Consider the following 54,408-nt stretch of genomic DNA (forward strand, 5'->3'; position numbering starts at 1 on the left):
CCAAAATTGGACAGGTGTCCAAGTTCTGGGGGTCACCTCAAGGGCGTGGCTCTACAGGTGATGTAGGCCGACCGCTAACAGGACCATCAGGGTTGCCAGCGCCGCCAGCGTGCGCGGGCGCAGCCAGCGCTGGGGCTGCTGGCGCATGGCGTTTTCACTGGCCACTTTGACCAGGCCTTCAGGGAAACCCTGGGCCCGCATCTGCGCATCGCAGGCATCCACGCAGGCCCCGCAGGCAATGCAGTCCGGCAATGGGGCGTTGCGCACGTCCAGCTGCATCGGGCACACGTCCACACACGCGCCGCAATCCACACAGTCACCCAGCCGGTCATCGGCGAAGCGCGGCATCGGCCCGGCCAAGGCGGGGTGCGCGGCGCGGAACGCGTAGTCGCTGGCACTGACCGGATCCAGCAGGCCGCGGCCGCGTTCCTCTACGCCGCCCTGGCCGGGTGCGCGCGCGCCGCGTGGTTCGGCGCGACGAGCGTCATAGCAGATCTGCGGGGTGTCGGCGTCGCTGAGCAGGGGCGCGACACGGGCATACGGACACAGGTCAATGCACACCTGCTCGCGCAGGAAACCGGCATTGCCCCAGGTGGCCAGCGCATAGAACAGCACCCAGAAGATTTCCCAGCCACTCCAGGCCAGCGGCCACAGGCTGGTCACCAGCTGGTCAATCGGGCTGAAGAAGCCGACATAGGTGATGCCGGTCCACAGCGCGACGCCGGCCCAGGCCACCTGCTTGATCGTGGCGGCGAGGCGCGGCGAGCGTAGATGCCGCTGGCAGCCCCGCTCGATCCGGCGGAACAGGCCGCTCCACAAGGTCTGCGGGCAGGCATAGCCGCACCAGACGCGTCCGACCAGGTTGGTCAGCAGCACCAGCGAGGTGGCCAGCACCGCGATCAGGCCGAGCAGCACGCCCAGGTCCTGCGGCCACAGGGTCAGCCCGAACAGGTCGAAACGACGGCCGGGCAGGTCGAACAACAGTGCCTGACGGCCGTTCCAGCGCAGCCAGGGCAGCAGGTAGAAGCCGGCCAGCAGGGCCGCCGGCAGCAGGGCGCGCCAGCGCAGGCGCGGCGGCGATACCGGCGGCGGCGAGGGCGGCGGGGTGGAATCGATGAGGTGAAGGTGCAGGCGACGCGGCATGCTCAGCCCAGCGGCAGGTCGTCGTCGTCACGGCGCAGCGGCCGCAACAGGTACCAGGTGACCGCGCTGGCACCCGCGGTTACCCCCCAGAACATGAAAAAGCCCAGGGTGTAGCCCATCTCGCGGCTGATCGCGTGCTGCGGGAAGGTGATGTCGCGCAGGCGCAGCGGGTCGACAAAGGCGAAGAACACCATGGTCGCCAACCCCGCCGCGACAAAGCTCGGCCACAGGATCGCGCCCCACTGGCGGATCAGCAGCCGGCGGCGATCCGTCGCGGAAGTGTCGGGGGTATCGTTCATGGGCGCAGACTAGGCCCTGCGACAGCTCGCCACATTGATCCTGATCAAGGCGGAGCGCATCATCCGCGCGACGTTGTGCCGCATCTGCTGCCGAGGCCCCCATGCTGGACCCATCTCCCCACCCGCTGCCTTTCCCGTCGCTGGCCCTGTGCAGCGAGGAAGAGGTGACCCGGCTGGTTCATGACTTCTATGCGCGGGTCCGCCAGGAACCCAGGCTGGGGCCGATCTTCAACGCGCATGTGAAGGACTGGGACGCCCATCTTGCCCAGCTGGTGGACTTCTGGTCGGCCATGCTGCGCGGCACCCGCCGCTTCAGCGGCGCGCCCATGCCCAAGCACATGGCGATGGACCATCTGGACCGTGACCTGTTCGACCGATGGCTGGTGCAGTTCCGCCTGACCACGGCCGAAAGTGGCAACGAGGCGATGCAGCAGCTGGCCGATGACGTGGCCCGGCGCATCGGCGACACCTTCTGGCGGCGTTACCAGATGCTGCGCTGGCCGCAGATCCCGGTGGCCGGTCGTCCGCAACTGCGCGATGGCTGCGGGCACGTGGCCGGCGAGGGCTGCGGCGGGGCAGGGGCGGCCAACGAGGACTGACCGGGCCGCGGATTGATCTGGCTCAATGCGCGCACCGGCGGGTGCGCGCAGGCTGTGCCCATGGACACCTTCTCGCCCGCCACCGCCGGCCTTGCCTGGCAGTTCGACCCGGAACTGCTGCGTCGTCACGACCGTCCCGGTCCCCGCTATACCTCGTATCCCACCGCGCCGCATTTCCATGATGGCTTCGGCGAGCACCAGCTGCGCGCCGCCATTGCCGGCAGCAATGTCAGCGCCCGCGCGCTGTCGCTGTACGTGCATGTGCCTTACTGCAGCAGCCCGTGCTTCTACTGTGGCTGCAACCGGGTGATCACCCGTGATCACAGCAAGGGTGTGGCCTATGTGGCGCGCGTGCTGAGCGAGGCCGACCAGATCGCGCCGTTGTTCGACCCCAGCCGCGAGGTGATCCAGCTGCACCTGGGCGGTGGCACCCCGAACTTCCTGGCCGCCGAGCAGATGCGCGAATTGATTGACGGCCTGCGCCAGCGCTTTTCTTTCAGCGAAGCCGCCAGCCGCGATTTCTCGATCGAACTCGACCCGCGCCATGTCACCCGGGCCGACATCGCCGGGCTGGCCGCGCTTGGCTTCAACCGCGCCAGCCTGGGCATCCAGGACTTCGACCCCACGGTGCAGCGCGCGATCAACCGCGAGCAGGGCGTGGAGCCGACGCTGGAAGTGCTGCGCGCCTGCCGTGAGTTCGGTCTGCGCTCGGTCAACGTCGATCTGATCTATGGCCTGCCGCACCAGACCCTCGAGGGCTTCGCGCAGACGCTGGAAACGGTGCTGCGCGAGCGCCCGGACCGGCTGGCGATCTATGGCTACGCGCACCTGCCCAACCTGTTCAAGGCGCAGCGGCAGATTCCGGACGAGGCGCTGCCCAGCCCGGAACAGAAGCTGGCGCTGCTCGGGCTGGCGGTGCGCCGGCTGTCGCTGGCCGGTTACCAGTACATCGGCATGGATCATTTCGCGCTGCCCGAAGAGGACCTGTCGCGGGCGCAGCGTGCCGGTCAGCTGCATCGCAACTTCATGGGCTACACCACGCATGCGCAGACCGATCTGGTCGGGCTGGGGGCCAGTGCGATCAGCCGCATTGGCGACAGCTACAGCCAGAACCCGCGCGACCTGCCGGGCTGGGAAGCGGCGGTGGATGCGGGGCGGTTGCCGGTGTGGCGCGGGCTGACCCTGGATGCCGACGATGCGCTGCGCGCGGAACTGATCGGTCAGCTGATGTGCCAAGGAGAGGTGGACGGACGTGCGCTGGCCGCGCGCCATGGCGTGGACTTCGAGAGCTACTTCAGCGATGCGCTGATCGCGCTGCAGGCGCTGCAGCATGATGGTCTGGCCGAATACGTTGACGGTGTGGTGCGCGCGACCGAACAAGGCCGGCCCCTGCTGCGCCTGTTGGCGATGTGCTTCGACCGTTACCTTGGCAAGGTGGAGTCACCCGCGCGCTATTCGCGGGCGATATGAAGCGCTGCCGGCTCAGCTGCTGGCCTTGAGCAGGGCAACGGCCACGGTCAACAGCGACACGATGATGCCGGTGCCGAGGATGATGGGTGCCCAGCGGTGCTCACGGAGCAGCTTGGCCGCTTCAATGTTCGCGCGTTGGGCTTCGGCATGCGCCTTGAGCATTTCTACGTGGATCTTTTGCGCTTCTGCCTGGATGGTGCGTATCTGTTCGGCGGTTTTGTCGGTCTCCGCCTGGGTCCTGTAGAACTCTTCGCGGGTCTTCAGGGCCTCTTCCATTGTCCTGAAGTATTCCGCCCTCAGCTTGTCCATTTCCGCTTCGTGCCTGTCGACCATGTGAACCTCGGTTGTGGAATCGGCGCAGTTTAAGCGCAGCGTTCAACCGGGTTTTGCGGCTCATCGCACGGTTAGCGGCGGTAGCTCGAACGCAATGAAGAAGGTTGCAACATGCAAAAAGTGGTGCCCGGAGCCGGAATCGAACCGGCATGGGGTTTCCCCCGGCGGATTTTAAGTCCGATGCGTCTACCAGTTTCGCCACCCGGGCCGGTTCGACGGCGGGAATTGTAGCTGAATCCTGACCCCGCGCCGGGTAGAAGTTCCCGATCCGTTTTGCCGCTAGCATGTCGCAACTGCCACAAAGAGCGCACAGCCCATGCTGAAACTGCACATCGGCAACAAAAACTACTCCTCGTGGTCGATGCGCCCCTGGGTGCTGATGACCCAGGCCGGCATCCCGTTCGAGGAGGTTCTGCTGCGTTTCGACAGCTTCGACCCGGATTCGCAGTTCAAACGGGCGGCAGAGGCGCTGTCGCCGTCGGGCACTGTGCCGGTGCTGGTGGATGGGGAGCAGGTGGTGTGGGACACCCTGGCCATTGCCGAAACGTTGGCCGAGCGCTTCCCGGAATGTCGTTTATGGCCTGTCGATGCCACTGAGCGAGCGCTTGCACGTAGTGCCACCGCCATGATGCATGCCGGGTTCGGTGCATTGCGCCAGCACTTCCCGATGAACATCGAGGCCCACCTGCCGGAGGTCGGCGCGCGCGTGCTGCGCGAACAGCCCGCCGTGGTCGCCGACCTGGAGCGGCTGCTTTCGCTGTGGGAACGATTGCTGGCCCGGCACCAGGGCCCGCTGCTGTTCGACCACTTCACCATCGCCGACGCCTTCTACGCGCCGGTGGTGATGCGCCTGGTGACCTACGCGCTGCCGGTGACCCCCCGCGTGCAGCAGTACATCGACGCCGTGCGCGCGCTGCCGGGCGTCAGCCAATGGATCTCCGACGCCCTGGCCGAACATGACTTCCGGCCCTTCGAGGAGCCTTATCGCAGCGCGCACGCTCAGGCCTGAGCGCAACGCGTCCCCGCAACTGGAGGCAGGGCATGGGCAGAAGGAGGGCAGGGTGGATGGCCGCCGCGCTGGCATGGGCGGTGTCGGGTCCGCTCGTGGCGCAGGAGCCGGCAGCGCCGCCGGTGGGCGAAGTGGTCGATCTGGCCCCGGTGGTGGTGTCCGGGGTGCAACCCGGCCCTGGCCTGTGGCAGGTGACGGCACCCAACGGGCATAGGCTGTGGATCCTCGGTACGGTCACGCCGTTGCCGAAGAAGATCGACTGGCGCGCGGACGAGGTCAAGGCGGTGATCGCCAGCGCGGACGCGGTGCTGTCCAGTCCGGGCTGGACCGTGGACGCCGACGTTGGTTTCTTTGGCCGGCTGACCCTGATCCGTCCGGCGATGAAGGCCGCGCATGATCCCGAGGGCCGTCGGCTGGAGCAGATCCTGCCGGCGGACGTCTACGCGCGCTGGCTGCGCCTGAAGCAACCGTACCTGGGCCGGGACCGCGGGGTCGAAAAGGACCGCCCGCTGGTCGCCGCTACCCGGCTGTATGCGGCGGCGCTGGACGAGGTCGGGCTGGAGCAGCGCTCGCCGGTCACCAAGGTGCTGGAAAAGGCCTACAAGGCGCGCGGGCTGAAGCCGGTGGAAACCCGGGTGGTGATCAAGGTGGAGGACCCGCGCAAGGCGCTGAAGGAGATGCAGGCCAACGCGCTGGACGACGTGCAGTGCCTGGAACGCACCATGGACCGGGTGGAGCACGAGCTGCCGCTGCTGGTGGAGCGGGCCAACGCCTGGTCGGTAGGGGATGTGGAGGCCCTGCAGCGGTTCTCGACGACCGGCCCGTACGACGCCTGCGTGGGCGCGATCACCCGCAGTGAGTTTGGTCGCCGGCGGGGACTCGCTGATCTTGACGCACGCGCGGCGCAGGCCTGGATGCGCGCGGCACAGAAGGGCCTGGCCGAACATGACGTGCTGTTTGCGACAGTGCCGGTGTACCTGCTCGTGTCTCCCGACGGCTATCTGGAACGATTGAAGCAGGCCGGCTACAGCGTGCAGGCCCCCTGATTGCCGCAACGCGGCACAACGGTACGTTCCGCGTTTCCCGTCTTCATGGCATAGTCATTCCTCGTTCACGGAGGGGGTTGCGCATGTCTCTGCAGGCGGTCGCGTATGTCAGCGAAGCAGTCGAAGGATTCGGCAGTGCGGACATGGACCGCATCCTCGCAGATGCGTCCGCGCACAACCGTATGGCCGGCGTGACCAGTGTGCTGATGTTCGACGGCGTGCGCTTCCTGCAGTACCTCGAAGGCCCCGAAGACGGTGTGCGCTCGGTGTATCCCCGGGTGCTCAATTCCCGCAGCCATCAGCATCTGCGCAAGCTTGCCCAAGGCGAGGTACCCACCCGCCAGTTCCCGCGCTGGACCATGGCCTCGGCGCGCATCGAACCCGCTGTGCTGTCCGACATTGTCGAGACACCCTGGGACGGCTTTGCCGCGGCAGCCCCGGTCAACGGCGAACGCCGCGTGGGTTTCGCGCGCCTGCTGGAGCTGTGGACCGGCGTTTCCGGCGAGCTGGAGCCGGCGGCGTTGAGTCTGGGGTCGTAACAGGAAGCTCACGCCATGCGGCGTACTGTATGCCTACCAGCTGTGACCGGTTCCGGGGCCAATCCCGGAGTTGTCTGAAAGGGTAGTAACCGCAGCTGGACCACTTTCCTTGGCCGTCGTCCGTACTCTCCGCGGGCGGCGGCTTTGTTCTTTGTGGTCATGGGTATGTCGCGATAGGCTATGTACATGCCGGCTACCCGTTTACCGAACCTTTCCATGGCCGACCACATCGCGCAGGTGCGCATCGGGGTGATCGGGCTGGGCTACGTGGGGCTGCCGTTGACGGTCGCCTTCGGCCAGCACCTGCCCACGCTGGGATATGACATCGACGCTGCCCGGGTGCAGGAACTGCAGCAGGGCCGCGATCACACCCTGGAAGTGGAGACGCACGAACTGGCCGCCGCCGTGCACGCCCGCTACAGCGCCGATCCTGCCGCGCTGGCGGACTGCACGGTCTACATCGTGACCGTGCCCACGCCCATCGACGCCCACGAACAACCGGACTTGGGGCCGCTGCGCAGCGCGAGCACGTTGATCGCCGGCGTGCTCAAGCCCGGTGACCTGGTCATCTACGAATCCACTGTGTACCCCGGCACCACCGAGGAAGTGTGCGTGCCGCTGCTTGAAGCAGGGTCCGGCCTGCGCTTCAACCAGGACTTCCACTGCGGCTACAGCCCCGAGCGGATCAACCCGGGCGACCGTCAGCGCCGCCTGCCGGACATCCGCAAGATTACCTCCGGCTCCACGCCGGAGGCGGCAGCGGTAGTCGATGCGTTATACGCACGCATCATCACCGCCGGCACCTGGCCGGCCCCGTCGATCCGTGTGGCAGAGGCCGCCAAGGTGATCGAGAACATCCAGCGCGACGTCAACATCGCGCTGGTCAACGAGCTGGCGCTGATCTTCGACCGGCTGGGCATCGATACCCAGGACGTGCTGGACGCCGCCGGCAGCAAGTGGAACTTCCTGCCGTTCCGCCCCGGGCTGGTCGGGGGACACTGTATTGGCGTGGACCCGTACTACCTGCTGCACAAGTCCGAGAGCGTGGGCTATCACCCGGACCTGATCCACACCGCGCGCCAGGTCAACAACCGGGTCGGCGCACACGTGGCCGAGCGCGTGCTGTCACTGCTGGACGCGCGCGGTACCGCGCGGGCACAGGCGCGGGTGCTGGTGCTGGGCGTGACCTTCAAGGAGAACTGCCCCGACCTGCGCAACAGTCGCGCGCTGGAGCTGGCGCAAGCCCTGCAGGCGGCGGGTACCCAGGTGCAGGTGCAGGATCCGTGGGTCGGGCCGGCCGCGCTGGCCGGCAGCGGCGTGACACTGGTCGACGTCCCCGAAGCGCATGCGTTCGATGCCGTGGTGCTGGCGGTGGCCCATGACCGTTTCCGTCAGATGGACACCGATGCGATCCGTGCGCTGCTGCGCCCGGACGGCGTGGTGTACGACGTGAAGTCGGTCTGGCCGCGCGAGGCCGTTGACGACCGGCTCTAGACCCCAAGGGCGGTAGACTGCCGCGCATGTGTTGATTGAGGAACGCCATGCACCGGTATCTGGTCTACCTGCTCGCCATCCTTCTGTTGCCGATCAGCCTGTGGCTGGCCACCTTGTGGCCGGCCTGGTACTGGGGTGTGGGATTGTCCCTGGCCATGGTGGTGCTGGGTACCTGGGACCTGCTGCAGAAGCGCAGCACGCTGCGTCGCAACTACCCGGTGATGGCGCACTTCCGCTATGGGCTGGAGTCGATTGGTCCGGAAATCCGCCAGTACTTCGTGCAGAGCGATCTGGAAGACGTACCGTTCTCGCGCCAGCAGCGCGCGCTGATCTACCAGCGTTCAAAGAACCAGATGGATGTGGTGCCGTTCGGTACCCTGCGCAGCACCTATGCGGTGGATTACGAATGGATCAACCATTCGCTGGCCCCGACCGAGGTGGCCGGCCACGACTTCCGCGTGCTGATCGGGCCGAACTGCGAGAAACCTTACTCGGCCAGTGTGTTCAACATTTCAGCGATGAGCTTCGGCTCGCTGTCGGCCAACGCGATCCGCGCTCTCAACGAAGGCGCGCGTCGCGGCGGCTTCTATCACGATACCGGCGAAGGTTCGATCTCGCCTTACCATCGCGAAAACGGCGGCGACCTGGTGTGGGAAATCGGCTCCGGTTACTTCGGTTGCCGCGACGATCATGGCGGCTTCAGTGAAGAGCGCTTCGTCGCCAACGCTACGCATGATCAGGTCAAGATGATCGAGATCAAGCTCTCGCAGGGCGCGAAACCTGGTCACGGTGGTGTGCTGCCGGCCGCCAAGGTGAGCGCGGAGATATCAGCGACGCGTGGCGTGCCGATGGGCATCGACTGCGTGTCACCGTCGAAGCACTCGGCCTTCAATACGCCGGTGGAACTGCTGCAGTTCGTGCAGCGGCTGCGGGAGTTGTCCGGCGGCAAGCCGGTGGGCTTCAAGCTGGCCATCGGCCATCCCTGGGAATGGTTCGGCATTGCCAAGGCCATGCACGAAACCCAGCTGCTGCCCGACTTCATCGTGGTGGACGGGGCCGAAGGTGGCACCGGTGCCGCGCCGGCCGAGTTCATCGACCACGTGGGCGTGCCGATGCATGAGGCACTGCTGCTGGTGCACAACACCCTGGTCGGGCTGGACCTGCGCGACCGCATCAAGGTGGGCGCGGCCGGCAAGGTCACCAGTGCCTTCGAGATCGCCCGCACCATCGCGCTGGGCGCGGACTGGTGCAATGCCGGGCGGGGTTTCATGTTCGCGCTGGGCTGCATCCAGTCGCTGAGCTGCCACAGCGACAAGTGCCCGACCGGCATCGCCACCCAGGACCCCAGCCGCTGGCGGCACCTGGATGCTACGGACAAGGCCACCCGCGTGCACAGCTATCACGAGAACACCCTGCGCGCGCTGCGCGACCTGTTGTGTGCGGCCGGCCTGCAGCACCCGGCAGAACTGGGCCCGGAACATATCCTGCGCCGTGTATCGCCGGTGGAGATCCGCTCGCTGGCCTCGCTGTACCGCTACCTCAGCCCCGGCGAACTGCTGCGGCGGGTGCCCGACCATGCCGTGTTCCATGATTTCTGGGGCGATGCGCGAAGCGATTCGTTCCAGCCGCCGGCACGCATCCAGGCATTGCGCGCAAGCAAATCGCGTTGAGGTGAAAGTGCATTCGGTAGCGCCGGCCGTTGGCCGGCAACCGGCACCTTCGGTACCGGTTGCCCACGCATTTCACCTTAACCCCGCGCCGTTGGCGCGCCCCCTTCAACAAGAAGGGGGCTCTCCCCCAGACGCAACCCGGTAGTGCCGGCCGCTGGCCGGCAACCAGGCAAATGCCGGACGGGTTTATCGCTGCAGGAACGCCACCACGCCACGCCCTGCGCGAACACCGCTCGCGTAACACGCAGTCAACAGATACCCACCGGTCGGCGCTTCCCAATCCAGCATCTCCCCGGCACAGAACGTGCCCGGCAGGTCACGAAGCATCAGCGCCTCATCCAGCGCCTCCAGCCGCACGCCTCCTGCGGTGCTGATCACCTCGTCAATCGGACGCGGACGCAACAACGATAGCGGCAGCCGCTTCAATGCCGAAGCGACGGCCTCAGCCGGTAGTTGTCCGGCTTCCTTGCCCATCACCTCAAACAGCAGCGCCGATTTCACCCCGGCAAGGCCGAGATGACGGCGCAGATGCTCGCCAAAGCTGCGGCCCTGGCGCGGCCGGCGCAGCTTGTCCAACAACTGCGCTTCGGTCTGCCCCGGCAGCAGGTCCAGCTGCAGCTGCACCTGCCCATCGCGTTCGAGGGTGTCGCGCAGATCCGCCGCCAGTGCATAGATCAGGCTGCCTTCAATGCCGTTGGCAGTGATCACGCACTCGCCCTGCAGGGCATGCGGCGTGCCATCCAGCCCGATCCAATGCGCCACCACCGGCTTCAGCGGCGCCCCCGCCTGACGCTCGCGAAAATACGCGGTCCAGTCGGTATCGAAGCCGCAGTTGGCCGGCTTCAGCGGGGCGATATCCACGCCGCGCGCCTGCAGCGGGGTCACCCAGGCCCCATCGGAGCCCAGTTCCGGCCAGCTGCCGCCGCCCAGCGCCAGCACCACGGCGTCGGCTTGTACGGTGACCTCGCCGTCGGGGGTCTCGAGGCGCAGGGCTCCTTCCGCGGTCCAGCCGGTCCAGCGATGCTGCACGTGGAAGCGCACGCCCCGGTCCTTCAGCCGGCGCACCCAGCCGCGCAGCAGCGGCCCGGCCTTGCGGTCCACCGGGAACACCCGGCCCGAGGTGCCCACGTAGGTTTCCACGCCAAACTGCAACGCCCAGGCCCGCAGTGCCTCGGCGTCGAAGTCGGCCAGCCATGCCCCGACCTCGTCCGCGCGTTCGCGATAGCGGCTGACAAACAGCGCCGGCGGGTCGGAGTGGGTCAGGTTCAGGCCGCCCTTGCCGGCGATCAGGAACTTGCGCCCAGGCGAGCCCTTGGCTTCATACAGGTCGACCGTGTGGCCAGCGGCGCGCACGATTTCGGCGGCCATCAGGCCGGCCGGGCCGCCACCGATGATCGCCACGCGGGCAGGGTGCTGCAGTGCGGTCATGTTCAGCGCGGCTTGACGTCAAGCAGTTCCACGTCGAACACCAGCGAGGCATTCGGCGGAATCGGGCCGGCACCGCTGGCTCCATAGCCGTACTCGGCCGGAATCATCAGGGTGCGCTTGCCGCCGACCTTCATGCCGGCAAAGCCTTCGTCCCAGCCCTTGATCACGCGGCCCTGGCCCAGCTGGAAGCTGAAGGGCTCGCCGCGATCGAGCGAGCTGTCGAACTTGTCGCCATGCTTGTCGGCCTTGCGCTCGTCGTAGATCCAGCCGGTGTAGTGCACCGAAATGGTGCTGCCCGGCGTGGCTTCAGCGCCGCTGCCGGGCTGAGTGTCGATCTTCTCGAATGCAGCCACGGTGCCACCCGGGGGCGGGCCCGGCGGGGTACAGCCGGCCAGCAGCGACAACAGCAGGGGAGCGATCAGGAACTTCGGCAGACGACGCATGGCGGCACCGGGTGTTTACAGGGGACGCAAGGGTAGCGCATCGCCGGGCGCTATCATGGCCCCATGTCGAAACTGCTGCTCAACCTGCGCAATGTCGCAGACGATGAAATCGAAGACGTGACCGCGCTGCTGGACCAGGCGGGCATTGCCCATTACCGCACCGAGCCCAGCCCCTGGGGCATCTCCTGGGGCGGCATCTGGATCCGCGACGACGCCGACCAGCCCCGGGCCAAGGAATTGATGGCCGGGTACCAGCAGGCGCGGGGTGAGCGGGTCCGGGCCGAGCGCCAGGCCGCGCTGCGCGATGGCACCGCCGAAACCTTCGGCAGTCTGCTGCGGGCCCGCCCGGTGTTCGTGGTGCTGGTCCTGCTGGGCATGGCCGCCGCCGCAGCCCTGGTGCTGCTGCCGTTCATGCTGCTGCGCGGCTAAAATAGGCGGATGATCGCCAACACCGCCGCCTACCATTTCACCGACATCACCGATCCGCAGGTGCTGTGCGCCACCCTGCTGGCGCGCGCCGAAGCGGCCGAGCTGCGCGGCACCATCCTGGTGGCGGGGGAGGGCATCAATCTGTTCCTGGCCGGCAGCCAGGCGGGCATCGATGGCTTCTATGCCGCGCTGGCGGAAGATGCGCGCTTCGACGGCATGCGGGTGAAGACCAGCTACAGCCAGATGCAGCCGTTCGCGCGGCTCAAGGCCAAGGTCAAGCCGGAAATCATCAGCTTCCGCATCGACGACGGCCAGCCGCTGGATTTCCCGCGTGCACCCGCCGTCGACCCGGCCACGGTGCAGCGTTGGCTGCGCCAGGGGCATGACGATGCCGGCAAGCCGGTGGTGATGCTCGACACCCGCAATGTGCAGGAGATCGAGTACGGCACGTTCCAGAACGCCTTGGTCCTGCCGATCACCAAGTTCACCGACCTGCCCGATGCGCTGGCTCCGCACCGCGACGCGCTGCGCGACAGCACCGTGGTCAGCTTCTGCACCGGTGGCATCCGCTGTGAAAAGGCGGCGTTGTGGATGCGCAATGACGGCATGGACAACGTGCTTCAGCTGGATGGCGGCATCCTCGGCTATTTCGAGGAAGTGGGCGGGGAAGGGTACGATGGGCGTTGTTTCGTGTTCGACGAGCGCGTGGCCCTGGATGCCGATCTGAAGCCGCTGGTGGATCAGCCCGCCGATTGATCCGCCGGACACGCATGGCGTGTCCCTACAGGTCGCCGACCCACCAAACCCGGGCGACCCCAAACCCGCGCGACCATGGATCGTAGTGACACGCCATGCGTGTCAAAGCCATGATCCTGCGCCCGTACGCACGCCCAGGCGGTCCCCGCAGGAATCAGCATTCCGCAGACGGCTCTGTCCCCGCCCGAAACCGCCCCCATCACAACGGGATACCCCTGATGGAACGGTTTCATGCAACTGTCGATTCTTGATCTGGCCCCGGTCTGCGAGGGCAGCGACACCACGCAGGCGTTCGCCAACATGCTCGACCTGGCCCAGTTCGCCGAAGGCTGGGGCTACCACCGCTACTGGCTGGCCGAGCACCACAACATGCCCGGCATCGCCAGTGCCGCCACCGCCGTGCTGATCGGCCACGTCGCCGGCGGCACCAAGCGCATCCGCGTGGGCTCCGGCGGCATCATGCTCCCGAACCATTCCCCGCTGCAGGTGGCCGAGCAGTTCGGCACCCTGGCCTCGCTGTACCCGGACCGCATCGACCTGGGCCTGGGCCGCGCGCCCGGCACCGACCAGCCCACCGCCCGCGCGCTGCGCCGCTACTTCGACAGCGCCGACCAGTTCCCGCAGGACGTCCGCGAACTGCTGCATTACTTTGAACCGGCGCAGGCCGGCCAAGCCGTCCGCGCGGTACCCGGGGCCGGCATTCCGGTACCGGTGTGGCTGCTCGGCTCCAGCCTGTTCGGTGCGCGCCTGGCCGCCGCACTGGGCCTGCCGTATGCATTCGCCTCGCACTTCGCGCCCGACGCGATGGACCAGGCGCTGGCGGTCTACCGCGCCGAGTTCCGCCCGTCGCAGTACCTGACCGCACCCTATGCAGTACTCGGCTTGAACGTGGTCGCGGCCGAGAGCGAGGCCGAAGCCAAGCGCCTGTTCACCACCCAGCAGCAGAGCTTCGTCAATCTGCGCCGGGGCAAGCCGGGCCTGATCCCGCCGCCCATCGACGACATCGAGGCGTTCTGGGAGCCGCACGAAAAGATCGGCGTGCAGAGCGCGTTGGCCTGCGCGGTGGTGGGTGACCAGCGTCAGGTGAGCGAGGGTCTGGCCGCGTTCGTGGCCCGGCACAAGCCGGATGAGCTCATCCTCACCGCCAACATCTACGACCACGCCGCGCGCAAGCGCTCGTTCGGGCTGGCCATGCAGGCCTGGCGCGACGCGAAGATCGCGTGACCGGCCGGTCACGCTGTCGTTGACCGGAATCGGGTCTGATCAGGGCTCCCGCAACAGGAGCCCGACCATGAGCCACCACACCCACACCGAGCAGATCAAACAGCTGGCCGAGCTGATCCGCGACGTCGACATCGCGATGTTCACCACCACCGGTGTGGATGGGCGTCTGTACAGCCGTCCGTTGGGCACCCAGCAGGTGGAGTTCGACGGCGACCTGTGGTTCGCCACCGCTGCCGACAGCCCCAAAGTGGCGGAAATCTCGCTCAACCCAAAGGTCAACGTGGCCTACGCCTCGCCGTCGAAGAACACCTACGTTTCGGTGGCCGGTACCGCGCGCATCGTCGATGACCGCGCCAAGGTCGAAGAGCTGTGGTCGCCGGCGATGAAGCTGTTCTTCCCGGGCGGCAAGGATGACCCCAATCTGCGCCTGATCCACGTGCGCGCCGAGTCGGCCGAGTATTGGGATGGCCCGGGGACGCTGCTGGGCAAGGCGCTGAGTTTCGTGCTGTCGGCGGTCAGTGATGAGCCGGCGGCGTTGGCGGATAGCGGCAAGGTCGATCTGCGGTAATGACGCCGGGGTGTTATCGGTTGATCGCGAGACGTATGCCGGTAGCGCCGGCCGTTGGCCGGTCCAGGCGGTCCGTGGGCCGGCCAACGGCCGGCGCTACCGGGTATCCGCGTCCTAGAACCACTTCTGCAGCAGGTCCCCAACGTACTGCACCAGCTGCCCGGAACTGAATCCAAAGAACAGCACGGCGGCAATGGCACCGGCCCAGTTGATCGCCATCAGCACACCATCGCGCTCCAGCAGCGCCAGCGAGAACAGCAGCAGCTGGAAGCCGAACAGGTAGTTGGTGAAGGGAATCGGCAGCGACAACAGCAGGCCGACCAGAACCAGCAGCAGTCCGGTAAACGCATGTGCCGGCAACGGCACCAGCAGGGTGGCGTTGCGCGGCTTCAGCAGCCGGTCCAGGCGGCGCAGCGCGCCGTCGATCCGGGCCAGGAAGCGGTGCATGGTGCCGCGGCGCGGCCCACGATTGGCAATGAAACCGGGCAGCCAGGGACGGCGCATCCCACACAGCATCTGCGCGCCTATCAGGATCACCAGCGGGCCGCTGACCGCGCCGCCGATCCCGGGAATCGGGATGAACGCGGGCAGGATCGCCACGAACAGGAACACGCCAAACGCGCTCTGCTGCAGGTTCTGCAGGATCTGGCCGAGCTTGAGATGCTCGTCCGGGTCGCCGTGGTCGAACATCGCCAGCAGGGTACGGATACCCTCGTTCTGATATTCGGGCCGGCTCTGGTCCGGCGTCGGGTCAGCCGGTGAGCTCATCGGTTTCCTCTTCAGCCAGCGTGCGCAGCAGCAGCTTGTCCACGCGTGCGCCGTCCAGGTCGACGATCTCGATGCGCCAGCCGGCCCAGTCGAAGTACTCGCCGGCGTGCGGAATGCGGCCGAAGTAGTGAATGCACATGCCGGCCAGGGTGTAGTAGTCGCCGTCCTCGGCATCGGGCAGTTCCACATTGCCCATCAGCTCGCGCAGGTCCTCGATCGACAGCGAACCGTCCACCAGGAACGAGCCGTCCTCGCGGGTCACCACCAGCGCATCCTCGTCGACGTTCTCCACCGACTGCAGGCGCCCCACCACCGCGCCCATCAGGTCGCTGATGGTCACCAGGCCCTGGATCTCGCCGTACTCGTCCACCACCAGCGCCATCGACTGCTGCTCTTCACGGAAGATCTCCAGCAGCTTCATCGCGTGGGTGGATTCGGACACATACAGGGGCTCGCGCAGCTGCTGGAACAGCGACTGGTCGTCGCGCGCCAGCCGGGTGACCAGGCTTTTCACCTCGAGCACGCCGACGATTTCCTGGTCGTTGTCGCGGTACACCGGGTAGCGCGAGAACTCGTGTTCGCGCATGGCGGCCAGGTTCTTTTCGGCGCTGGCCGCAGTGTCCAGCCAGGCGATGCGGTTGCGCGGCGTCATCAGGCTGTCGGCGGTACGGTCGCCCAGGCGCATGACACGATTCATCATGTCGCGCTCGTGCGCGTCGATCACGCCGGCTTCGTGGCTTTCGGCCACCAGCATGCGGATCTCTTCTTCGGTGACCTGGGCGGCTTCGTCCTTGCCCAGGCCCAGCACGCGCAGCACCAGCTGGGTGGTGTGGGACAGCAGCCAGACGAACGGGAAGGCCAGCTTGGCCAGCCAGCTCATCGGCAGCGCGACCAGTCCGGCGATGTCTTCGGAACGGGTCAGCGCCAGTCGTTTCGGCACCAGTTCGCCGAAGATCAGCGTCACAAAGGTGATCAGGGTGACCGCCAGGCCCTTGCCGACCAGCTCGGCATAGCCGAAGCCCGGCATCAGGTCGCGGATCCACACGGCGATGGCCTCACCGATGGCATCGCCACCCAGCAGGCCGGTCAGCACGCCGATCACGGTGATGCCGATCTGCACGGTGGACAGGAAGCTTTCGGGCTTCTCGGACAGCTCCAGCGCCTTGGCTGCGCGCTTGGACGAGGTGGCCATCTGCTTGAGCCGGCTCTTGCGCGAGGTCATGACCGACATCTCGGACATGGCGAAGAAGCCGTTGAGCAGGATCAGGGCGAATACAACAAGAATCAGTTCAAACACGGGCGTCATCCCCGGTTGGTGGCAGGGAGGAGGGTGTGTTCAAGCTGGGGCGGCTACCGGAGGGCGCGCGGGCGCGGCGGTGCGGCGGGGGGTAAGGGTCGTCGTCCATAGAGTGCACCCGAGGGTGCCGGTGCATCTTAACAAAAGGCCGGGGGAGGGGTGCAAACAGGGTCGTTCAGACGGGCCGGAGCCGGCGTGAAGATGACGGGAGTACCCGGAATGGACATCAAACCGTCATAATTCCGCCCGGTGCCGTCCTTCCTCGACGGCGAATCAGGTTTCCCCATGTTCTCTCTGCAGACCATTTTCGGCTCCGGCAAGCAGTTCTACACCCTGCTGGACGAGGCCGCACAGGCCGCGCACGACGCTGCCAAAGCCCTTCACGCCATGCTGCGCGCCGCTGACCGGCAGCCGGCCCTGGACGCCTTCAAACTGGCCCGCCTGCGCGAACGCGCGGCCTCGGACAAGATCAGCCAGGCGCTGGTGGACAGCTTCATGACCCCAATCGAGCGCGAGGACATCGAAGCGCTGGGCTCGGCCCTGTACAAGATTCCCAAGCAGATCGAGAAGTTCGCCGACCGCTATTCGCTGGCGACCACCCACCTGGAGCACATCGACTTCGCCCCGCGCGCGGCGATGCTGGAGCAGGCCGCCGGCGTGGTGGTGGAGATGGTGGCCGACCTGCGCCACATGAACCTGGACCGGATGACCGCGCTGAATGAAAAGCTGCGCTCGCTGGAAAATGAAGCCGACCGCCTGATGCTCGAGCTTTACCGCGACATCTACTCCGGTCGCCTGGACAACCTGCAGATGTTCCTGCTCAAGGAATTCTTCGAGATCCTGGAAAAGGCCATCGACCGCTGCCGCGAGGCGGGCGTGGTGGCCTACCAGATCGTGCTCAAGAACAGCTGACGGGCCTCCAGCATGCTGACCCTCGTTCTGGTCGTGATCCTGGCTGCACTCGTCTTCGAGTTCATCAACGGCTTCCACGACACTGCCAACTCCATTGCCACGGTGGTGGCGACCAAAGTGCTGTCGCCCGGCTGGGCGGTGATGCTGGCCGCCTTCATGAACCTCATCGGCGCGCTCACCGGCACGGCGGTGGCGTTGACCATCGCCTCGGGCCTGCTCAACACCAGCGTGGTCGACGTGACCCCACAGGTGATCCTGTGTGCGCTGCTGGGTGGCATCATCTGGAACCTGATCACCTGGTGGAAGGGCCTGCCGTCCTCGTCCTCGCACGCGCTGATCGGCGGTCTGTGCGGTGCCGGTCTGGCCGCGGCCCACAACAACTGGGACGCGCTGATCTGGTCCGAGCGCATCGGCACCTGGGCCCAGAACAAGGGCCTGCTGTGGAAGGTGTTCCTGCCGATGATCACCTCGCCGATCGCGGGCTTCCTGCTCGGCATCGTGGTGATGATGCTGCTGTGGGCGATCATCGCCGGCATGGCCAAGGTGGGCGGCTGGCTGGGTCGTCTGGCCCGTCCGCGCATCGTCAATGCATTCTTCGGCAAGGCGCAGATCGTGTCGGCGGCCTACATGGGCTTCGCCCACGGCCACAACGATGCGCAGAAGACCATGGGCATCATCGCGATGACCCTGATCGGTGCTGAGGCGACCGGCGCACTGGACGATCTGCCGACGTGGCTGGCCTTCCTGCACCCGGACGCAAGTGCGGGCGAGGGCATCGCGATGTGGATCGTGCTGACCTGTGCGGTGGTGATGGCGGCCGGTACTGCCTCGGGCGGCTGGAAGATCATCAAGACGCTGGGCCACAAGATGGTCAAGCTGCACCCGATCCATGGCTTCGCAGCGGAAACCAGCTCGGCGACGATCCTGACCCTGGCCGCCCACTTCGGCATGCCGGTCTCGACCACGCACAGCATCTCGACCGCGATCATGGGCGTGGGTTACGCCAAGAACCCGCGTTCGCTGCGCTTCGGTGTGATCGAACGCATCATCTGGGCCTGGATCCTGACCATCCCGGCCGCGGCGGGCTGCGCCTACCTCATCCTCAAGCTGTTCGAGCTGGTCGGCTGGGCGTGATCGGTTGTTGATTCTTGATGCGAAAAACCCGGCTTCGGCCGGGTTTTTTGTTGGCTGCGGGGTTGCGTCGGCATTCGACGGTTTACGTCTCGCCGGGCAATGCCCGGCTGCTGACGGATCTGGGCGAAAAGCCCTCGGTCATCGGGTTCCGTATTTGGGCGTACCGGGGTGGGTTTGCGGGACACGCCGTAAACCCATCCATGGGGGCTCGTAGAAAACATCCATGTTTTCTACGGTCCCGCAAACCCACCCCGGCACGCCCCAGACAGGTGGCCGGTGACCATGGAAAATCAAAAGCACGCAGCCCCGGTGGGATCGGTCGACAGACGATCGCCGTGAAACAGACAACATCCGGTAACGCATGACAATAGATCGGCGCGGCCGTTGATTTTGATTTTCGTTGGCCACCGACGCACTGTCGATGGCGGGTCGGGGTGGGCTGGAGGGGGCGTGAGCCGCATGGATGCGGCGATCGAGCTTACAGGGACGTATTTGCAGCGTCCCCCGGAACGCCCATCCCGACCCGCCAACCCAGAGAACCGATGACCACCGGCTGTTCGCCCAAAGCCAACAGCAGCCGGGCAACGCCCGGCGAGACGTAAACCGTCGAATACCGACGCAATCCCGCAGCCAAGAAAAAACCCCGCCGAAGCGGGGTTTTTCGCGGAGAACTCAGACCTCGAGCGAGGCCAGGTCGCCCTTGTTTTCCAGCCATTGCTTGCGGTCGCCCGCGCGCTTCTTGGCCAGCAGCATGTCCATCAGCGCGCTGGTCTGCTCGTCGTCGTCCACGGTCAGCTGCACCAGGCGGCGCGTGTCCGGGTGGATGGTCGACTCGCGTAGCTGCTCCGGGTTCATTTCGCCCAGGCCTTTGAAGCGGGTCACGCTGACCTGGCCCTTGATCTTCTCGCGCTCGATCTTGTCCAGCAGCGAACGCTTCTCTTCTTCGTCGAGTGCGTAGAACACCTGCTTGCCCACGTCCACGCGGAACAGCGGCGGCATTGCCACGAACACGTGGCCGGCCGCGACCAGCGCCGGGAAGTGCTTCAGGAACAGCGCCGTCAACAGCGTTGCAATGTGCAGGCCGTCCGAGTCCGCGTCGGCCAGGATCACCACCTTGCCGTAACGCAGCCCGCTGATGTCGTCCTTGCCCGGATCGCAGCCAATCGCAATCGCCAGGTTGTGCACTTCTTCCGAAGCCAGCACGCTGCCCGAGGCCACTTCCCAGGTGTTCAGGATCTTGCCGCGCAGCGGCATGATCGCCTGGAAGTCCTTGTCGCGCGCCTGCTTGGCACTGCCGCCGGCCGAGTCACCTTCCACCAGGAACAGCTCGGTGCGCGAAAGATCCTGGCTGATGCAGTCCGCCAGCTTGCCGGGCAGGGCAGGGCCCTGGGTGATCTTCTTGCGCACCACCAGCTTTTCGGTCTTCAGACGCGCGCTCGCACGCTCGATCGCCAGCTGCGCGATCTGCTCGCCCAGCGCCACGTTCTGATTCAGCAGCAGACTGAAAGCGTCATGTGCGGCACCTTCCACGAAGCCCGCCGCCTGGCGCGACGACAGTCGCTCCTTGGTCTGGCCACTGAACTGCGGGTCGGTCATCTTCAGCGACAGCACGAACGAGACCCGGTCCCACACGTCTTCCGGGGCCAGCTTCACGCCGCGCGGCAGCAGGTTGCGGAAGTCGCAGAACTCGCGCAGTGCCTCGGTCAGGCCGGTGCGCAGGCCGTTGGCGTGGGTGCCGTGCTGCGCGGTCGGAATCAGGTTGACGTAGCTTTCCTGCACCAGCTCGCCGTCCGGCAGCCAGGCCACGGCCCAGTCCACCACTTCGGTGTCCTTCTTCAGCGAGCCCACGAACAGGTTCGCCGGCAGCATCTCGCGCTCGCCCAGCTCGGCCTTCAGGTAGTCGCTCAGGCCGTCCTCGAAGTACCAGCTGTCCTGTTCGCCGGTGGCTTCGTCGAGCAGCTTGACGGTCAGGCCCGGGCACAGCACGGCCTTGGCACGCAGCAGGTGGCGCAGCGCCCGCAGGTTGTACTTGGGGGTGTCGAAGTACTTCGGGTCGGCCCAGAAGCGCACCCGGGTACCGGTGTTTTTCTTGCCCACGCTGCCCACCACTTCCAGCGGCGTGGCGCGGTCGCCATTGCGGAAGGTGATGCGGTGTTCGTTGCCTTCGCGCTTGATGTGCACTTCCACCAGGGTGGACAGCGCGTTCACCACGCTGACGCCCACGCCGTGCAGACCGCCGGAGAAGGTGTAGTTCTTGTTGCTGAACTTGCCGCCCGCGTGCAGGCGGGTCAGGATCAGTTCCACGCCCGGAATCTTCTCTTCCGGGTGGATGTCCACCGGCATGCCGCGGCCGTCGTCGCTGACCTCGCAGCTGCCATCCTTGTACAGGGTGACCTCGATGGTGTGGGCGTGCCCGGCCAGGGCTTCGTCGACGGCGTTGTCGATCACTTCCTGCGCCAGATGGTTCGGGCGCGCGGTGTCGGTGTACATGCCGGGACGGCGCTTGACCGGGTCCAGGCCGGACAGGACTTCAATATCGGCGGCGTTATAACGGGCGTTCATCTGTCTTCATAAAGCGCAATGCGACGGCGAAGTGTGCGGTCTGGACAGGTTTTTTGCACGCCATACGTTCAGGGGGCGGCCGAAATCGACGCGATACACTGTGCACGGTGGATTTCCGGGTGTTCCGGAGACCCCATCCGAAGCCATTCGCGAGGAGACCCCATGAAGAAGTTGCTGACCATCGCTGCCATTGCCGCCGCCGTCGTGGCCGTGCCGCTGGCACTGGCGCAGAACGCCGGACAGGGCCAGCCCGCACCGCAGCAGGGCGAGCAGGCTGACCGGGCGCAGGCGGAAGCCGACGCCAAGGCCAAGCGCCGCGCCGCGGCCACGGCCGAAATGAAGGCCAAGGGCCAGCAGGCCCCGCAGCAGGAAGAGGAAGAGGAAGCGCGCAAGAAGAAGTAAGCGCGCCGCCCCGTTGTCACCGAGCCCCGGCCCCTGGCCGGGGCTCTTTTTTGTGTGAAGGCCGCACGCCCCCCTTGGGCTGAGGGCCTTCAATCTGTAAACTATGGCTTTCCGGGAGTAGTGTGTGTCCTCGATCAGCGAATCGGCTGGCGCGACCCTGTGCGGTCGCCAGTCAGGCAGCCAGGAGGTGACGGTCCGTATGACCGGCACGGCGGCCCCGACCTCGCTGCGGACATGCCCTCCGGTGCCGGCCTCGCGCCAGCGCACCACCTCCCTCGCTTCCTCGGCGAACCGGAAAACCCCTTTCCTGCCCACCACCCGCCTTCCGGGATGGGGTGGTGCGGCCGTTTTCCATTTCCAGACAGGATGCTTGCAGCCATGACTCCCTTGATTTTCGTAACCGGCGGCGTGGTGTCCTCGCTCGGCAAAGGCATTGCCGCCGCGTCACTGGCCTCCATTCTCGAAGCGCGTGGCCTGAAGGTCACGATGATGAAGCTCGACCCGTACATCAACGTTGACCCGGGCACCATGAGCCCGTTCCAGCACGGCGAGGTGTACGTCACCGACGACGGTGCCGAAACCGACCTCGACCTGGGTCACTACGAGCGTTTCGTGCGCACCCGTCTGAGCCGCAAGAACTCGGTCACCACCGGTCGCATCTACGAGAACGTCATCCGCAAGGAGCGCCGCGGCGATTACCTGGGTGCCACCGTGCAGGTCATTCCGCACATCACCGATGAAATCCGCCGCTGCATGGACGAAGCCACCGAAGGCTTCGACGTGGCCCTGGTGGAAATCGGCGGTACCGTCGGCGACATCGAGTCGCTGCCGTTCCTGGAAGCCATCCGCCAGGTGCGTACCGAGCGCGGCCCGGAAAAGGCCCTGTTCATGCACCTCACCCTGGTGCCGTACATCGCCGCCGCCGGTGAGCTGAAGACCAAGCCCACCCAGCATTCGGTCAAGGAACTGCGCTCGATCGGCATCCAGCCGGACGTGCTGCTGTGCCGTTCGGAACAGCCGGTGCCGGATTCGGAGCGCCGCAAGATCGCCCAGTTCACCAACGTCTCCGAACGTGCCGTCATCAGCGTGCCGGACGTCGATGTGCTGTACCGCATTCCGTTCGGCCTGCACGAGCAGGGCCTGGACGAGATCGTCATCAACCAGCTCAAGCTGGGCGACAAGGCCGGCCCGGCCGACCTGCACGAGTGGCAGGCCGCGCTGGATGCCACCCTGAACCCGCAGGACGAAGTCACCATCGCCGTGGTCGGCAAGTACGTCGATCACCAGGATGCCTACAAGTCGGTCGGCGAGGCGCTCAAGCACGGTGGCCTGCGCCAGCGCACCAAGGTCAACCTGAAGTGGCTGGAAGCGCAGGATCTGGAAGGCACCGACATGGCCGCGCTGCAGGACGTGGACGGCATCCTGGTGCCGGGCGGCTTCGGCGACCGTGGCTTTGAAGGCAAGGTGCTGACCTCCAAGTACGCCCGCGAACAGCAGGTGCCGTACTTCGGCATCTGCTACGGCATGCAGGCCGCCGTGGTCGACTACGCCCGCCATGTGGCCGGGCTGGAAGGGGCCAACAGCACCGAGAACGACCGCCAGTCGCCGAATCCGGTGATCGGCCTGATCACCGAATGGCGCACCGCCAGCGGCGATGTCGAGAAGCGTGACGACAAGAGCGACCTCGGCGGCACCATGCGCCTGGGCCTGCAGGAGCAGCGCCTGAAGCCGGGCACGCTGGCCCGCGAACTGTACGGCAAGGATGTGGTCGCCGAGCGCCACCGTCACCGCTACGAGTTCAACAACCGCTACCGCACCCAGCTGGAAGACGCCGGGCTGGTCATTGCTGGCAAGTCGATGGACGACACCCTGGTGGAAGTGGTCGAGCTGGCCCGCGACCAGCACCCGTGGTTCCTGGCCTGCCAGGCCCACCCGGAGTTCCTGTCCACCCCGCGCGACGGCCACCCGCTGTTCATCGGTTTCATCAGCGCTGCCCGCCAGCGCAAAGCCGCGCGCTGAAGCGCTGCCACGCCGTGCGTGGCTTCGCGCGCGCGGCTGGGTAATAATCACGCGGACGTTTCACGCGCCACCGCAGGTGGCGCTCTCCCTTTCTGACTGGAATTTGGCCCGCCATGACCGCGATCCGCAGCATCCATGCCCGTGAAATCCTCGACAGCCGTGGCAATCCCACGCTGGAAGCCGAAGTCACCCTGGAGGACGGTTCGTTCGGCCGTGCCGCCGTGCCGTCGGGTGCCTCGACCGGCACCAAGGAAGCGGTGGAGCTGCGTGATGGCGACAAGACCCGCTACCTGGGCAAGGGCGTGCGCAATGCCGTCGGCAACGTCAACACCACCATTGCCACCGCGCTGAAGGGCTTTGATGCCGCCGACCAGGAAGGCCTGGACCGCCGCCTGATCGACCTCGACGGCACCGAGAACAAGGGCCGCCTGGGCGCGAATGCGCTGCTCGGGGTCTCGATGGCCAACGCCCACGCGGTGGCTGCCTCGAAGAAGCAGGCGCTGTGGCAGTACCTGGCGCAGGGCCGCGATGTGACCCTGCCGGTGCCGATGATGAACATCATCAATGGCGGCGCACATGCCGACAACAACGTCGACTTCCAGGAGTTCATGGTGCTGCCGGTCGGCTTCACCTCGTTCTCCGAAGCGCTGCGCGCCGGCACCGAAATCTTCCATTCGCTGAAGTCGGTGCTGAAGGGCCACGGCCTGAGCACGGCGGTGGGCGACGAGGGCGGTTTCGCCCCGGACTTCCGCAGCAACGTCGAAGCCCTGGACACCATCCTCGAAGCGATCGGCAAGGCCGGCTACACCGCCGGTGAGGATGTGCTGCTGGGCCTGGACGTGGCCTCCAGCGAGTTCTACGAGAACGGCAAGTACAACCTGGTCGGCGAGAACAAGCGCCTGACCTCCGAGCAGTTCGTCGACTTCCTCGCCGACTGGGCCGCGCAGTACCCGATCATCACCATCGAAGACGGCCTGGCCGAGAACGACTGGGCCGGCTGGAAGCTGCTCACCGACCGTATCGGCAACAAGGTGCAGCTGGTCGGCGACGACCTGTTCGTGACCAACCCGAAGATTTTCAAGGAAGGCATCGAGTCGGGCACCGCCAACGCCATCCTGATCAAGGTCAACCAGATTGGCACCCTGACCGAAACCCTGGAAGCGATCGCCATGGCGCACAACGCCAACTACGCGGCCGTGGTTTCGCACCGTTCGGGCGAAACCGAAGACACCACCATCGCCGACATCGCCGTGGCCACCACCGCCACCCAGATCAAGACCGGCTCGCTGTGCCGCAGCGATCGCGTGGCCAAGTACAACCAGCTGCTGCGTATCGAGGAAGCTCTCGGTGCCGGCGCGCGTTACGCCGGGCGTGACGCGTTCGTTTCGCTGAAGCGCTGATCCCATGCGCGACTGGCGCTGGCTGCTGCTGGTGCTTGCGGTACTGCTGGCATGGCTGCAGTACCGCTTCTGGTTCGGCCCGGGCAATTCGGGTGAAGTGATGGTGCTCGAGGCCCAGGTCGAAAGCCAGAAACGCGACAACGAAGGCCTGCAGCAGCGCAACGATGCGCTCGCTGCCGAGGTCAAGGACCTCAAGGAAGGCGAAGCCGCCATCGAGGAGCGCGCACGCAGCGAGCTCGGCATGATCCGGCCCGGCGAGAAGTTCTACCGCGTGGTCGAGAACGCGCCGGTCGCCGCGCCGCGTGCGCCTGCCGTGGTCCATGCCGACACCGGCACGCCGGCTCCGGAGGTGCCCTGATGGGCGGCATCTGGGCGGTGGTGCCGGCGGCCGGTCGTGGTACCCGTTTTGGTGGGGCAACCCCCAAGCAGTATCTGGTCGCGGGTGACCGCGTGCTGCTGGCGCATACCCTGGAAGCGCTGCTGTCACATCCGGCGGTAGCCGGGGCGATGGTGGTCATTGCTGAAAACGACGCCGACTGGCCGGGCTGGTCCGCGCTGGCGGACAAGCCCATCCTGACCTGCACCGGCGGGGCCACCCGTGCCGAATCGGTGCTGGCCGGGCTGCAGGCACTGCCGGAGGACGTCCGCGCGGACGAGTTCGTGCTGGTCCACGACGCCGCACGCCCGAATCTGGCCGCGGCCGACCTCGGCCGACTGCTGGAAGTGGGGCGCAATGATCCGGTCGGGGCGATTCTGGCTGCACCGGTGCGCGACACCCTCAAGCGCGCGGGGGACGATGGTGGCATCGACGGCACCGAGCCGCGTGCACGCCTGTGGCGCGCGTTGACGCCGCAGTTGTTCCGCCGCCATCAGCTGGCGCGTGCGCTGCAGGAGGCCGCCGCTGCCGGAGTGGAAATCACCGACGAAGCCATGGCGATGGAGCGGCAGGGCCTGCGTCCGCTGTTGGTGGAAGGCAACGAAGACAACTTCAAGGTCACCACGCCGGCGGATCTGTCCCGTTTTGAATTCGAGCTGTCGCGACGCGGATCGTGATTTTGTATTGCCAAGCCGGGCAAGCCCGGCTCTACGTTAGGTTCAGGTCATGAATACGGCTGCATTTCCACCTGTCCGCATCGGGCAGGGGTACGACGTCCACGCCTTCGGCGAGGGCGACCACATCATGCTCGGTGGCGTGCGCGTGCCGCACAGCTGCGGCGTGCTGGCGCACAGCGACGGCGATGTGATTCTGCACGCGCTGTGCGATGCCATGCTGGGCGCGCTGGCGCTGGGTGACATAGGCCAGCACTTCCCGCCGTCGGACATGCGCTGGAAAGATGCCGACAGCAGCCAGTTCCTGCAGCACTGCAACAGCCTGCTGCGCGAGCGCGGCTGGCAGGTCGGCAACGCCGACATCACCGTGATCTGCGAACGGCCCAAGGTCGGCCCGCACGCGCTGGCCATGCGTGAGCGCATCGCCGGCCTGCTCGGCAATGCGCTGGACACGGTCAGCGTCAAGGCCACCACCTCCGAGAAGCTGGGCTTCACCGGTCGCAGTGAGGGCATTGCCGCGCAGGCCGTGGTGCTGTTGGTGGCGCTGTGATTCCGTTACCGTTGGCGTTTGGTGCGCCGCTGCTCACTGCGAAGATCCGAACTGTCCCCGAAGATTTCCAGGTCGATGAACTGCCGGCGTTCGAGCCGAGCGGCGAGGGCGAGCATCTGTTGCTCACCGTGCGCAAGCGCGGGGCCAACACCGTGCATGTGGCCAAGCAGATCGCGCGCTGGGCGGGGCTGCCGGAGATGAGCGTCAGCTATGCCGGCATGAAGGATCGCCACGCGGTCACCACCCAGCGCTTCAGTGTGCACCTGCCGAAGCGGGTCGCACCGGATCCGGCACTGCTCAACGACGCCGAGATCGAGGTGCTGGAATCGACCTGGCACAACCGCAAGCTGCAGCGCGGCGCGCTGGCCGGCAACCGGTTCAAGCTGGTGCTGCGTGATGTGCAGGGCGATGCGGGTCTGATCGACGCGCGTCTGGCCCAGATCGCCGTGCGCGGGCTGCCGAACTGGTTTGGCGAGCAGCGATTCGGTCGCGATGGCGGCAACGTGCCGGCTGCGTTGGCGATGTTCCAGGGCCGGCGCATGCGCAAGGACCAGCGTTCATTGCTGCTGTCGGCTGCACGTTCGGCGCTGTTCAACCAGGTGTTGGCGGCGCGGGTGGAGCAGGGCAACTGGGACAGCGCGCTGGACGGCGAGGTCTGGATGCTCGATGGCAGCCGCAGCGTGTTCGGCCCGGAAGCGTGGAGTGACGCGCTGGCCGAGCGCCTGGCGCGTTTTGATATTCACCCCAGTGGCCCGTTGTGGGGCGAGGGTGAGCTGCGCAGCACAGGCGATGCTGCTGCGCTGGAGCTGGGTGCGATCAATGACGAGCAGTCGCTGCAGTTGCGCGCCGGGCTGGAAGACGCGCGATTGAAGCAGGAACGGCGTGCGCTGCGCCTGCGTCCGGCGTTGATGCAGCACCAGTGGCTGCAGCCGGATGTGCTGGAACTGTCATTCGCATTGCCGCCGGGGTGTTATGCCACCGCTGTGCTGCACGAGCTGGGCCCGGTGCAGGACGTGGGCGGAGCCGTGTCGCCCGATTGAACATGTGCAGCCACGCAGGGCGTGGCTCTACGTTTGTTTGCTGATTTGCCGTAGAGCCACGCCCTGCGTGGCTTCGCGGTCCCCAACGCAACCGATTACCGGTTCGCCAACAACACCAGCACCGCCCCGGTCCCGCCTTGCCCCGGCGGCGCCGAATGAAACGCCAGTACGTCATTGCGCTGCCGCAGCAGCCGGTCGACCAGGTTCTTCAACACCGGCGCACCGCCATCGGACTGCAGTCCTTTCCCATGAATGATGCGCACACAGCCATGGTCGTGCGCATGTGCATCGGCCAGAAACTGGCGCAGCAGGTTCTCGGCCTGCGCCGCGGTCGCCCCGTGCAGGTCCAGCTCGTCCTGCACCGAATACTGCCCGCGCTTGAGCCGCTGGAACATCCGCGCCGGCAGGTTCTCGCGCCGGTAGCTGGCGGTGTCGCCGGCTTCCAGCGGTGAACTGCTGCGCAGCAGCTGGGCGAACTCGCCCCGGGCCTCGGCATCGTCCTGTTCGGCCATGCGCGCGCGCGGCTTCGGCCGCGGCGTGGCCGGGGGCGTCGCGACCGGCTTGCGCAGGGGCTTCACCTCGCCAATGGCCGCGCGGAACAGGGCGGCCGGATCTTCGTCTTCAGAATGTGACATGCGTACAGCCTAATGCGCTGAATCGGCGCTGCCTACCTTTCGGCAGGGTAGGACGATCTGTCCGCATGCGGCACAATAGCGGACGCACTTGCGTGGCGGGTGATCCCGGGAGAGGGGAGCGCCGGCTACGCCAACGCAGCAGAGTGATGGAATCGAAGTCTTGAAAAATCAAGCGGTTAAATCGGAGATGCGCATCCTGGTCAGCAACGACGATGGGGTCGATGCGCCGGGCATCCGGATGCTCGCCAGCGTGTTGCGCCAGGCCGGGCATGAAGTCATGGTGGTCGCCCCCGACCGCGATCGTTCGGGGGCCAGCAACTCGCTCACCCTGGATCTGCCGATCCGCACCAAGCGCATCGACCACTACACCTGCGCGGTGGCCGGCACCCCGACCGACTGCGTCCACCTGGCCCTCACCGGCATGCTCGACTACGAGCCGGATATCGTGGTGTCGGGCATCAACAACGCCGCCAACCTGGGCGACGACGTCATCTATTCCGGCACCGTGTCGGCGGCGATGGAAGGTCGCTTCCTCGGTCTGCCGGCGGTGGCCATGTCGCTGGTCTCGCACAATCACGACCCGAAGCACTTTGAAACCGCTGCCCGTGCCGCAGTGGAAATCATGACCCGCCTGAAAGCCGACCCGCTGCCGGCCGACACCATCCTCAACGTCAACGTGCCGGACCTGCCGTGGGACGAGGTGAAGGGCTTCGAAGTCACCCGGCTGGGCAACCGCCACCGTGCCGAGGGCTGCATTCCGCAGCGCGACCCGCGCGGCAATGAAGTGTTCTGGATCGGCCCGGCCGGCCGCGAACAGGACTCCGGCCCCGGCACCGATTTCCACGCCGTGCGCAGTGGCCATATCTCCATCACTCCGATCCAGGTCGATCTGACCCGCTACCAGGCGCTGGAGAAGGTAGCCAGCTGGGTCGGCGGGCTGACCGCCGCGCTGGACCGTCCGGCATGAGCCAGCGTCTGCGCCTGCAACCCGAAGCGGTCGGCATCGGCATGACCTCGCAGCGTGTGCGCGATCGTCTGGTCGACCGCCTGCGTGAAAGCGGCATCACCGACGAAGCCACGCTCAACGCCATTCGCGTGGTGCCGCGCCATCTGTTCATCGATGAGGCACTGGCCTCGCGCGCCTATGAAGACACCGCGCTGCCGATCGGCCACGGCCAGACCATCTCGCAGCCGTGGGTGGTCGCGCGCATGACCGAGGCGGTGCTGCAGAGCGCGCCGAAGAAGGTGCTGGAAGTGGGCACCGGATCGGGGTATCAGGCGGCCGTGCTCGGCGCGCTGGGCCTGGAGGTCTACACCGTGGAACGCATTGGCGACCTGCTGCGGCAGGCCCGCAAGCGCTTCCGCGCGTTGGGCATGAACATCCGCAGCAAGCACGACGACGGCCGCATCGGCTGGGCCGAACATGGCCCGTTCGATGCCATCGTGGTCACCGCGGCCGCGCCGGCGCTGGTCGACGCGCTGATCGAGCAGCTGGCGGTAGGGGGCCGGTTGGTCGCCCCGGTTGGCGGGCCCGGTGCGCAGTCGCTGATCCAGCTGACCCGCCGCGAAGATGGCAGCGTGGCGCAGGAGGTATTGGCGCCGGTCACGTTCGTCCCCCTGCTGTCTGGCATGCTGGACTGAATTCAAGGAGCTGCGTTTCATGAAGATTTTCGGTCCGCTGTACGAGCGGGCAATGAAGTGGGCCGCGCATGAGCGCGCCCCGACCTATCTCACCGTGCTGAGCTTCGTTGAAGCGATCATCTTCCCGGTCATGCCGGAAGTGATGCTGGCCCCGATGTGCGTGGCCCAGCCCAAGCGCGGCTGGTGGTTCGCCACGCTCAGCCTGGCCGGTTCGATGGCTGGCGCGCTGGTCGGTTATGCACTGGGGCACTTCGCCTTTGAAGCGATCAAGCCGCTGTTCGCCGCGCTGGGCATGCTGCCCAGCATCGAAGGCGGCATCGCCATCGTGCAGGAAAAAATGGCCGAGTCGCCGTGGGCGGTGTTCACCTTCCTGGTGCTGGGCGGCTTCATGCCGATTCCGATGAAGGTCTTCACCTGGGCCTCGGGTATTGTCGGCGTGCCGATGCCGCAGTACGTGTTGAGCATGCTGATCGGTCGTGGCAAGCGCGTGTACGTGCTGGCCGCGGTGATCCGCATCGGCGGCGCGCGCGCCGAAGCGGCGTTACGGCGCTGGATCGAACCGCTGGGCTGGATCGCCACCGCGCTGGTGGTGCTGCTGATTGGCTGGCTTGTCTGGAGGGCAAAATTCGCATGAGTGCACAGCGTTGGAATACCGGGTTGAAGCTGGCCGCCGCGATGGCGGTGGCCGTCACCCTGAGTGCCTGTGGCACCGCCACCGTGGTCAAGTCGTCCGGCTCGCGCGGCGGCCACAGCACGCCGCAGACCTCGGTCGCCAAGCCGGGGCAGACCGCCACCGTGCGCAAGGGCGACACCCTGTACGCGCTTGCGCGCATCCACAACATCACCCCGCGTGATCTGGCCGCGTGGAATGGGCTGAGCGAGCCGTACACCATCTATCCGGGCCAGCAGATCCGCCTGTATCCGGGTGGCAGCACGCCGGGCCGTGCCCCGACCACCGTGGTCACCGCGCCGCGTCCGGGCACCAGCACGCCGGCTCCGACGCCCGCGCCGGTGCCAACCAATACCCCGATCAAGAACAACATCAACTGGCGCTGGCCGGCCGATGGCGCGCTGGTCGGCCGCTACGTGGCGGCTGACGTCACCAAGCAGGGCATCGACATTGCCGGCACCAGCGGTCAGCCGGTACGCGCCACCGCGCCCGGCGTGGTGGTGTATTCCGGTGCCGGCCTGGTTGGTTTCGGCGAGCTGATCATCATCAAGCACAACGAGCAGTGGCTGTCGGCCTATGGCCACAACCGCAAGCGGCTGGTCAACGAAGGCCAGAACGTGAAGGCCGGCGAGCAGATCGCGGAAATAGGCCGCACAGGCACCACCCGCGACATGCTGCACTTCGAGATCCGCTACAACGGCAAACCGGTCGACCCGCAGCAGTACCTGCCGGCGCGTTGACCGGTCCGGCATCCGGATGGACACGCATGGCGTGTCCCTACGGGCGCGATCGAACGGGGTGGCGAAAACGGGTAGGGACACGCCATGCGTGTCCGCGCGGGGCCGGATCGCCCGGAATCAACCCGCCAACATGAACGCGGCGGCGACCTTTCGGCCTTCGGCGGCCAGCAGGTTGAAGGTCCGCGCAGCGGCCTGGTTGTTCATAACTTCCAGCCCGACTCCACGCTGCAGGCAGCGGCCGAGCACCTCGGCCGACGGGAACACCTGGGTGTCCCCGGTGCCCAGCACGATCAGTTCCGGACCCAGCGCCAGCACCGGCTCCAGGTCGGCCACGGTCAGCGCCGTGCCGACAGCCACCGGCCAGTTTTCCACCAGCTGGTCAGGGCTGACGATGAAGCTCGCCCCCAGCACTTTGTCATTCACGGTCGCGCTGTGGCCGCTGGCGGCGCGCAACACATAGGCGTAATCCGGCAGTTCGTGGCTGAATTGCATGGCGCAATCAGCCGCGCGGCAGCACGATCTTGCGCTGTTCCTTGCTCGGGCGGTACAGCACGGCGGTGTGGCCGATGCGCTGTACCAGCGCGCTGCCGGAGGCTTCGGTGAGCTCGGCAATCATCGCGTCGCGGGTGTCGCGGTCTTCCGCGCCCACCTTCACCTTCACCAGCTCATGGCGCTCCAGCACCTCCTCCAGCTCAGCCAGGAAGGCCGGGGTGATCCCCTTTCCGCCGATCTGCAGCAGGGCTTTCAGATCGTGGGCTTGGCCGCGGAGGAAGCGGGTCTGGGCGGAGGTGAGGGCAGTAGACATTCAGGAACGGACGGTTAATCAGGGCGATCAGGGTATCATGACCATCCCAAAAGGCCCCAAGTCCCATGGCAACGCGCAGCAAAAGCAGTCAACGTTGGTTGAAAGAGCACTTTTCCGACCCCTTCGTGAAGAAGGCCCAGGCCGAGGGCATGCGCTCGCGCGCCGCCTACAAGCTGGAGGAGCTGCTTGAACGTGACCGCCTGCTGAAGCCGCATATGGTGGTGGTCGACCTCGGGGCCGCCCCGGGGGGCTGGTCGCAGCAGGTCCGCCGCCAGATCGGCGACACCGGCCGGGTCCTGGCCCTGGACATCCTGGAGATGCCTCCGCTGGCCGGGGTCGAGTTCCTTCACGGCGATTTCAGGGAACAGTCGGTCCTATCGCAGTTTGAAGCCATGCTGGGCGACCAGCCGGTGGACCTTGTGCTTTCCGACATGGCCCCCAATAAGAGTGGCATGGACGCGGTGGACCAGCCGCGGATGATGCACCTGGCCGAGCTGGCGTTGGATTTTGCCGACAACCATCTCAAGCCGGGTGGCGCGTTCCTGATCAAGCTGTTCCAGGGCGTGGGCTTTGACGACTACGTGCGTGAAATGCGCCGGCGGTACGACAAGGTGGTGATCCGCAAGCCTGAAGCCTCGCGTAAGCGCTCGCCCGAGGTCTATGCCCTGGGGCAGGGCAAACGCCCCCAGATCAAGTAAGCTCGACCATACCAATCGCGTCAGGCATTAGAGGAACCACGGAGCCAATGAGGATGAACGACTTGACCAAGAACCTCCTGCTATGGGTGGTCGTGGCCGTGGTGCTGATGGTCGTGTTCCAGAGCTTCTCGCCCAAGACCAGCGGCGCAGGGGCCTCCGGTGCCACCTATTCGCAGTTCCTGGACCAGGTGGACAGCGGCAACGTCCAGAAGGTCACCTTCGGCGGCGACCTGCGCAGCGGCACCAACCAGATCACCTACGTCACGCGGGGCGGCCAGCCGGCCACCATCACCGCGCCGATGGACCGTGACCTGATCAACGTGCTGCGTGCCAAAAACGTCGAAATCGTCCAGGAAGAGCCCTCCAGCGGCATCTCGCTGGGTGCCATCCTGATGAACTTCCTGCCGGTCATCCTGATCATCGGCTTCTGGTTGTTCATCATGCGCCAGATGCAGGGCGGTGGCGGCGGAGCCAAGGGCGCGATGTCCTTCGGCAAGTCGCGCGCCAAGCTGCAGGGCGAAGACCAGATCAAGGTCACCTTTGCCGACGTCGCCGGGTGCGATGAGGCCAAGGAAGAAGTCGGCGAACTGGTCGACTTCCTGCGCGACCCGAGCAAGTTCACCAAGCTGGGCGGCAAGATTCCGCGCGGTGTGCTGATGGTCGGCCCCCCGGGTACCGGCAAGACCCTGCTCGCCCGCGCCATCGCCGGCGAGGCCAAGGTGCCGTTCTTCTCGATCTCCGGTTCGGACTTCGTGGAAATGTTCGTCGGTGTGGGTGCCAGCCGCGTCCGCGACATGTTCGAGCAGGCCAAGAAGCAGGCTCCGTGCATCATCTTCATCGACGAAATCGACGCCGTCGGTCGCCATCGCGGTGCCGGTCTGGGCGGCGGTCATGACGAGCGCGAGCAGACCCTGAATCAGCTGCTGGTGGAAATGGACGGCTTTGAAGGGGGTGAAGGCGTCATCGTCATTGCCGCCACCAACCGTCCCGACGTGCTCGACCCGGCGCTGCTGCGTCCGGGCCGCTTCGACCGCCAGGTCGTGGTCGGTCTGGCCGACGTCAAGGGCCGCGAGCAGATCCTGCGCGTGCACATGCGCAAGCTGCCGCTGGCTGATGACGTCGAACCGATGGTCATTGCCCGTGGTACCCCTGGTTTCTCCGGTGCGGATCTGGCCAACCTCTGCAACGAGGCGGCCCTGTTCGCCGCGCGTGGCAACGAGAAGGAGGTCCGCATGGACCACTTCGACCGTGCCCGCGACAAGATCCTGATGGGTGCCGAGCGCCGTTCGATGGCCATGAGCGAGGAGGAGAAGACCCTCACCGCCTACCACGAAGCCGGCCACGCCATCGTCGGCCGTCTGGTTCCCGAGCACGACCCGGTCTACAAGGTCACCATCATTCCGCGCGGCCGTGCGCTGGGTGTGACCATGTACCTGCCGGAGGGCGACAAGTACTCGATGAACCGCGTGGCGATCGAATCGCAGCTGTGCTCGCTGTACGGCGGCCGCGTCGCTGAAGAGCTGATCTTCGGTGCCGACAAGGTCACCACCGGTGCCTCCAACGACATCGAGCGCGCCACCAAGATGGCCCGCAACATGGTCACCAAGTGGGGCCTGTCGGACGAGCTCGGCCCGATCGCTTACGGCGAGGAAGACGATGAAGTGTTCCTGGGTCGTTCGGTCACCCAGCACAAGAGCGTGTCCGATGACACTGCCCGCCGCATCGACGAAGTGGTCCGCACCATCCTGGACAAGGCCTACGCCCGGACCACCGAGCTGATGAAGGCCAACATGGACAAGCTGCACACCATGTCGCAGCTGCTGCTGCAGTACGAGACCATCGACGCGCCGCAGATCGACGCCATCATGGAAGGCCGCGATCCGCCGCCGCCGGCCGGCTGGGGCAAGGCCAACAAGAACGACGGTGGCAGCAACAACGACAAGGGCGGTGACGCCCGTCCGGTGCCGCCGATCGCCGGTCCTGCCGAGCAGCACTGAGCATCACCGCATGACATCGGAAGGCCGGGGCAACCCGGCCTTCCTCTTTTTGTAGAGCCGAGCTTGCCCGGCTGTTCCACAATGCCGGGCAAGCCCGGCACTACCGGAGTACCTCATGTCCACCCCACCGCCTCCGATCTCGCACACCACCGAAATGGTGATCGCTACCGTCGTCGGTGCCGCCATCGGCCTGACAACGGAAAACTACCTGCTCGGCATCGGCATCGGCGTGGCCCTCGGCATCGGCTTGAGCGTGGCCAAGACCCTGTACCTGGACCACAAGCGCCGCAAGGGGTGAATCTCCCTTGCGCGCAGTTGCCGCAATCGGCACGATGCGCGGGCACGGTCGCATGATGCGGCCGTGTTCAACATCCCAGGGGAATACCATGCGTCATCCGATCCGCGCGGCCGCTGCCGTGCTGTTGTGCTGTGCCTCGCCCGCGTTCGCTGCCACCGTCCAGGTGCAGGACCCGATCCCGTTCTCGGACTCGGCGTACATCGCCGACAACATCAAGGCCGAGTGCCGGATGGGGGCGCAGCTGGCGACCGCACTGGGCAGCAATGCCGGCAAGTTCGGCAACACCATTGAGTTCAGCGGCGAGCTCGGCGAGCAGGGCCGGGTGCTGAAGCTGGAGCTGGTGGAGGCGCAGAGCGCGGGCAATGCCTTCTCTGGTCACTTCAAGTCCGCTACCGTGCGCGGAGTGCTGCTGGACGACGGCCAGAAGGTCGCCACCGTGACCGCGCGCCGCGTCTCCCGTGGCGGAGCATTTGGTGGTTTCAAGGGTTCCTGCGACGTGCTGGAGCGCGTGGTCACCGCCATCGGCAGCGATCTCGCTGAGTGGCTGGCCAACCCGACCGACAACGCCAAGCTCGGCGACTTCTGACCGCCCAGCCACGCAGGGCGTGGCTCTACGCTGCGAACCAACCATGCCGGGTGCCGGCGTAAACTATGCGCTGGCGCACTTTGTGGATGGCCCATGTTCGACACTTCTCCCCAGCTGGACTGCGGCGGCCGCGTGCTGCGACTGGATCGCCCGCGCGTGATGGGCATCGTCAACGTCACCCCGGATTCGTTCTCCGACGGCGGCGCGCACGACACCACCGACGCGGCGGTTGCCCACGGCCTGCAGCTGGTGGCGGAAGGGGCCGACCTGCTCGACATCGGCGGTGAGTCCACCCGCCCCGGTGCCGCCCCGGTGTCGGTGGAAGAGGAACTGCGCCGGGTAGTGCCGGTGATCCAGGCGTTGGCCGAACGCACCCAGGTGCCGCTCAGCGTGGACACCTTCAAACCCGAGGTGATGCGTGCGGCCGTGGCGGCCGGCGCCGGCATGATCAACGACATCCACGCGCTGCGTCAGGACGGTGCGCTGGCCGCCGCCGCTGAACTCGGCGTTCCGGTGGTGCTGATGCACATGCAGGGCGAGCCGGGCAGCATGCAGGACACCCCGCACTACGACGACGTGGTCGCCGAGGTGCATCGTTTCCTGGCCGAGCGCATGTTCTCGGCGGAGATGGCCGGTATCGCCAAGAAGAACCTGGTCATCGACCTGGGCTTCGGCTTCGGCAAGACCACGGAACACAACATGACCCTGCTGGCCCGCTCCGAACGCTTTCTGGAGCTGGGCGTGCCGATGCTGGCCGGACTGTCGCGCAAACGCAGCATCGGCGAACTCACCGGGCGCGAACAGCCGCGTGACCGCGTGGCCGGTTCAGTCGCCGCCCACCTGATCGCCGCCCAGCGTGGCGCGACGATCCTGCGCGTGCACGACGTTGCTGCGACGGTGGATGCGCTCAAAATCTGGGCCGCCGTCGATGCCGTGCCCACACCGCGTGTGGCCGCTGCCCCGGCCATGCCGCGCTGGCCGGACGAGGATTGATGGCCGTCGACCAGCGACCCTTGGCGATTGCCGTGATGGGCCCGACCGCGTCGGGCAAGACCGCCACGGCCATTGCATTGGCGCAGCAGCTGGGCGGCGAGATCGTCAGCGTCGACTCGGCGCTGGTCTATCGTGGCCTGGATATCGGCTCCGCCAAGCCCGATGCCGCCGAACGCGCACAGGCCCCGCACCATCTGCTCGACCTGCGTGACCCGTGGCAGACCTATTCCGCTGCCGAGTTCGCCGCCGACGCCGCGCGTGTGGTGGCCGACATTGTCGCCCGTGATCGCATGCCGATTCTGGCCGGTGGTACCGGGCTGTACTTCCGCGCGCTGTTGCAGGGCCTGTCGCCGATGCCGGCGGCAGATCCGGAGCTGCGCGCGCGGATCAGCGCGGAAGGCGCGGCGCGCGGCTGGCCAGCACTGCATGCCGAGCTGGCCCAGGTCGACCCCGCCGCCGCTGCGCGCATTCACGCCACCGACCCGCAGCGCATCCAGCGGGCGCTGGAGGTGTACCGGCTGACCGGCACCCCGATCTCCGAATGGCAGAAGCGACCGGGCGTGGACCGGTTGCCGGTGCGCTGTCTCAAGCTGATCCTGGCCCCGCGCGAGCGCGGCACCCTGCACCAACGCATCGAGACCCGCTTCGATGCAATGCTCGCCCATGGTTTCCTCGACGAGGTGCGTGCGCTGCGCGCGTTGCCGGAAATGGCAGCCGTGGCCGCGCCGCTGGACCTGCCGGCGGTGCGCGCGGTGGGCTACCGCCAGGCCTGGGAATATCTGGACGGGCAGGGCACGGCCGCCGAGTTCCGCGACAAGGGCATCTATGCCACCCGCCAGCTGGCCAAGCGCCAGCTCACTTGGCTGCGCGGCGAACTTGATGCGCGCTGGTTCGACCCCCATCTGGATGCCGTAGCCCTGGCCGACGCGGTCAGTGCATTTACTGCGACCTGAACCATGTCTTCACGCCCTCGGGGCGGTGTACCATCAATGATTCCGGTGGGCGACGGGGCCGTGACCGCCGCCGGGCTACCCAATAAGAACAATAATGAGGAGTGTGCAATGTCCAAGGGGCAATCGCTGCAGGATCCGTTTCTGAATGCACTGCGGCGCGAACGCGTGCCGGTGTCGGTGTATCTGGTCAACGGCATCAAACTGCAGGGCACGATTGAATCGTTCGACCAGTTCGTGGTCCTGCTGCGCAATACGGTGAGCCAGATGGTGTACAAGCACGCCATTTCCACCGTGGTGCCGGCACGCAACGTACGGGTCGGTCCCGGTGGCGGCTATGTACAGTCCAATGACGGCGGCACCGACGGTGCCCAGGGCGATGACGACGTTGAATGAAGCAGGCAAGACCGGAGTGATGCGTGTTTGACCGTTCCAAGCGGGGCGAACACGCGCTCCTGATCCAGCCCCATGCGGGAAAGCTGGAAGAAGACGTGCTGGAAGAGTTCACCGACCTGGCCCGCTCGGCCGGGGCCAGCATCGCGGCCACGCTCACCGCGCGGATCGACCGGCCCAATCCGTCGATCCTGATCGGCAGCGGCAAGCTCGATGAAGTGAAGGCGGCCGCGGATGCCACCGGGGCCGACCTGATCCTGGTCAACCACGCGTTGAGCCCGGTGCAGGAACGCAACCTGGAGCGCTTTCTGGAGCGCCGGGTGATCGACCGTACCGGGCTGATCCTGGACATCTTCGCGCAGCGGGCGCACAGCCACGAAGGCAAGCTGCAGGTCGAGCTGGCGCAGCTGCGCCACCTGGCCACGCGGCTGGTGCGCGGCTGGACCCACCTGGAGCGTCAGCGCGGTGGTGCCATTGGCCTGCGCGGCCCGGGTGAAACCCAGCTCGAAACCGACCGCCGGCTGCTGCAGAAGCGCGTGGAGCAGCTGCAGAAGCGGCTGGAAAAGGTGGAAGTACAGCGCACCCAGATGCGCCGTGCGCGCGTGCGCAGCGAACTGCCGCGCGTGGCCCTGGTCGGCTATACCAATGCCGGCAAGTCGACCCTGTTCAACGCGTTGACCGGTGCCGAGGCGTACGCGGCCGACCAGCTGTTCGCCACCCTGGACCCGACCGTGCGGCGTATCGCCATTCCCGGCGGCAACGTGGTGCTGGCCGACACCGTCGGTTTCGTGCGCGACCTGCCGCACGAACTGGTGGCCGCGTTCCGCTCCACGTTGTCCGAAGCGCGCGAGGCTGACTTCCTGCTGCATGTGGTGGATGCGGCCGACCCGCACCGCGAAGAGCGCATTGCCCAGGTCGACGAAGTGCTGGCTGCGGTGGGGGCAGGCGATCTGCCGCAGCTGCTGGTGTTCAACAAGATCGACCGCATCGACGGGGCCGAGCCACGCCACGACGCACAGGACGGCATTCCCGATCCGGCGCGCCGCGAGCGCGTGTGGATGTCGGCCCGCGACGGCACTGGTCTCGAACTGCTGCAGAGCGTGCTCGGCAAGCGGCTGGGCCTGCAGCACATCACCGGTCAGCTGCGCCTGCCCCCCAGCGCCGGCCGTCTGCGTTCGCGCCTGCACCAGCTCGAAGTGGTGCGCGGCGAGCAGGTGGACGAGGAGGGCTGGTTGCTGGAGGTGGACCTGCCCATCGCCGAAGCCGAGAAGCTGGCCGCCAGCGCCAACGGCGCGCCGATCAAGGCGATGCTGCCGGAAAAGGTCCCCGAGTGGTGATGGATTCCGTGGACACGCACGGCGTGTCCCTACGGTAGGGACGCGCCATGCGCGTCCATCGGGCACACGACACGCGCATTGCATCCGGGTTACAACATGACCATGACCGTCCCTACCGAATCTGATCTGGCCGATCTGGCCCGCGCCACCGGCCAGCGCCTGCAGCAGGCCAGCCTGCAGCTGGTCACCGCCGAAAGCTGCAGTGGTGGCTGGATCGCCAAGGCCATGACCGACATCGCCGGTTCTTCCGCGTTCTTCGACTGCGGCATGGTGGTCTACAGCTACGAGGCCAAACAGCGCCTGCTCGGTGTACGCGCGCAGACCCTGGAGCAGTTCGGCGCGGTCAGTCGCGAAACGGTGATGGAGATGGTCTCCGGTGCGCTGGTCAATTCCGGTGCCGGCGTCGCCGTTGCGGTCACCGGTATCGCCGGGCCCGGTGGCGGCAGTGCCGACAAACCGGTCGGCAGCGTCTGGATTGCCTGGAAGCAGCGCGGTGGCTACGCCCGCGCGCAGTTGTTCCAGTTCGACGGCGACCGTGATGCCATTCGCCGACAGACCGTAGAGCAGGCGCTTACCGGAATCTTCGCGCCGGTGTGACATGCTGGGCGAGTGTAGGCAACGGAGCGCGTGGCGATGTGGGAAACACTGGGAACCGTCCGTGACCTGGGGCGACTGCAGGAAATCGCCTCGGTCCTGATCCGCTATGGCTTCGGCGACCTGGTGCGCCGCATCGGCCTGGCCGACGTGCTGGAACGCGCCGGCCGCCTGCTGCACTGGAACGACACCCAGCACATGCTGCGCATGACCGCGCCGGTGCGCGTGCGCCGGGCCATGGAAGACCTGGGCCCCACCTTCGTCAAACTCGGCCAGGTGCTGGCCACCCGCGTCGACCTGTTCCCGCCGGACTGGATCGCCGAGTTCTCCGAGCTGCAGAACGCGGTCCCGGCGCTGCCGTTTGACCAGGTGCGAGGGCAGCTGGAAGCCGACCTCGGTGCGCCACCCGAACAGGTGTTCGCCTGGTTGGACGTGATGCCGATGGCCGCCGCCTCGCTGGCCCAGGCGCACCGTGCGCGGCTGCAGGACGGTAGTGAAGTGGTCCTGAAGATCCGCCGGCCCGGCATCCGCGACGTGATCGAGGCCGACCTGCGCCTGCTGGCGCGGTTGGCCGAGATCGTCGAAGCGCGGCTGCCCGATCTGCAGCGCTATCGACCCGCTGAGGTGGTGCAGCAGTTCCAGGTGTCGCTGCGCCGCGAGCTCGACTTCGCCGCCGAGTGCCGCAATGCCGAGCGCATCGCGCGCAATTTCCAGGGCCGCAAGGACATCCTGATTCCGCGCGTGCATTGGCAGTGGACCTGCGAAAGCCTCAACGTCCAGGATTTCGTCGACGGTATTCCGGGCCGTGACCTCACCGCCGTGGATGCGGCCGGGCTGGACCGGGTGCAACTGGCCCGTACCGGCGCGCGGATCGTGCTGAAGATGGTGCTGGAGGACGGCTGCTTCCACGCCGATCCGCACCCCGGCAACATCATCTACCTGCGCGATGGCCGCATCGGGGTGATCGACTTCGGCATGGTCGGGGCCATCTCCGAACAACGCCGCTTCCAGGTCGCGCAGCTGCTGCACGGGCTGGTCAACCAGGAACCCGAATCGGTCGCCGACATCCTGCTCGACTGGGCCGGCGGCGTCGACGTTGACGAATCACGCCTGCAGCAGGACATCAGCGTGTTCGTCGACCAGTACCGGGGCGTGCCGCTGAAGGACCTGCACATGGGCCTGATGCTGGGCAACATCACCCAGCTGCTGCGCCAATATTCGCTGACCTTGCCGTCCGACCTGGCGCTGATGATCAAGACCTTCCTCACCCTGGAGGGCATGGGCCGGCAGCTGGACCCGCAGTTCGACATGGCCAGCGCCGCGCGGCCTTATCTGGAACGGGTGATGCTGCAGCGCTATGCGCCTTCAGCGCTGCTCAAGCGTGGCCGGCGCAGCCTGATGGGCGCGCTGGACCTGGTCGGCGACCTGCCGCGCGACGTGCGCCGGCTGCTGCAGATGGCCCGCCGCGGGCGGCTGCAGCTGAAGGTCGAGACCCATGCGCTGGAGGGGTTCGGCGAGCAGGTGAACCGGGCCGCGAACCGGCTGGTGGTGGGGATCGTCACCGCTGCGCTGATCATTGGTTCGTCGATCGTCATGCACAGCGTAGGCGGGATCTCCAGCCGTTGGCTGCTGGCGCTGGGCGTGGCCGGGTTCATCGGGGCCGGGTTCTGCGGGGTGTGGATTCTGGTGTCGATTCTGCGGAACCGGTGACGCGCGGTGCCGGGCTGACGCGCATGGCGCGTCGCTACGGGGTGGTCGATCGCGCTGGATGACACGCGTCCGGGATGTGGCTGGCTTTGTAGGGACACGCCATGCGTGTCCTCGCGGTGCCAGACCCACCCGTAGAGCCACGCCCTGCGTGGCTGCGCGGTTCCGGAATCAGGCGCGCTTCTCCCCAGAATCATGACCACGTCCGGGGTCGGCTTCGGCATTGGTGCGAAGCCACGCATGGCGTGGCTCTACGTGCATTGCTACGTGCCTGCGTCGGGATGGCGTTGGTGGCTTCGCTTTTTTGTTCCGTGCACTTGCGCACCCCTATCGTTAGTAGTAATACTACTAACCATGGAACTCACCGACACCCAGCAGGCGATCCTGCAGTTGATCGCCGAGCGTATCGAGACCGACGGCGCGCCGCCGTCGCAGACGGAAATCGCCCGCGCGTTCGGCTTCAAGGGCGTGCGCGCCGCGCAGTACCACCTGGAGGCGCTGGAACAGGCCGGGGCGATCCGTCGCATTCCCGGTCAGGCCCGTGGCATCCGGCTGGTCCAGGCCCCGCCGCTGCAGGAGGGCCTGCCCGATTCGCTGCCGGCTCCGGCACTGCCGGACGGCGTGCTGCGGCTGCCGGTGCTGGGCCGCGTGGCCGCCGGCCTGCCGATTGGTGCCGACATCGGCTCGGATGATTTCGTGGTGCTCGACCGGGTGTTCTTCTCGCCCGCGCCGGATTACCTGCTGAAAGTGCAGGGCGACTCGATGATCGACGAAGGCATCTTCGATGGCGACCTGATCGGCGTGCACCGCACCCGGGATGCCCGCTCCGGGCAGATCGTGGTCGCCCGCATCGATGACGAGATCACCGTCAAGCTGCTGAAGATGGGCAAAGACCGCATCCGGCTGTTGCCACGTAACCCCGACTACAAACCGATCGAAGTCCTGCCCGACCAGGATTTCGCCATTGAAGGGCTCTATTGCGGCCTGTTACGGCCGAACCGCTGAGTTCTTCCATGCTCCAAACGCGCGGTCTTTTGTGGCGATTCTCTGATTTGGCTGAGGTTGGTACGGATGTCCGATAATTTTTTTCCGAACGCCGGGCAGAATCTCAGCCTGTGCGATACGCCAACCTTAAAGTGACCCCGTGGCCAAGAAATCAACCAAAGACACCCCCTCCAACGACATGACCTCTGCAAGGACCTCTCCGATGGACGAGAACAAGAAGCGCGCCCTTACCGCCGCACTGAGCCAGATCGAAAAGCAGTTCGGCAAGGGCTCGGTGATGCGCATGGGCGACCGCGTCATCGAAGCCGTGGAAGCCATCCCGACCGGCTCGCTGATGCTCGACATCGCGCTGGGCATCGGCGGTCTGCCCAAGGGCCGTGTCGTTGAAATCTACGGTCCGGAGTCTTCCGGCAAGACCACCCTGACCCTGCAGGCCATCGCCGAGTGCCAGAAGAAGGGCGGCACGGCGGCCTTCATTGACGCCGAGCACGCGCTGGACCCGATCTACGCCGCCAAGCTGGGCGTGAACGTGGACGAGCTGCTGCTGTCGCAGCCGGATACCGGTGAACAGGCGCTGGAAATCGCCGACATGCTGGTGCGCTCGGGTTCGATCGACATCGTGGTCATCGACTCGGTCGCCGCGCTGACCCCGAAGGCCGAAATCGAGGGTGAAATGGGCGATCAGCTGCCGGGTCTTCAGGCCCGTCTGATGAGCCAGGCGCTGCGCAAGCTCACCGGCAACATCAAGCGCTCCAACACTCTGGTGGTCTTCATCAACCAGCTGCGCATGAAGATCGGCGTGATGATGCCCGGCCAGAGCCCGGAAACCACCACCGGTGGCAACGCGCTGAAGTTCTATGCCTCGGTCCGCCTTGACATCCGCCGCATCGGCGCGATCAAGAAGGGCGATGAGATCATCGGCAACCAGACCAAGATCAAGGTCGTCAAGAACAAGCTGGCTCCTCCGTTCAAGCAGGTCATCACCGAGATCCTGTACGGCGAAGGCATCAGCCGCGAAGGCGAACTGATCGACATGGGCGTGGAAGCCAAGCTGGTTGAAAAGGCCGGTGCCTGGTACAGCTACGGTGAAGAACGCATCGGCCAGGGCAAGGACAACGCCCGCGGTTACCTGCGCGACAACCCGCAGGTCGCCCAGCGCCTGGAAGCCGAGCTGCGCGAGAAGTTCCAGCCGGCCGAAGCCGCTCGCGAGGAAGGCGACGACGACGGCGACGACGAGTAAGTTTTCCTGCGGGGCAGGGCGGCGCCGTCAGTGACGCAGGCGCTGCCCCGCAGTTTTCCCTTTGCGAGACCGTAATGCACGATGCCGACAGCCCGGAGGGCGGCCGCAAGAAGCGCCGCGTTCGTGAACAGACCCCCGTCCAGCGGGCGCTGGGGCTGCTGGTCCGCCGTGAGCATTCGCGCAAGGAACTCACCCGCAAGCTCACCGCGCGGGGCATTGAAACCGACGCCGCCGAAGCGGCCGTCAGCAAGCTGACCGAGGCCGGTTGGCAGGACGACACCCGGTTTGCCGAGAATCTGGTGCGGATGCGCGCCAATACCGGCTATGGCCCGATTCACATCCGCGCCGAGCTGGGTACCCATGGTCTGGACAGCGGACAGATTGCCACTGCCATGGACGCCTTTGAGGGTGACTGGACCGAGAATGCCCGGGACCTGGTCCGCCGCCGGTTCGGCGAGGCGGGGCCACAGGACCTGCCGCAGCGGCGCAAGGCCGCCGATCTGCTGGCCCGGCGGGGGTTTGATGGGGATTCGATCCGGCGGGCGACGCGGTACGAACTCGAGGACTGACAGTCCGCGTTGACACGCATGGCGTGTCACTACCGGGCGCAGGGTCACGCAACGCCCGCGGGGCCTGCCCGGATTGGCCTCCGGCCTGATACCCTTGGTGGTTTCGGCGGTCCCGCAGTTGCCAGGGTCCGACCGGCCCGCACACAGCCAGCCCCACCATGACCGCATCCGCCAAATTCACCACCTCCCAGATCCGCAGCGACTTCCTTGAGTTCTTCAAGGGCAAGGGCCACACCATCGTGCCGTCGGCCCCGCTGGTGCCGGGCAACGACCCGACCCTGATGTTCACCAATTCCGGCATGGTGCAGTTCAAGGACGTGTTCCTTGGCGCGGAAAAGCGTAGCTACGTGCGCGCGGCCGACGTGCAGCGCTGCCTGCGCGCCGGCGGCAAGCACAACGACCTGGATCAGGTCGGCTACACCGCCCGCCACCACACCTTCTTTGAAATGCTGGGCAACTGGTCGTTCGGCGACTACTTCAAGAAGGACGCCATTGCCTGGGCCTGGGAACTGCTGACCCAGGTGTGGAAGCTGCCGCCCGAGCGCCTGCTGGTCACCGTGTACCAGACCGACGACGAGGCCTATGCGCTGTGGCGCGACATGGTCGGCATTCCCGAAGAGCGCATCGTGCGCATCGGCGACAACAAGGGTGCGCCGTTTGCGTCGGACAACTTCTGGCAGATGGCCGACACCGGCCCGTGCGGTCCGTGCACCGAGATCTTCTATGACCACGGCGACCACATCGCCGGTGGTCCCCCGGGCTCGCCGGATGAAGACGGTGACCGCTTCATCGAGATCTGGAACCTGGTGTTCATGCAGTTCGACCGCCAGCCCGACGGCACCCTGGTGCCGCTGCCGGCTCCGTGTGTCGACACCGGCATGGGCCTGGAGCGCCTGACCGCGATCCTGCAGCACGTGCACACCAATTACGAGATCGACCTGTTCCAGGCGCTGATCCGCAAGGCCAGCGAACTGACCGGCATGGCCGATCTGGAAAACAAGTCGCTGCGCGTCATTGCCGACCACATCCGCGCCTGCTCGTTCCTGATCGTCGACGGCGTGCTGCCGTCCAACGAAGGCCGCGGCTATGTACTGCGCCGGATCATCCGTCGCGCCCTGCGCCACGGCTGGATGCTGGGCGTGCGCCAGCCGTTCTTCAGCAAGCTGGTGCCGACCCTGGTCGAGCAGATGGGTGAAGCCTATCCGGAACTGCCGGCCCAGGCCGACACCGTGGTGCGTGCCCTGCAGGCCGAAGAGGAGCGCTTCGCGCAGACGCTCGATTCGGGCATGAAGATCTTCGATGACGTCGCCGCGCAGGTCACCGACGGCATCATTCCGGGCGTCGACGCCTTCCGCCTGTACGACACCTACGGCTTCCCGCTCGACCTCACCCAGGACATCGCGCGCGAGCGCGACCTGGTGGTGGACATTGCCGGCTTCGATGCCGCCATGGAAAAGCAGCGCGAAGACGGCCGCAAGGGCGGCAAGTTCGGTGGCGGCGTGACGCTGTCGGCCGAGCTGGTGGCCACCCTCAAGCCGACCGTGTTCCAGGGCTACGACCGCCTGCAGGCCGACGGCCTGACCGTGGTCGCCCTGCTCAAGGACGGCCGCGCCGTGGACAGCGCCCAGGCCGGTGATGACGTGATCGTCTTCACCGACCAGACCCCGTTCTATGCCGAATCCGGTGGCCAGGTCGGTGATACCGGCACGCTCACCGGCAACGGTGTGCTGCTGCCGGTGACCGACACGCAGAAGTTCGCTGGCCAGTTCCATGGCCACGTCGGCCAGATCGCCAGCGGTTCGCTGAAGGTCGGCGACGTGCTCAGCGGTCAGGTCGACGGTGCGCGCCGTGGGGCCACCATCCTGAACCACTCGGCCACCCACCTGCTGCACGCCGCCCTGCGCGAAGTACTGGGCACCCATGTGCAGCAGAAGGGCTCGCTGGTCGCGCCGGACCGCCTGCGCTTCGACTTCTCGCACTTCCAGCCGATCACGCCGGAAGAGCTCGCCGTGATCGAGCGCAAGGTCAACGAACAGGTCCGCGCCAACAACGCGGCCGAAGTGCACAACATGGGCATGCAGGAAGCCCTGGACTTCGGCGCGATGGCACTGTTCGGCGAAAAGTACGGCGAAAACGTACGCGTGCTGAAGATGGGCGACTACTCCACCGAACTGTGTGGCGGTACCCACGTCGGCCGCACCGGCGACATCGGCCTGTTCAAGATCACCTCCGAGGGCGGCGTGTCCTCGGGCGTACGCCGCATCGAGGCGGTGACCGGGCAGGGCGCACTGGACTATGTCAGCCATGAAGAGGCACAGCTGGCCGAGGCCGCCGCGCTGCTGGGCGGTGCCGCCGGCGACGTGATCGAGAAGATCCGCCAGTTGGGCGAGCGCCAGAAGAAGCTGGAACGCGAACTGGAAGCCCTGAAGGCCAAGCAGGCCGCCGGAGCCACCGCCGACCTCGGCGGTTCGGCCGTGGACGTGAACGGTGTGAAGATCCTGGCCGTGCGCCTGGAAGGCTTCGACGCCAAGGCCCTGCGCGATGCGATCGACCGCCTGAAGCAGCAACTGGTCAATACCGTCATCGTGTTGGCCGGTGCCCAGGACGGCAAGGTCTCACTTGTTGCCGGTGTGAACGGCAGCGCAATGGGCAAGGTCAAGGCCGGGGAACTGTTGTCCCACATCGCCGGTCAGATCGGGGGCAAGGGCGGCGGCCGCCCGGACCTCGCCCAGGGTGGTGGTGAGGACGGGCCCGCCCTTGCCTCGGCCCTTGCCGGGGTCGTTGACTGGGTGACCCCTCGTATCTGAACATTCTGAAGCCTCCGCTCCTTGATGGGGCGGGAGGCCAGACGGTAATATGGCTAATCCTTTTCCCTTTGTCGTGGCGTTCCTTGGCTGGACGTCAAACCGGTGGGAAAAACCACCGGTTCTTGGAGACTAAAAAACAATGTTGATCCTGACTCGCCGTGTTGGCGAAACCCTGAAGATCGGCGATGACGTCAGCGTCACCGTGCTCGGCGTCAAGGGCAATCAGGTGCGTATCGGTATCACCGCTCCGAAGGATGTGGCCGTGCACCGCGAAGAAATCTACGAGCGCATCCAGCGCGGCGACCAGCCGAATGTATCCGGCGGCGAAGATTCTTCGAATTAAGGCTTTACCTCGGGGTGTGATTAACGTTATTCTTCACGCCCCCGCTGAGACGTAACACCGCAGCGAGGAAAGCCAGATTTCTGGAGTGGTGCCCGAGTGGCTGAAGGGGCTCCCCTGCTAAGGGAGTATAGGGCCAAAAACTCTATCGAGGGTTCGAATCCCTCCCACTCCGCCAGAGTTACAGAAAAGCCCCTGGAAACAGGGGCTTTTTTGTTGTCTGCGGTTTCTGCGTCGGTTACACCGCCAGATCAAACACCAGCACCTCGGCATCGCGTCCGTTCTCGATCGTCACCTGCGCCTCATCGCGGATCTGCAGCGCATCGCCGGTATCCAGGGTGATGCCGTTGACCTTCACCTGACCACGCGCCACCTGCACATAGCTGCCGCGTCCCGGAGCAAGCTCCAGCCTGGCCTGCTCAGTGCCATCAAACAGACCGGCATAGATGCGCGCGTTCTGATGGATCTTCAACGAGCCTTCTCGGCCGTCCTCGGACACGATCAGGCGCAACTGGCCGCGCTTGCTCTCGGGGGTGAAGTGAGTCTCTTCGTAGCTCGGGGGAATGCCGTCAACTTCTGGGAAAAGCCAGATCTGCAGGAAGTGCACGGTTTCGGTCTGGGAGTGATTGAACTCACTGTGGCTGACCCCGCTGCCCGCGCTCATGCGCTGCACGTCGCCGTAGCGCAGCACCGAGCCGGTGCCCATCGAGTCCTTGTGCTCCAGCGCGCCGCCCAGCACATAGGAGACGATTTCCATGTTGCTGTGGCTATGGGTGCCGAAGCCCTGGCCGCCGATCACCTGGTCTTCGTTGATCACGCGCAGCGGGCCAAAGCTGGTGTAGCGCGGGTCGTAATAGTTGGCGAACGAGAAGGTGTGCTGGGAGTTCAGCCAGCCATGGTTGGCCTGGCCACGGGTGTTGCTCTTGCGGATCTGCAGCATGGTGTTCTCCTGAGTGTTCGACTGTTTCGATGATGGTCCGGGGTGGGTTGGCCCCGTCCCTTTCCTGTTGCGGCCAGTATCCGCTTGCGTTCGGGGTTTGAAAAACGGATAGTTTTGCAAGCCATCATCGAAAATTTCGAATGCTCAAGCTCAGCCTCGATGCCTTGCAGATCCTGGACGCCATTGACCGACGCGGTTCGTTCGCGGCCGCCGGCAAGGCCCTGCACAAGGTGCCGTCCACGATTTCCTACACCGTGTCCAAGCTGGAGCAGGACCTGGGCGTGCGGCTGTTCGACCGGGTCGGACCGCGCGCGGACCTCACCGAGGCCGGGCAGGCGCTGCTGGAGGAGGGCAGGCACCTGCTGCGGGCCGCCCGCGAACTGGAGTTGCGGGTACGCCGGGTGGCCTCGGGCTGGGAGGCGGAGCTGACTCTGGCGGTGGATTCGATGTTCCAGCCGGCGTTGCTGGCGCAGGACATTGCCGATTTCAGCGCGGTGGCCGAGCAGACCCGGGTGCGGCTGATCAGCGAGGCGCTGTCGGGCACCTGGGAGGCGCTGTTGGATCGCCGCGCCGACCTGCTGGTGGGGGCGGCGGGCGAGGGGCCCAGTGGCGGCGGTTATGTGGTGGAAGCGCTGGGCGTGGTGCGGTTTGTGTTCGCGGTGGCTCCGTCACACCCGTTGGCGGCGGATTCCGGGCCGCTCGGACGCGATGCGCTGGCCGAGCACTGCGCCATTGCCGTGGCCGATTCCGCGCGCCGGCTGCTGCCGCGCACGGTGGGGCTGCTGATGGGGCAGGAGACGGTGACCGTGCCGGACATGCTGAGCAAGTTCCGCCTGCAGTGCGCCGGGCTGGGTTTCGGTTTCCTGCCCGAGCCGTACGTGCAGGCGGCAGTGGCGCAGGGCCGGCTGGTGGTGCGCGAGGTGGAGGAGCCCAAGCCGGACGAAACCTTCTGGCTGGCCTGGCGTACCGGGGAGGAGGGCGCGGCCCTGCGCTGGTGGCGTGAGCGGCTGCGCGAGCCGGGGCACATGGAGGCGTGGTGGGCGCAGATGGCGCAGTGGTTGTGAGAGTGGGATGCGTCCGCCGCGGCTGCCATGAAGGTGGGGCGGGGGCGTCGTAGAGCCGGGCTTGCCCGGCTGCTTTTCGCGTGCGCCAACGGCAGCCGGGCAAGCCCGGCTCTACGGGGTTTGCGTTGGCGCGTGCAAAGCGCGGCCGGGCAGAACCCCGCGTCGCAACGGTTCCGTGCGTCGGTGCCGCGTTTTTCTGAACAGTTCCCGCCCTGTCATGGTTCCGTCATCGAACTGCGGTAGAGCGCGCCTGCGCAGACCCGTACTCTGGCCGGCCCTCGCGATGCGTCTGCACCCCCATGAAGCGCCTCCTGCTGCCCTTGCTGGCCGGAGCCGGCCTGTGGCTGGCGGCCTGTTCCTCCATCGATACCTCTGCCTCGTCCACCTCGCTCAGCGACCGCCTGATCGCGCCGGGCGGCGTGTCCACGCTGCTGGACATGCCGCGCATCACCGCAGCGGTGGACAGCGTCCCGAACCGGCACGGTGAGGTCACCAGCCGCGCCGGCATTCCAATCTTCTGGCGCGCCTTCGACCCGGGGCAGTACGGCGTGCAGTACCAGTACCTCGCGCAGGCGCACGAGAACGGTCAGCCGCTGCAGACCGGTCTGCAGCTGAGCCTGCCCACGCCGTTCCAGCCGCAGGCACCGCGCGGCACGGTGGTGCTGCTGCACGGCTGGATGATGAACGGCGATTCGATGCTGCCGTGGTCGTTGCAGCTGGCGCAGAGCGGCTACCGGGTGGTCACCATCGACCTGCGCAACCATGGGCATTCGGGTGCGGGGCCGTCGGGTTACGGCACGTTCGAATCAGACGACGTGGTCGATGTGATCGACGCGCTGCAGGCCAAGGGCGAAGTGCAGGGTCCGCTGTATCTGTTCGGCGTGTCATACGGTGCAGCCACGGCGCTGTTCACCGCGGACAAGCTGGGCGACCGGGTCACGGGCGTGGTGGCGATGGAATCGTTCGCCAATGCGGGCGATGCGATCCGCAGCATGATTCCGCATTTGATGTCGCTGCAGCCCACTGCATGGAAGGCGCAGGCGATGGCGGCGTATGGTCGCTGGCGCTACGGCAGCCAGGACATCAACGCGGTGATCGCCGCCGCCAGCCAGCGGCTGGATCTGGATCTGAACCAGGTCGACGTGGCCCGCGCGGTGGCCGACACCCGCGCCTGCGTGTTGCTGCTGCACGGCCAGAATGACGCCCACGTGCGCGTGGACCAGGGCCGCAGACTGGCGGCAGCCAGCGACCGCGTGCACTACATCGAACTGCGCGGCGAAGACCACATCACGTTGCCGCTGCGGCTGGACCTGTTGGGTGGGGTAGTGGACGACTGGCTCGCGCACGATGCGCACGCCGGCGACCGCTGCCCGAGCCCGCAGCTTCCTGCCGAAGCAGATCGTCTGGCGATGGCAGCAGCAGTGGCTGCGCGCGCGGGTTGAAGCCTGATTGCACGCATTGCGTGCCGCCGGGCTTCGCCCGGCCTCTGTTGGATTTGTGCGAAAAGTCGGTGGCCATCGAAAATCAAAACCCATTCGCGGTCGCGGTGGGATTGGTCGACAGACGATCGCCGTGAAATGGCCAACATCCGGTAACGCATGACCCCGAATCGACATTGCCGTTGATGTTGCCGTGGCTTTTCCCATGGCCACCGGCCATCTGCCTGGGGCGTGCCGGGGTGGGTTTGCGGGACCGTCAAAAACATGGATGTTTTTGACGAGCCCCCATGGATGGGTTCACGGCGTGTCCCGCAAACCCACCCCGGTACGCCCAGGCACGCAAACCAGTGACCACCGGCTGTTCGCCTGAATCCAACAGCAGCCACGCAGGGCGTGGCTCTACGTAGGTCATGCAATTGCAGGAACGCAAAAAAAAACAGCAGCCGATGGCTGCCGTTCTTTTGCGATGCGATGGTGCGCCCGGAGAGATTCGAACTCCCGACCGCCTGGTTCGTAGCCAGGTACTCTATCCAACTGAGCTACGGGCGCATTTACATCACGTTGTACTACCGAAGACAGCGGCGGAGCTGTCAGCCTGTTGATGGTGCGCCCGGAGAGATTCGAACTCCCGACCGCCTGGTTCGTAGCCAGGTACTCTATCCAACTGAGCTACGGGCGCGTCAACAGGAGCGGAATTATGCGGATCGAGGCCCGATCCGTCAACGCCTTTGTGAAGACTTTCATTCAAATGAATGAAAAAGCGCCTGTGCCACCGCCTCCGGCGACTTCATCCAGGCGAAGTGATCCGCACGCGTGCCAAGGGCTGACGCTGACACCACCTGCAGCTGCGAACGCACCTGCGGGAGCTTCGCCAGCAGCCCCTGCATCGAGCCGGACGGCGCGAACCAGTCCTGCTCCAGCACCACCGCCTGCGCCTGGCCCCGAAGGCGCTGCATTGCGCCCTCCAGATCCTCCGCCATGCCCGCCGCCGCGTAGTGGTTGCTCAGCCCCACCCGCGCCCAGTCCTTGATCAATCCCCGTGCCTCGGTGCCGCCAAAGCCCAGCCGGCGGCCGGGCAGGGTGCCCTGGCGCTGCGCCAGCCACGGCAGGAACCGGTACACCAGCGGCAGCAGCCAGCCGCGCGGGGCCGGGAAGGTCCGCCAGTACGGCGTGCCCGTGGCCACCAGCCAGAAGCGCTCGAACACGGACGGGTGCTGCCCCGCGAACACGCAGGCCAGCTGGCCGCCCAGGCTGTGGCCGCCGATGATCAGCGGGGCCGCACCATGCAGGCGCACTGCCGCCAGGCTGGCCGGCAGGTCCTGCTGCAGAATCTCGCGGTAAGCCCAGTCCTGCGTGCGCGACGGCCGCAGGCTGCTGCTGCCGTTGCCGCGCCACTCGTGCAGGAATACCGCCACCCCGCGCGCTGCCAGTGCATCCGCGAATGCCTGGTAGTTGCGCGCCGAAACCCCCAGCGCCGGCAACCACAGCAACTGCGCGCGCGGCTGTGCTGGAATCCGCGCGATCAGTTCGAAACGATGCCCGTCCTCGGCCTGCGCTGGAATCAGGATCGAACGGGTCATGCCGGCCGCGCCGCGCCGAAATGATCCAGCACCAGCACCTCGCTGCGCCCGGGCGTGTAGCCGCTCTGCAGGCCGCGCGCGACATAGTCGATGGCCGCCTCGCAGGCATTGGCCAGCGACAGCCCGCAGCACAGTTGCGCCGCGATCGCCGAGGCCAGTGTGCAGCCGGTGCCGTGTGCGTCCACCGGCAGGCGGGCATGGATGAAGGCTTCGAAGGTCACACCGTCGAAGAAGCGATCTACCACGCGGCTGCCTTCGGCCAGGTGGCCGCCCTTCAGCAGCACCGCGCCCGCACCCATATCGGTCAGGGCGCTGGCTGCGTCTTCGGCCTGTTCGCCGTTGGTGATCTGCCGTCCCAGCAGCAGTTCGGCCTCGGGCGTGTTCGGCGTCACCAGCGTCGCCAGCGGCAGCAGCCGCGTACGCAGAGCGTGCAGCGCGCTGTCTTCAAGCAGCTTGGCCCCGCTGGTGGCGACCATCACCGGATCGAGGATGATGTGCGGCGGACGATGCTTTTCCAGTGCATCGGCAACCAGCGCGATCACCTCCGCATTGGCCAGCATGCCCAGCTTCACCGCATGGATGTCGAAGTCGGCAAAGCACGCGTCGATCTGGGCCTGCAGGAAGTCCAGTGGCGGCACATGCACCGCGGTGACGCCCCGGGTGTTCTGTGCGGTCAGCGCTGCAATCGCGGAAAGGCCATGCACGCGGTGCGCGGCGAAGGCCTTCAGGTCGGCCTGGATGCCGGCGCCACCGCCGGAATCGGAGCCGGCAATGGTCAGGGCGGAGACGGGAGTGGATGGGCTCATGCCGCGATTGTGCAGTGTTTGTTCAACGCGTGCGCAGCAGGGTCCACTGCCGGTACATCACGTAGCCCAGCCCGGTGCAGCCGGTCAGCGCGGCCGGGGCCAGCAGGGCCAGATACTGCCAGCGCAGGAACAACCATGCGCCGAGGATGCCGCCAGCCAGAAAACCACTGACGATCAATCCGCTCAGAGTCAGTCGCCGCATCGGCAGCGGCAGCCCACGCAGCAGGTGGCCCAGGCCGATGCCCAGGTCGGTGAACATGCCGCTGAGGTGGGTGGTGCGCACCACCGCGCCGCTGAAGGTGGTGGCCATTGCGTTCTGCAGGCCGCAGGCCATCGCCGCGGCCACCGCGCCCCAGATCTGCTGGCGCTGGAACAGCGGAATCGCGATCAGCAGCAACAGCGATTCCAGGGTCAGCACCACGCCATAGCGACGGCCCAGCTGCAGGGTGCTGTCCTGCACGATCATGCCGCTGAGCATGGCGCCGAGGCAGAACGCGATCAGCAGGCCCCACAGGTGGCCGACCACGCGCCAGTCGCCCTGCGCCAACGCCATGCCGAGCTGGCTGGTGGTGCCGGTCATGTGGCTGACCGCCTGATGCTCGAAGCCCAGGAAGCCGACCACGTTGACCATGCCGGCGACGCACGACAACGCGATCGCGCCGATCCACACCCAGGTGGGCAGGCGGATGCTCATGCTGCGGCAGCAGCGTGTTTCATGGCCTGATCAGCGTCCGCTCGGCGGGCCGTTGAACTGCACGTCGGTGAACTGATTCGTGGCCGGGTCGAACACCGCGCCCCAGAACTGCGCGCCGCCGTCGCAGACCCGGATCGCCTCACGCGACGGATCGATCTCGCTGTGGTCGGGCAGGTGGAAGGCGTTGAGGTAGATCAGCTGCCGGCCATCCACTTCAATGCCCACGTACTGGCGGTCGAAATCGACCACCTTGGGGACCTGCGCTTCCAGCGTGGGCAGCTGTGCTTCCAGCTGTT

The 54,408-nt window shown here is 66.4% G+C and carries 57 protein-coding genes and 4 tRNA genes (1 of these 61 only partly in view); 42 read left to right on the forward strand and 19 right to left on the reverse strand.

Annotated elements, in window-relative coordinates; all coding sequences use genetic code 11:
- Positions 1-51: 51 nt before the first annotated feature.
- Positions 52-1,143, reverse strand: a complete 1,092-nt coding sequence (locus tag RT551_RS04235) for a 4Fe-4S dicluster domain-containing protein (protein ID WP_313455918.1) — start codon at positions 1,141-1,143, stop codon at positions 52-54.
- Between the two features lie 2 nt (positions 1,144-1,145).
- The gene (locus RT551_RS04240) at positions 1,146-1,442 is read right to left on the reverse strand and encodes a hypothetical protein (protein WP_313455919.1); all 297 of its coding nucleotides are present in this window, start codon (positions 1,440-1,442) and stop codon (positions 1,146-1,148) included.
- Between the two features lie 101 nt (positions 1,443-1,543).
- On the opposite strand from RT551_RS04240, the gene RT551_RS04245 reads away from it, so the two are divergent.
- A complete protein-coding gene (locus RT551_RS04245; RefSeq protein WP_313455921.1) occupies positions 1,544-2,041 on the forward strand; it encodes a group III truncated hemoglobin in 498 nt (165 codons plus the stop codon).
- 60 nt (positions 2,042-2,101) lie between these two features.
- Positions 2,102-3,511, forward strand: coding sequence for an oxygen-independent coproporphyrinogen III oxidase (gene hemN, locus RT551_RS04250; RefSeq protein ID WP_313455922.1), 1,410 nt, complete (start codon positions 2,102-2,104; stop codon positions 3,509-3,511).
- Between the two features lie 12 nt (positions 3,512-3,523).
- On the opposite strand, the gene RT551_RS04255 is transcribed toward hemN, so the two are convergent.
- Both RT551_RS04255 and RT551_RS04260 read right to left on the reverse strand, forming a co-directional pair.
- Positions 3,524-3,844, reverse strand: coding sequence for a hypothetical protein (locus tag RT551_RS04255; RefSeq protein WP_313455923.1), 321 nt, complete (start codon positions 3,842-3,844; stop codon positions 3,524-3,526).
- A 121-nt stretch (positions 3,845-3,965) separates the two neighbouring features.
- Positions 3,966-4,052 (reverse strand) — tRNA-Leu (locus tag RT551_RS04260).
- Between the two features lie 108 nt (positions 4,053-4,160).
- Between RT551_RS04260 and RT551_RS04265 the strand changes: the two genes are divergently transcribed.
- The 5 genes from RT551_RS04265 (at position 4,161) to RT551_RS04285 (ending at position 9,602) form a co-directional block, all read left to right on the forward strand.
- Complete coding sequence (locus tag RT551_RS04265; RefSeq protein ID WP_313455925.1) at positions 4,161-4,853, forward strand: glutathione S-transferase family protein; 693 nt, start codon at positions 4,161-4,163, stop codon at positions 4,851-4,853.
- Positions 4,854-4,909: 56 nt separating this feature from the next.
- Entirely contained in the window at positions 4,910-5,899 is a 990-nt protein-coding gene (locus tag RT551_RS04270; protein WP_313455926.1) for a TraB/GumN family protein, read from the forward strand.
- An 83-nt stretch (positions 5,900-5,982) separates the two neighbouring features.
- Complete coding sequence (locus RT551_RS04275; RefSeq protein WP_313455928.1) at positions 5,983-6,438, forward strand: BLUF domain-containing protein; 456 nt, start codon at positions 5,983-5,985, stop codon at positions 6,436-6,438.
- A 216-nt stretch (positions 6,439-6,654) separates the two neighbouring features.
- Positions 6,655-7,932: a nucleotide sugar dehydrogenase gene (locus RT551_RS04280; protein ID WP_313455929.1), complete on the forward strand. Its 1,278-nt coding sequence runs from the start codon at positions 6,655-6,657 to the stop codon at positions 7,930-7,932.
- 47 nt (positions 7,933-7,979) lie between these two features.
- Complete coding sequence (locus RT551_RS04285) at positions 7,980-9,602, forward strand: FMN-binding glutamate synthase family protein (RefSeq protein WP_313455930.1); 1,623 nt, start codon at positions 7,980-7,982, stop codon at positions 9,600-9,602.
- A gap of 186 nt (positions 9,603-9,788) precedes the next feature.
- Here RT551_RS04285 and RT551_RS04290 read toward each other — a convergent pair whose 3' ends face one another.
- On the reverse strand, positions 9,789-11,030 hold the full coding sequence (locus RT551_RS04290; protein ID WP_313455931.1) for a TIGR03862 family flavoprotein: 1,242 nt from the start codon (positions 11,028-11,030) through the stop codon (positions 9,789-9,791).
- 2 nt (positions 11,031-11,032) lie between these two features.
- Positions 11,033-11,473, reverse strand: a complete 441-nt coding sequence (locus tag RT551_RS04295) for an FKBP-type peptidyl-prolyl cis-trans isomerase (protein ID WP_313455932.1) — start codon at positions 11,471-11,473, stop codon at positions 11,033-11,035.
- A 63-nt stretch (positions 11,474-11,536) separates the two neighbouring features.
- On the opposite strand from RT551_RS04295, the gene RT551_RS04300 reads away from it, so the two are divergent.
- From RT551_RS04300 to RT551_RS04315, 4 genes are all read left to right on the forward strand, one after another.
- Positions 11,537-11,902: a DUF6164 family protein gene (locus tag RT551_RS04300; protein ID WP_313455934.1), complete on the forward strand. Its 366-nt coding sequence runs from the start codon at positions 11,537-11,539 to the stop codon at positions 11,900-11,902.
- 9 nt (positions 11,903-11,911) lie between these two features.
- A complete protein-coding gene (locus RT551_RS04305; RefSeq protein ID WP_313455935.1) occupies positions 11,912-12,658 on the forward strand; it encodes a sulfurtransferase in 747 nt (248 codons plus the stop codon).
- Between the two features lie 231 nt (positions 12,659-12,889).
- Complete coding sequence (locus RT551_RS04310; protein WP_313455936.1) at positions 12,890-13,882, forward strand: LLM class flavin-dependent oxidoreductase; 993 nt, start codon at positions 12,890-12,892, stop codon at positions 13,880-13,882.
- Between the two features lie 67 nt (positions 13,883-13,949).
- Positions 13,950-14,450 carry a pyridoxamine 5'-phosphate oxidase family protein gene (locus RT551_RS04315; protein ID WP_313455938.1) on the forward strand — a complete coding sequence of 167 codons (501 nt, stop codon included), beginning with the start codon at positions 13,950-13,952 and terminating at the stop codon, positions 14,448-14,450.
- Between the two features lie 114 nt (positions 14,451-14,564).
- Here RT551_RS04315 and RT551_RS04320 read toward each other — a convergent pair whose 3' ends face one another.
- A complete protein-coding gene (locus RT551_RS04320; protein WP_313455940.1) occupies positions 14,565-15,218 on the reverse strand; it encodes an exopolysaccharide biosynthesis protein in 654 nt (217 codons plus the stop codon).
- Positions 15,202-16,524 (reverse strand): hemolysin family protein, encoded by a 1,323-nt coding sequence (locus RT551_RS04325; protein WP_313455942.1) that lies wholly within the window; start codon positions 16,522-16,524, stop codon positions 15,202-15,204. The genes RT551_RS04320 and RT551_RS04325 overlap by 17 nt, the downstream gene beginning before the upstream one ends.
- Before the next feature lie 276 nt (positions 16,525-16,800).
- Between RT551_RS04325 and RT551_RS04330 the strand changes: the two genes are divergently transcribed.
- The gene (locus tag RT551_RS04330) at positions 16,801-17,427 is read left to right on the forward strand and encodes a DUF47 family protein (RefSeq protein ID WP_313455943.1); all 627 of its coding nucleotides are present in this window, start codon (positions 16,801-16,803) and stop codon (positions 17,425-17,427) included.
- 12 nt (positions 17,428-17,439) lie between these two features.
- Complete coding sequence (locus RT551_RS04335; protein WP_313455945.1) at positions 17,440-18,561, forward strand: inorganic phosphate transporter; 1,122 nt, start codon at positions 17,440-17,442, stop codon at positions 18,559-18,561.
- Between the two features lie 672 nt (positions 18,562-19,233).
- Here the strand turns inward: RT551_RS04335 and parE are convergent.
- Entirely contained in the window at positions 19,234-21,123 is a 1,890-nt protein-coding gene (gene parE / locus RT551_RS04340) for a DNA topoisomerase IV subunit B (protein ID WP_313455947.1), read from the reverse strand.
- 162 nt (positions 21,124-21,285) lie between these two features.
- On the opposite strand from parE, the gene RT551_RS04345 reads away from it, so the two are divergent.
- The 7 genes from RT551_RS04345 to truD all read left to right on the forward strand — a co-directional run bounded on the left by RT551_RS04345 (position 21,286) and on the right by truD (position 27,584).
- Entirely contained in the window at positions 21,286-21,525 is a 240-nt protein-coding gene (locus RT551_RS04345) for a hypothetical protein (RefSeq protein WP_311190835.1), read from the forward strand.
- Between the two features lie 378 nt (positions 21,526-21,903).
- Positions 21,904-23,544 carry a CTP synthase gene (locus tag RT551_RS04350; RefSeq protein WP_313455950.1) on the forward strand — a complete coding sequence of 547 codons (1,641 nt, stop codon included), beginning with the start codon at positions 21,904-21,906 and terminating at the stop codon, positions 23,542-23,544.
- Positions 23,545-23,657: 113 nt separating this feature from the next.
- Complete coding sequence (gene eno / locus RT551_RS04355; RefSeq protein ID WP_313455952.1) at positions 23,658-24,944, forward strand: phosphopyruvate hydratase; 1,287 nt, start codon at positions 23,658-23,660, stop codon at positions 24,942-24,944.
- Positions 24,945-24,948: 4 nt separating this feature from the next.
- Entirely contained in the window at positions 24,949-25,302 is a 354-nt protein-coding gene (gene ftsB, locus RT551_RS04360) for a cell division protein FtsB (protein ID WP_313455953.1), read from the forward strand.
- Positions 25,299-25,997: a 2-C-methyl-D-erythritol 4-phosphate cytidylyltransferase gene (ispD, locus tag RT551_RS04365; protein ID WP_313456072.1), complete on the forward strand. Its 699-nt coding sequence runs from the start codon at positions 25,299-25,301 to the stop codon at positions 25,995-25,997. Before ftsB ends, ispD begins: the two co-directional genes overlap by 4 nt.
- Before the next feature lie 49 nt (positions 25,998-26,046).
- The gene (gene ispF / locus RT551_RS04370) at positions 26,047-26,544 is read left to right on the forward strand and encodes a 2-C-methyl-D-erythritol 2,4-cyclodiphosphate synthase (RefSeq protein WP_313455955.1); all 498 of its coding nucleotides are present in this window, start codon (positions 26,047-26,049) and stop codon (positions 26,542-26,544) included.
- Positions 26,541-27,584 carry a tRNA pseudouridine(13) synthase TruD gene (truD, locus tag RT551_RS04375; protein ID WP_313455957.1) on the forward strand — a complete coding sequence of 348 codons (1,044 nt, stop codon included), beginning with the start codon at positions 26,541-26,543 and terminating at the stop codon, positions 27,582-27,584. Before ispF ends, truD begins: the two co-directional genes overlap by 4 nt.
- A 95-nt stretch (positions 27,585-27,679) precedes the next feature.
- On the opposite strand, the gene RT551_RS04380 is transcribed toward truD, so the two are convergent.
- Complete coding sequence (locus RT551_RS04380) at positions 27,680-28,219, reverse strand: Smr/MutS family protein (protein ID WP_313455958.1); 540 nt, start codon at positions 28,217-28,219, stop codon at positions 27,680-27,682.
- A gap of 187 nt (positions 28,220-28,406) precedes the next feature.
- Between RT551_RS04380 and surE the strand changes: the two genes are divergently transcribed.
- The 4 genes from surE to RT551_RS04400 are packed head-to-tail and all read left to right on the forward strand — an operon-like array spanning position 28,407 to position 31,270.
- Positions 28,407-29,186 carry a 5'/3'-nucleotidase SurE gene (gene surE / locus RT551_RS04385; protein WP_313455960.1) on the forward strand — a complete coding sequence of 260 codons (780 nt, stop codon included), beginning with the start codon at positions 28,407-28,409 and terminating at the stop codon, positions 29,184-29,186.
- Positions 29,183-29,860: a protein-L-isoaspartate(D-aspartate) O-methyltransferase gene (locus RT551_RS04390; RefSeq protein ID WP_313455962.1), complete on the forward strand. Its 678-nt coding sequence runs from the start codon at positions 29,183-29,185 to the stop codon at positions 29,858-29,860. Before surE ends, RT551_RS04390 begins: the two co-directional genes overlap by 4 nt.
- A gap of 19 nt (positions 29,861-29,879) precedes the next feature.
- Positions 29,880-30,494 (forward strand): DedA family protein, encoded by a 615-nt coding sequence (locus tag RT551_RS04395; protein WP_311190844.1) that lies wholly within the window; start codon positions 29,880-29,882, stop codon positions 30,492-30,494.
- Entirely contained in the window at positions 30,491-31,270 is a 780-nt protein-coding gene (locus RT551_RS04400) for a peptidoglycan DD-metalloendopeptidase family protein (protein WP_313455966.1), read from the forward strand. Before RT551_RS04395 ends, RT551_RS04400 begins: the two co-directional genes overlap by 4 nt.
- A gap of 117 nt (positions 31,271-31,387) precedes the next feature.
- Here RT551_RS04400 and RT551_RS04405 read toward each other — a convergent pair whose 3' ends face one another.
- Positions 31,388-31,762 carry an Mth938-like domain-containing protein gene (locus RT551_RS04405; protein ID WP_313455967.1) on the reverse strand — a complete coding sequence of 125 codons (375 nt, stop codon included), beginning with the start codon at positions 31,760-31,762 and terminating at the stop codon, positions 31,388-31,390.
- Between the two features lie 7 nt (positions 31,763-31,769).
- Positions 31,770-32,075: a ribosome assembly RNA-binding protein YhbY gene (yhbY, locus tag RT551_RS04410; RefSeq protein WP_313455968.1), complete on the reverse strand. Its 306-nt coding sequence runs from the start codon at positions 32,073-32,075 to the stop codon at positions 31,770-31,772.
- 65 nt (positions 32,076-32,140) lie between these two features.
- On the opposite strand from yhbY, the gene rlmE reads away from it, so the two are divergent.
- The 16 genes from rlmE (at position 32,141) to RT551_RS04490 (ending at position 47,767) form a co-directional block, all read left to right on the forward strand.
- Entirely contained in the window at positions 32,141-32,773 is a 633-nt protein-coding gene (rlmE, locus tag RT551_RS04415) for a 23S rRNA (uridine(2552)-2'-O)-methyltransferase RlmE (RefSeq protein ID WP_313455969.1), read from the forward strand.
- Positions 32,774-32,826: 53 nt separating this feature from the next.
- Entirely contained in the window at positions 32,827-34,770 is a 1,944-nt protein-coding gene (ftsH, locus tag RT551_RS04420) for an ATP-dependent zinc metalloprotease FtsH (RefSeq protein ID WP_313455971.1), read from the forward strand.
- Between the two features lie 115 nt (positions 34,771-34,885).
- The gene (locus tag RT551_RS04425; RefSeq protein WP_313455972.1) at positions 34,886-35,068 is read left to right on the forward strand and encodes a hypothetical protein; all 183 of its coding nucleotides are present in this window, start codon (positions 34,886-34,888) and stop codon (positions 35,066-35,068) included.
- Between the two features lie 88 nt (positions 35,069-35,156).
- Positions 35,157-35,654: a hypothetical protein gene (locus RT551_RS04430; protein ID WP_313455973.1), complete on the forward strand. Its 498-nt coding sequence runs from the start codon at positions 35,157-35,159 to the stop codon at positions 35,652-35,654.
- 93 nt (positions 35,655-35,747) lie between these two features.
- Entirely contained in the window at positions 35,748-36,647 is a 900-nt protein-coding gene (folP, locus tag RT551_RS04435; protein ID WP_313455974.1) for a dihydropteroate synthase, read from the forward strand.
- Positions 36,647-37,600: a tRNA (adenosine(37)-N6)-dimethylallyltransferase MiaA gene (gene miaA / locus RT551_RS04440; RefSeq protein WP_313455976.1), complete on the forward strand. Its 954-nt coding sequence runs from the start codon at positions 36,647-36,649 to the stop codon at positions 37,598-37,600. The genes folP and miaA overlap by 1 nt, the downstream gene beginning before the upstream one ends.
- Positions 37,601-37,708: 108 nt before the next feature.
- Positions 37,709-37,993 (forward strand): RNA chaperone Hfq, encoded by a 285-nt coding sequence (gene hfq, locus RT551_RS04445; protein WP_282294704.1) that lies wholly within the window; start codon positions 37,709-37,711, stop codon positions 37,991-37,993.
- Positions 37,994-38,016: 23 nt separating this feature from the next.
- Complete coding sequence (gene hflX / locus RT551_RS04450) at positions 38,017-39,327, forward strand: ribosome rescue GTPase HflX (protein ID WP_313455978.1); 1,311 nt, start codon at positions 38,017-38,019, stop codon at positions 39,325-39,327.
- A gap of 102 nt (positions 39,328-39,429) precedes the next feature.
- Positions 39,430-39,924 (forward strand): CinA family protein, encoded by a 495-nt coding sequence (locus RT551_RS04455; protein ID WP_313456073.1) that lies wholly within the window; start codon positions 39,430-39,432, stop codon positions 39,922-39,924.
- A gap of 36 nt (positions 39,925-39,960) precedes the next feature.
- A complete protein-coding gene (gene ubiB, locus RT551_RS04460; RefSeq protein WP_313455980.1) occupies positions 39,961-41,631 on the forward strand; it encodes a 2-polyprenylphenol 6-hydroxylase in 1,671 nt (556 codons plus the stop codon).
- Between the two features lie 351 nt (positions 41,632-41,982).
- Entirely contained in the window at positions 41,983-42,633 is a 651-nt protein-coding gene (gene lexA, locus RT551_RS04465; RefSeq protein ID WP_313455981.1) for a transcriptional repressor LexA, read from the forward strand.
- A gap of 202 nt (positions 42,634-42,835) precedes the next feature.
- Positions 42,836-43,873 carry a recombinase RecA gene (recA, locus tag RT551_RS04470; protein ID WP_125361455.1) on the forward strand — a complete coding sequence of 346 codons (1,038 nt, stop codon included), beginning with the start codon at positions 42,836-42,838 and terminating at the stop codon, positions 43,871-43,873.
- Between the two features lie 74 nt (positions 43,874-43,947).
- Positions 43,948-44,442: a recombination regulator RecX gene (gene recX / locus RT551_RS04475; RefSeq protein WP_313455983.1), complete on the forward strand. Its 495-nt coding sequence runs from the start codon at positions 43,948-43,950 to the stop codon at positions 44,440-44,442.
- Between the two features lie 158 nt (positions 44,443-44,600).
- Complete coding sequence (gene alaS / locus RT551_RS04480) at positions 44,601-47,249, forward strand: alanine--tRNA ligase (RefSeq protein WP_313455985.1); 2,649 nt, start codon at positions 44,601-44,603, stop codon at positions 47,247-47,249.
- Positions 47,250-47,388: 139 nt separating this feature from the next.
- Positions 47,389-47,592, forward strand: coding sequence for a carbon storage regulator CsrA (csrA, locus tag RT551_RS04485; RefSeq protein ID WP_282294711.1), 204 nt, complete (start codon positions 47,389-47,391; stop codon positions 47,590-47,592).
- Between the two features lie 82 nt (positions 47,593-47,674).
- Positions 47,675-47,767: transfer RNA gene (locus RT551_RS04490), tRNA-Ser, on the forward strand.
- A 60-nt stretch (positions 47,768-47,827) separates the two neighbouring features.
- Here RT551_RS04490 and RT551_RS04495 read toward each other — a convergent pair.
- Positions 47,828-48,529 carry a pirin family protein gene (locus RT551_RS04495; RefSeq protein WP_313455987.1) on the reverse strand — a complete coding sequence of 234 codons (702 nt, stop codon included), beginning with the start codon at positions 48,527-48,529 and terminating at the stop codon, positions 47,828-47,830.
- A 140-nt stretch (positions 48,530-48,669) separates the two neighbouring features.
- Between RT551_RS04495 and RT551_RS04500 the strand changes: the two genes are divergently transcribed.
- Positions 48,670-49,593, forward strand: coding sequence for a LysR family transcriptional regulator (locus RT551_RS04500; protein ID WP_313455989.1), 924 nt, complete (start codon positions 48,670-48,672; stop codon positions 49,591-49,593).
- 299 nt (positions 49,594-49,892) lie between these two features.
- On the forward strand, positions 49,893-51,035 hold the full coding sequence (locus RT551_RS04505; RefSeq protein WP_313455991.1) for an alpha/beta fold hydrolase: 1,143 nt from the start codon (positions 49,893-49,895) through the stop codon (positions 51,033-51,035).
- A gap of 469 nt (positions 51,036-51,504) precedes the next feature.
- Here the strand turns inward: RT551_RS04505 and RT551_RS04510 are convergent.
- The 6 genes from RT551_RS04510 to RT551_RS04535 form a co-directional block, all read right to left on the reverse strand.
- Positions 51,505-51,581, reverse strand: a tRNA-Arg gene (locus RT551_RS04510).
- Between the two features lie 53 nt (positions 51,582-51,634).
- Positions 51,635-51,711, reverse strand: a tRNA-Arg gene (locus RT551_RS04515).
- 61 nt (positions 51,712-51,772) lie between these two features.
- Positions 51,773-52,612, reverse strand: coding sequence for an alpha/beta fold hydrolase (locus tag RT551_RS04520; RefSeq protein WP_313455993.1), 840 nt, complete (start codon positions 52,610-52,612; stop codon positions 51,773-51,775).
- Positions 52,609-53,418: a bifunctional hydroxymethylpyrimidine kinase/phosphomethylpyrimidine kinase gene (gene thiD, locus RT551_RS04525; protein ID WP_313455995.1), complete on the reverse strand. Its 810-nt coding sequence runs from the start codon at positions 53,416-53,418 to the stop codon at positions 52,609-52,611. Before thiD ends, RT551_RS04520 begins: the two co-directional genes overlap by 4 nt.
- A 22-nt stretch (positions 53,419-53,440) precedes the next feature.
- The gene (locus RT551_RS04530) at positions 53,441-54,112 is read right to left on the reverse strand and encodes a YoaK family protein (protein WP_313455997.1); all 672 of its coding nucleotides are present in this window, start codon (positions 54,110-54,112) and stop codon (positions 53,441-53,443) included.
- Between the two features lie 30 nt (positions 54,113-54,142).
- Positions 54,143-54,408: the 3' portion of a hypothetical protein gene (locus tag RT551_RS04535; protein WP_313455999.1), read on the reverse strand. Its footprint extends 232 nt past the window's final position; 266 of the gene's 498 nt are visible here — the last part of the coding sequence; its start codon lies off the right edge, out of view; its stop codon occupies positions 54,143-54,145.

Source organism: Stenotrophomonas sp. (assembly GCF_032103445.1).
In the GTDB taxonomy this organism is placed as follows: Bacteria; Pseudomonadota; Gammaproteobacteria; order Xanthomonadales; family Xanthomonadaceae; genus Stenotrophomonas.

Excerpts from the sequence above, each read along its gene's own strand:
- hfq (WP_282294704.1), top strand. The coding sequence starts at position 37,709 with ATGTCCAAGGGGCAATCGCTGCAGGATCCGTTTCTGAATGCACTGCGG.
- eno (WP_313455952.1), top strand. The coding sequence starts at position 23,658 with ATGACCGCGATCCGCAGCATCCATGCCCGTGAAATCCTCGACAGCCGT.
- RT551_RS04285 (WP_313455930.1), top strand. The coding sequence starts at position 7,980 with ATGCACCGGTATCTGGTCTACCTGCTCGCCATCCTTCTGTTGCCGATC.
- RT551_RS04265 (WP_313455925.1), top strand. The coding sequence starts at position 4,161 with ATGCTGAAACTGCACATCGGCAACAAAAACTACTCCTCGTGGTCGATG.
- recX (WP_313455983.1), top strand. The coding sequence starts at position 43,948 with ATGCACGATGCCGACAGCCCGGAGGGCGGCCGCAAGAAGCGCCGCGTT.
- yhbY (WP_313455968.1), bottom strand. The coding sequence starts at position 32,075 with ATGTCTACTGCCCTCACCTCCGCCCAGACCCGCTTCCTCCGCGGCCAA.
- folP (WP_313455974.1), top strand. The coding sequence starts at position 35,748 with ATGTTCGACACTTCTCCCCAGCTGGACTGCGGCGGCCGCGTGCTGCGA.
- RT551_RS04305 (WP_313455935.1), top strand. The coding sequence starts at position 11,912 with ATGATCGCCAACACCGCCGCCTACCATTTCACCGACATCACCGATCCG.
- RT551_RS04275 (WP_313455928.1), top strand. The coding sequence starts at position 5,983 with ATGTCTCTGCAGGCGGTCGCGTATGTCAGCGAAGCAGTCGAAGGATTC.
- ftsH (WP_313455971.1), top strand. The coding sequence starts at position 32,827 with ATGAACGACTTGACCAAGAACCTCCTGCTATGGGTGGTCGTGGCCGTG.
- RT551_RS04325 (WP_313455942.1), bottom strand. The coding sequence starts at position 16,524 with ATGACGCCCGTGTTTGAACTGATTCTTGTTGTATTCGCCCTGATCCTG.
- lexA (WP_313455981.1), top strand. The coding sequence starts at position 41,983 with ATGGAACTCACCGACACCCAGCAGGCGATCCTGCAGTTGATCGCCGAG.
- RT551_RS04255 (WP_313455923.1), bottom strand. The coding sequence starts at position 3,844 with ATGGTCGACAGGCACGAAGCGGAAATGGACAAGCTGAGGGCGGAATAC.
- RT551_RS04280 (WP_313455929.1), top strand. The coding sequence starts at position 6,655 with ATGGCCGACCACATCGCGCAGGTGCGCATCGGGGTGATCGGGCTGGGC.
- ispF (WP_313455955.1), top strand. The coding sequence starts at position 26,047 with ATGAATACGGCTGCATTTCCACCTGTCCGCATCGGGCAGGGGTACGAC.
- ftsB (WP_313455953.1), top strand. The coding sequence starts at position 24,949 with ATGCGCGACTGGCGCTGGCTGCTGCTGGTGCTTGCGGTACTGCTGGCA.
- RT551_RS04270 (WP_313455926.1), top strand. The coding sequence starts at position 4,910 with ATGGCCGCCGCGCTGGCATGGGCGGTGTCGGGTCCGCTCGTGGCGCAG.
- RT551_RS04405 (WP_313455967.1), bottom strand. The coding sequence starts at position 31,762 with ATGCAATTCAGCCACGAACTGCCGGATTACGCCTATGTGTTGCGCGCC.
- RT551_RS04530 (WP_313455997.1), bottom strand. The coding sequence starts at position 54,112 with ATGAGCATCCGCCTGCCCACCTGGGTGTGGATCGGCGCGATCGCGTTG.
- RT551_RS04315 (WP_313455938.1), top strand. The coding sequence starts at position 13,950 with ATGAGCCACCACACCCACACCGAGCAGATCAAACAGCTGGCCGAGCTG.
- RT551_RS04290 (WP_313455931.1), bottom strand. The coding sequence starts at position 11,030 with ATGACCGCACTGCAGCACCCTGCCCGCGTGGCGATCATCGGTGGCGGC.
- RT551_RS04430 (WP_313455973.1), top strand. The coding sequence starts at position 35,157 with ATGCGTCATCCGATCCGCGCGGCCGCTGCCGTGCTGTTGTGCTGTGCC.
- RT551_RS04455 (WP_313456073.1), top strand. The coding sequence starts at position 39,430 with ATGACCGTCCCTACCGAATCTGATCTGGCCGATCTGGCCCGCGCCACC.
- RT551_RS04345 (WP_311190835.1), top strand. The coding sequence starts at position 21,286 with ATGAAGAAGTTGCTGACCATCGCTGCCATTGCCGCCGCCGTCGTGGCC.
- RT551_RS04425 (WP_313455972.1), top strand. The coding sequence starts at position 34,886 with ATGTCCACCCCACCGCCTCCGATCTCGCACACCACCGAAATGGTGATC.
- RT551_RS04240 (WP_313455919.1), bottom strand. The coding sequence starts at position 1,442 with ATGAACGATACCCCCGACACTTCCGCGACGGATCGCCGCCGGCTGCTG.
- RT551_RS04505 (WP_313455991.1), top strand. The coding sequence starts at position 49,893 with ATGAAGCGCCTCCTGCTGCCCTTGCTGGCCGGAGCCGGCCTGTGGCTG.
- RT551_RS04310 (WP_313455936.1), top strand. The coding sequence starts at position 12,890 with ATGCAACTGTCGATTCTTGATCTGGCCCCGGTCTGCGAGGGCAGCGAC.
- RT551_RS04390 (WP_313455962.1), top strand. The coding sequence starts at position 29,183 with ATGAGCCAGCGTCTGCGCCTGCAACCCGAAGCGGTCGGCATCGGCATG.
- recA (WP_125361455.1), top strand. The coding sequence starts at position 42,836 with ATGGACGAGAACAAGAAGCGCGCCCTTACCGCCGCACTGAGCCAGATC.
- RT551_RS04520 (WP_313455993.1), bottom strand. The coding sequence starts at position 52,612 with ATGACCCGTTCGATCCTGATTCCAGCGCAGGCCGAGGACGGGCATCGT.
- ubiB (WP_313455980.1), top strand. The coding sequence starts at position 39,961 with ATGTGGGAAACACTGGGAACCGTCCGTGACCTGGGGCGACTGCAGGAA.
- RT551_RS04500 (WP_313455989.1), top strand. The coding sequence starts at position 48,670 with ATGCTCAAGCTCAGCCTCGATGCCTTGCAGATCCTGGACGCCATTGAC.
- RT551_RS04400 (WP_313455966.1), top strand. The coding sequence starts at position 30,491 with ATGAGTGCACAGCGTTGGAATACCGGGTTGAAGCTGGCCGCCGCGATG.
- parE (WP_313455947.1), bottom strand. The coding sequence starts at position 21,123 with ATGAACGCCCGTTATAACGCCGCCGATATTGAAGTCCTGTCCGGCCTG.
- RT551_RS04330 (WP_313455943.1), top strand. The coding sequence starts at position 16,801 with ATGTTCTCTCTGCAGACCATTTTCGGCTCCGGCAAGCAGTTCTACACC.
- RT551_RS04295 (WP_313455932.1), bottom strand. The coding sequence starts at position 11,473 with ATGCGTCGTCTGCCGAAGTTCCTGATCGCTCCCCTGCTGTTGTCGCTG.
- RT551_RS04300 (WP_313455934.1), top strand. The coding sequence starts at position 11,537 with ATGTCGAAACTGCTGCTCAACCTGCGCAATGTCGCAGACGATGAAATC.
- RT551_RS04335 (WP_313455945.1), top strand. The coding sequence starts at position 17,440 with ATGCTGACCCTCGTTCTGGTCGTGATCCTGGCTGCACTCGTCTTCGAG.
- RT551_RS04350 (WP_313455950.1), top strand. The coding sequence starts at position 21,904 with ATGACTCCCTTGATTTTCGTAACCGGCGGCGTGGTGTCCTCGCTCGGC.
- miaA (WP_313455976.1), top strand. The coding sequence starts at position 36,647 with ATGGCCGTCGACCAGCGACCCTTGGCGATTGCCGTGATGGGCCCGACC.
- RT551_RS04320 (WP_313455940.1), bottom strand. The coding sequence starts at position 15,218 with ATGAGCTCACCGGCTGACCCGACGCCGGACCAGAGCCGGCCCGAATAT.
- hemN (WP_313455922.1), top strand. The coding sequence starts at position 2,102 with ATGGACACCTTCTCGCCCGCCACCGCCGGCCTTGCCTGGCAGTTCGAC.
- RT551_RS04235 (WP_313455918.1), bottom strand. The coding sequence starts at position 1,143 with ATGCCGCGTCGCCTGCACCTTCACCTCATCGATTCCACCCCGCCGCCC.
- RT551_RS04380 (WP_313455958.1), bottom strand. The coding sequence starts at position 28,219 with ATGTCACATTCTGAAGACGAAGATCCGGCCGCCCTGTTCCGCGCGGCC.
- rlmE (WP_313455969.1), top strand. The coding sequence starts at position 32,141 with ATGGCAACGCGCAGCAAAAGCAGTCAACGTTGGTTGAAAGAGCACTTT.
- RT551_RS04495 (WP_313455987.1), bottom strand. The coding sequence starts at position 48,529 with ATGCTGCAGATCCGCAAGAGCAACACCCGTGGCCAGGCCAACCATGGC.
- alaS (WP_313455985.1), top strand. The coding sequence starts at position 44,601 with ATGACCGCATCCGCCAAATTCACCACCTCCCAGATCCGCAGCGACTTC.
- RT551_RS04395 (WP_311190844.1), top strand. The coding sequence starts at position 29,880 with ATGAAGATTTTCGGTCCGCTGTACGAGCGGGCAATGAAGTGGGCCGCG.
- csrA (WP_282294711.1), top strand. The coding sequence starts at position 47,389 with ATGTTGATCCTGACTCGCCGTGTTGGCGAAACCCTGAAGATCGGCGAT.
- surE (WP_313455960.1), top strand. The coding sequence starts at position 28,407 with ATGCGCATCCTGGTCAGCAACGACGATGGGGTCGATGCGCCGGGCATC.
- RT551_RS04245 (WP_313455921.1), top strand. The coding sequence starts at position 1,544 with ATGCTGGACCCATCTCCCCACCCGCTGCCTTTCCCGTCGCTGGCCCTG.
- thiD (WP_313455995.1), bottom strand. The coding sequence starts at position 53,418 with ATGAGCCCATCCACTCCCGTCTCCGCCCTGACCATTGCCGGCTCCGAT.